We start from the raw sequence: 55,876 nt of genomic DNA on the forward strand, positions 1-55,876 counted from the left end.
CCATTTCCGGCCAAAATGACTGGAATTTTCGCTGAACCGTACTGTGGAACAGGTCCGCCGCCTCGCGCGCGCCGTCGCGTCGGTCGCGTATCAGAACAGCGCCAGCTGCGCGCCGGGCTTCCGGAAGGCGTCGCGATTCAGCGCGATGCGCCCGAAGGCGAAACCGAGACGCGTGCCGGCGAGCCGGACCCGCTGGCCGATCATCGCCGCGTAGGCGCCCTCCCCGCGGAAGCGGTGGCCGAAGCGCGGGTCGTTCTCGCGCCCGCCCCGGGCTTCCCGCAGGAGTGCGAAGGCCCGCGCCCTGCGTTCGGGATAGTGCTCGGTGAACCAGTCCGCCACGAGGTCCGCGACTTCGCCCGGGAGGCGCAGCAGCGCGTGGCCGATCCGGCTCGCCCCGTGCGCGCGCGCTTCGGCCAGGATCGATTCGATCTCGTGGTCCGTCAGGCCGGGGATGATCGGCGAGACGTTGACCATGACGGGCACGCCCGCCGCGCTCAGGCCCCGCATCGCCGCGAGCCGCTTGCCCGGCCGCGGCGCCCGCGGGTCGAGGCGGCGGGCGAGGTCCGGATCCAGCGTCGGCAGCGAGATCGCCGCCAGCACGAGGTTCTCCGCCGCCATCTCGGCCAGGAGGTCGAGGTCGCGCAGCACGAGGTCCGACTTGGTGGTGATGCTGACGGGGTGGCGGGCCTCCCGCAGCACCTCCAGAACTGCGCGGGTGAGCCGGTGCTCCCGCTCGACCGGCTGGTAGGGATCCGTGGCGGTGCCGAGGGCGATCGTGTCGGGCCTGTAGCCCGGCGCGGCGATCTCGCGGGCGAGGAGCCGGGCGGCGTCCGGCTTGGTGAAGATCCGCGACTCGAAGTCGAGCCCCGGCGACAGGCCGAGCCAGGCATGGGTCGGGCGCGCGTAGCAGTAGATGCAGCCGTGCTCGCAGCCCCGGTACGGGTTGATCGACCGGTCGAACGGGATGTCGGGCGAGCTGTTGCGCGCGATGATCCGGGCGGCCCGCTCCGGCGTGACCTGCGTGCGCAGGGGTGCCGGAGCGTCCGCCGTCCAGGTCTCGTCGTGGAACGCCTCGCGCCGGGCGGATTCGTACCGGCCCGTCGGGTTGGCCGTCGCGCCGCGCCCGCGCCGGGCGGCCGGTTCCGCGACGCTCGGCCCGAGTCGCGGCGCGGCCCCGGATGCGGTCCCGTCGCGCGTGTCCCCCATGACGACTCGCCTCCCTCACGCATCCATGTGAGAACATAGAGCGAACGCGACGGCGAAGGGCGCCTTTTTTTCAGGCAAATGCGGCTCTGCAGCCCGTCCGGGCGACGGCGCGTCGCCGCGCGGGCCGCGGGGCAGTTTACGGCGCCGCAGAATCGTCTATGCGCGCGCTCATGCTCTCCGCCGTGACCTATCTGGCCAAACCGGCCGATCCGGACGCGATCGATCGCCTGGCCGACACGCTCAGCGTGCTCGTCTCCGGCGTAGCCGGCGGCCTCGTCGGCGACGCGGTGATCGTCGCGGGCCGCGAGAGCGAGGCCGTGGCGGCCGTCGCGGAGGCCACGGGCGCGACCCTCGTGCTGCACCGGGGCGGCAATCCCTACGCGGCCGGCGCCGCCGCGGCCCGGCGGGACTGGATCCTGTGCCTGGAGGCCGGCGACGTCCCGGCCGAGGGCTGGATCCGCACCCTCGACCGCTTCGTCGGGACCGCGCGGCCGGAGACGGCGCTCGGCCGCCTGCACCGCCCGGCCGGGCGCTGGCTCGGCCGGCTCGTCAGACGGGCGGAGACCGTCGTCGGCGCCCGGCAGGCCCGGGCCGGCGACGTCGTCCGGCGCGAGGCCCTGCGTGCCGAGGGCGCGTTCACGGGTCGCCTCAAGGTCAGGCCGCTGATCGCCCGGATCGAGCGCGCCTGACCGGAAAGATCTTGCTCGGGAGAATCTTGCTCGGAAGAATCTTGCGTCCGCTCACGTTGTTGTCGGTCGATCCGCCTCTACAACTCTGAAAGCGCGGCAGGATCGTCGCCGTCTCCGGACATGATGACGCGCGCTGAGCCACCCCGATCTGGAAGGATGGTGCCATGGATTCGTCGGGCCTGATGGGGCGCAAGTCGGTCGAGGACATCGTCGAGAGCGGCGAGGGCGAGCAGCAGCTCTCGAAGTCGCTGGGCGCCCTCTCGATCACCGCGATGGGCATCGGGGCGATCATCGGCGCCGGCATCTTCGTCCTGACCGGCACGGCCGCGGCCCAGTATGCCGGGCCGGGGATCATGCTGTCCTTCGTGCTCGGCGGCATCGCCTGCGCCTTCGTCGGCCTCTGCTACTCGGAGATGGCCGCGCTGATCCCGGTCGCCGGATCGAGCTACACCTACACCTACGCGACGCTCGGCGAGTTCTTCGCGTGGCTGATCGGCTGGGACCTGATCCTCGAATACGCCATGGGCGCCGCCACCGTGGCGGTCGGCTGGTCGGGCTACGTGACCAGCATCCTGAAGAGCGTCGGCATCGTGATCCCGGCGCAGTTCGCCAACGCGCCGGGCACGCCGATCGAGGGCGGCGGGACCGCGCTGCTCAACCTGCCGGCGGTCCTGATCGTGGCGCTGATCACGATCCTGCTGATGCGGGGCACGAAGGAATCGGCGCTCTTCAACAACATCATGGTCGCGGTGAAGCTCACCGTCGTGGTCGCCTTCATCGCCCTGGGCTGGGGCCACGTGAACGCCGCGAACTGGAGCCCGCTCATCCCGGACAACGACGGGACCTTCGGACATTTCGGCTACAGCGGCGTCCTGCGCGGCGCGGGCGTGGTGTTCTTCGCCTTCATCGGCTTCGACGCGGTCTCGACCGCCGCCCAGGAGGCGCGCAGACCCCAGAAGGACATGCCCATCGGCATCCTGGGCTCGCTCGCGGTCTGCACGATCCTGTACGTGCTCGTCGCCGCCGTGCTGACCGGGCTCGTGCCCTACAAGGACCTGAACGTCCCGGACCCGATCGCCAAGGGCGTCGACGTGATCGGCATCGGCTGGTTCGCGCTCCTGATCAAGCTCGGGGCGCTGACCGGGCTGACGACGGTGATCCTCGTCCTGCTCTACGGCCAGAGCCGGATCTTCTTCACCATGGCGCAGGACGGCCTGCTGCCGAAGATGTTCTCCCACGTCCACCCGACCTACCAGACGCCGTATCGCAGCCAGGCGATGATCGGGGCCGCGGTCGCCGTGGTGGCGGCCCTGGTGCCGATCCACATCCTCGGCGAGATGGTGAGCATCGGCACGCTGGCCGCCTTCATCCTCGTCTGCGGCTCGGTGCTCTACCTGCGGCGGGCCGAGCGCACCATGAAGCGGCCGTTCCGGGCGCCCGCCGTGCCGGTCGTGCCGATCCTCGGCATCCTGTCCTGCCTGCTCCTGATGATCGGCCTGCCCCTCGACACGTGGCTCCGGCTGGTGATCTGGATGGCGATCGGCCTCGTCGTGTACTTCTTCTACGGCCGCAAGCACTCGGTCCTGCGCCGCAAGGAGGGGAACCTCGCGTAGCGCGCGGCCTCACACCGTGAGGCTCGCGCCGCGCCGCAGGTGCTCGTCGAGGCGCGGCATGATCTCCACGAAGTTGCAGGGCCGGTGCCGGTAGTCGAGCTGCTGGGCCAGGATTCCGTCCCAGGCGTCGCGGCAGGCGCCGGGCGAGCCCGGCAGCACGAACACGTAGGTCGCCCGCGCGACCCCCGCGGTGGCGCGGGACTGCAGGGTCGAGGTGCCGATCTTGTCGTACGAGATCCGGTGGAACACGGCCGAGAAGCCGTCCATGCGCTTCTCGAACAGCGGCTCCAGCGCCTCGGGGGTGACGTCGCGGCCGGTGAAGCCGGTCCCGCCGGTGGTGATCACCACGTCGACGCCGGGGTCGCGCAGCCACGCCTCCACCCGCGCGCGGATCGCCGGGACCTCGTCCGGGACGATCGACCGGGCCGCCAGGACATGCCCCGCCTCGGTGAGGCGCTGGGTCAGGGTGTCGCCGGAGCGGTCGTCCTCTGGGCGGCGGGTGTCGGAGACGGTCAGGACCGCGATGTTCAGGGGGATGAAGCGGCGGGCGTCGGTCTGATCGGCCATCGTGCGGGCTCTCCGGGGCGGGAGACCGATATGGGCCCGACGGGACCGCTTGTCGCCCCCGGGGCCGCCGCGCCTCTTGCGGGCCGCAGCGAAGTCGGCTGTGCTCGCTCGACCCCGTCGGAGACCGCTGACCCATGCACATGTACGGCAACTGGCGCTCGGCCGCGGCCTTCCGGGTGCGGATCGCCCTGAAGCTGAAGGGCATCGCCTACGAGGAGACCTTCATCGACCTCGACGCGGGCGACCAGCACGAGCCGGCGTTCCGGAAGATCAACCCGCAGGGCGCGGTGCCGGCGCTGTTCGACGGCGACGGGCCGCCGCTCACCCAGTCGCTGGCGATCCTCGACTACCTGGAGGAGACGCGCGGCGGCGTCCGCCTGCTGCCCGAGGAGCCCCGGGCGCGGGCCAGGGCCCGCTCGCTGGCGCAGGTGGTCGCGTGCGACACCCACCCGCTCTACGTGCCCCGGGTGCGCACCTTCCTGATGGAGCATTACGGCCTGCCCCGGGAGCGCATGCTGGATTTCCTGCGCAACGCCTTCGAGACCGGCCTCCGGACCCTGGAGACGCGCCTCGCCACCGAGCCGGGGAAGGGCCGGTTCTGCCAGGGCGATTCGGTGAGCCACGCCGACCTCTGCCTCGTCAGCCTCTGGGTCGGGACGGGCATCTTCGGCATCGACACGGCGGCCTACCCGACGGTCGCGCGAATCGCCGAGGCCTGCCTCGCCCTGCCGGCGGTCGCGGAGGCACACCCGCTGCGCCAGCCAGGCGCCCCGCCGGCGTGACCGGGCCCCGCGCGCCGCCCGTCCGGTGCGCGACGTCGCACTCGTGACCGGGGGTCGCGGCCGGCGATGTGGTATTCGGCAACCCAGGCCGTGTAAGGAGGCCGGCGACTGATCCCGGTCCGGGAGGAGAAAGAGTGTCGATGGCATCCGTCGAGAACGAGTCGGGCCTTCATCGCGTCGTGGTGGTCGGCGGCGGCGCCGCCGGACTGCAGCTGGTCACGAAGCTCGGCGACAAGCTCGGGCGCGGCAAGCGCGCGCACGTCACCCTCGTGGACCGCGCCCGGACGCATATCTGGAAGCCGCTGCTCCACGAGGTGGCGGCCGGCAGCCTCGACGTCGGCCACCACGCGGTGGATTACCTGCACCACGCCCACATGCACGGCTTCCGCTACCGGATCGGGCGGATGACCGGGCTCGACCGGGAGGCGCGCACGATCCAGCTCGCCGCGAGCTACGACGCGGAAGGGCGCGAGGTCACGCCCGAGCGCGCCGTCCCCTACGACACGCTGGTGATGGCGGTGGGCTCCACCACCAACGATTTCGGCACGCCGGGCGTCGCCGAGCACGCCATCGCCCTCGACACCCAGGACCAGGCGGTGCGCTTCCACCAGCGCCTCGTGAACGCCTCGCTGCGGGCGCACACGCAGGCCGGCCCGGTCCGGCCCGGCCAGCTCCACGTCACGGTGATCGGCGCGGGCGCGACCGGGACGGAACTCGCCGCCGAGCTCCACCGGACCCTGCGCCACGTCGTCTCGACCGGGCTCGACAAGATCGACCCGGGCAAGGACATCCGCATCACCCTGGTCGAGGCCGCCGACCGGATCCTGCCGGCAGTGCCGCAGCGCCTCTCGGCGGAGGTGATGCAGCTCCTCAGCAAGATCGGCGTCGACGTGCGCGTGAAGGCGCGGGTCACCGAGGTCCGCGCCGACGGCGTGCAGCTCGCCGACGGCACCTTCATCCCGTCCGAGCTGGTCGTCTGGGCGGCGGGCGTGAAGGCGCCGCCCTTCCTGCAGGGCATCGGCGGCCTGGAGACGACGCGGACCAACCAGCTGGTGGTGACGCCGACGCTGCAGACCACCCGCGACCCCGACATCTTCGCCATCGGCGACTGCGCCTACCTGGTCGAGGCCGGCTCCGACACGCCGGTGCCGCCGCGCGCGCAGGCGGCCCACCAGCAGGCGAGCCACCTGATCGCCCAGATCCCGGCCAAGATCGACGGCAAGCCGCTGAAGCCGTTCCGGTACAAGGATTTCGGCTCGCTGGTCTCGCTGGGCGAGTACTCGACCGTGGGCAGCCTGATGGGGTTCGTGCGCGGCAAGAACATGCTCATCGCCGGTCTGTTCGCCCGGATGATGTACCGCTCGCTCTACAAGATGCACGAGCGGGCGCTGCACGGCACGGCCAAGACCGCCCTCGACACCCTGGCCCGCGCGCTGACCCGGCGCACCGAGCCGCGGGTGAAGCTGCACTGACCGTCGCCGTACGACCCGAGGACGGGCGCCCGGATCGACCGGGCGCGACACAGGAAGGAACCGCCATGATCCTGGTAAGCGTGATGTACCCGGCCGGCCCGAGCTTCGACATGGGCTACTACCTCGGCCACCACATGCCGCTGGTGCGCGAGCGCTGGTCGTCCCTCGGCCTCCACGACGCGAAGGTCGTCAAGGGCGCCGGCACGCCGGACGGCGGCGCCGCCCCGTTCCAGGTGATGGCCCTCCTGACCTTCGAGTCGGTCGACGCCTTCAAGAAGGCCGTCGCCGCCCACGGCGAGGAGATCTTCGCCGACATCCCGAACTTCACCGCGGCGCAGGCCCAGGTGCAGATCAACGACTTCGCGGAAAACCCGTGATCGACATCGTCAAGGCGGTGCAGGAGGCCGATCCGAGCCTCGGCACCTACGTGGTCGTGCTGCGGACCGACGCCCGGGCCCTGGACGGTCCGGAGCGGTTCACGCCGGAGGCGCAGGCCTGGATCGCCGAGAAGGCGCCGAGCGGCCGGCTCGCCCGGGTGCGCGTCCTGCTCGCCCCCTATCCGGGGGCGGAGCCGGCCGCGCGCGAGGTCACCGTGGCGGCCTTCGCCGACGCGCGGGAGCTCGCCGCCTTCGCGACGACCTGGACCGGCGACCCGCTGCCGGAGGAGCCGGGGGACTCTCTTCCCGACTGACGGCTCCGGGGCCGCCGTCTCTGCGAGCGGAGTAGGCGATCCAGGGCAGCGCGGCGCTCACCGGCGGCGCGCCGACCCTGGGTCACTTCGCTCCGCCCGCGATGACGGGAAGGGTCCTCGATACCGCGCGCGGACTCACGCCGCGCGCAGCTGCCGGATGGCGCGGAGCGCGGTCGCCCGCTGGATCTCCAGGCGCCGGATCAGCGGCATCAGGTCGGCGCCCGCGTGGGCGGCGGCCTCGACCTCCCGGCACAGGCTCGACAGGCCGACGAAGCCCAGCAGCCCGGCCGCCGCCACCAGGGCGTGCGCGTCGTGGGCGATCTGCAGGCGGTCGGTCTCGCTCGGCCGGAACCGCTCGGACAGCTCGTTCGCCAGGAGATCGAGCAGCGCCCCGACGCGATCGGTGCCGAAGCTCGCCTCCATCTCGGTCAGGACCGCCGCGTCGAGCACGGCCGAATCGACCTGCGGCAGGCGGCGCGGCACCTCGGCCCGCGCCGGCCGCCGCGCGCCCGGCGCCGTCCAGCGGCTGATCGTGGCGAAGAGGTCGGCCCGCCGGAACGGCTTGCCCACATGGTCGTCCATCCCGGCCTCGCGCAGCTCCTCGATCTGCGACGGCAGGACGTTGGCGGTCATGGCGACGATCGGGATGTCGCAGGCGGGCGGCGCGAGGGCGCGGATGCGGCGCGTGGCCGTGAGCCCGTCGACGCGGGGCATCTGGACGTCCATCAGCACGAGATCGTAGGCCCGGCCGGCCGCGACGGACGACCCGACCGCCGTGATCGCCTCGGCGCCGTCCCCGGCCACGTCCACCGCGTAGCCCTGGGATTCGAGCACCGCGCAGGCGAGTTCCTGGTTGAGCGGCACGTCCTCGACGAGGAGCAGCCGCAGCGGCGCGCCCGGGACCTCGCCGGCCGCCGGAGCCGCGGCCGGGGGCGGCCGCGACGGCCCACCCGCGTCGGCCGCGGCGCCCGGGGCCGCGGTGTCCCGCTCGCCGCGGGGCAGCACCAGCCGGAACCAGAAGGTCGAGCCCGCCCCCTCGCGGCTCTCGACCCCGATCTCGCCGCCCATCAGCGACACGAGGTGCCGGGAGATCGCCAGCCCGAGGCCGGTGCCGCCGAAGCGCCGGCTGATCGAGCCGTCGACCTGGCTGAACCGCTTGAACAGCCGATCCTGCTGCGCCGGCGCGATGCCGATGCCGGTATCGACCACGGAGAACCGGACCGCGTCGCCGGGGTGGCCGTCGGGGGCGACGCCGTCGCCCTCTCGCTCGACGGTCACCGTCACCGAGCCCTCGGGCGTGAACTTCACGGCGTTGTTCAGCAGATTGAGCAGCACCTGCCGCAGGCGCCCGGCATCGCCGACCACGAAAGTCGGCAGGGCCGGGTCGATCCGGGCCTCGATGGCGAGTCCGCTGCGGAGCGCGCTGCCCCGCACGATCGAGACCGTGCTGTCGACGGTCGACGCCAGCGGAAAGGTGACCGGGTCGAGGGTCAGCTCGCCGGCCTCGATCTTCGAGAAGTCGAGGATGTCGTTGACGACCGTGAGCAGGGCCGCGCCGGAACTCTGGATCAGCTCGAGGCGCCGCCGGTCCTCGTTCTGGATCGCGTCGCCGTCGAGGAGCAGCTCGGCATAGCCCAGGATGCCGTTCAGCGGGGTGCGGATCTCGTGGCTCATGGCGGCCAGGAACTCGCTCTTGGCCGCGCTCGCGCGCTCCGCCTCGGTGCGGGCCGCCTCGGCGTCGCGCGTGGCGGTGCGCAGGGCCGCCTCGACCGCCTTGCGCTCGGTGATGTCGAGGTGGAGGCCGACAATCCGCTGGGGCTGCCCGTCGGCGCCGCCGAGCGTCCGGCCCCGCGCGTAGAGCCAGCGCGCGCCGACCCGGAACTCGGCCGCGTAGGGGGTGCCGGACTCGACCGCCCGCCGGATCTCGTTCCAGACATCGGAGACGTCGTCCGGATCGATCAGCGCCGTCCACGCTGAGGCCGAGATCGTGTGGGCGCCGCCGGTCTCCGGCAGGCCGTGCATCCGCGCGCTCTCCGGGCTGAGGACGGCGAGCCCCGTGCGCATGTCCCAGTCCCAGGTGCCGGCCTCCGCGGCGTCGAGGGCGATGTCGAGCAGGCCGCTCGCCTCCTCGACGGCGAGCCGCGCCGTGACGATGTCGTCGACGTCGAGGGCGGTCCCGAGCCACTCCGCCACCGCGCCGTCTGCCGGGTCGAGGCGGATCGGGATCAGCGAGAGCTTGTGCCACCGGTAGACGCCGTCCTGGCGCCGGATCCGCCACTGGCCGCTGTAGCCCGTGCCGGTCTCGACCGCCCGGATCCAGGCCGCCTCCATGGCGGCGGCATCCTCGGGGTGGTTCCGGACGAGGCGCTCCGCGCGCTCGGGCCCGATCGGCCCGTAATAGGACTGGAACTGCGCGTTGGCGTAGGTCGCCTGACCGTCCCCGACCCGCATGGTCCAGACCAGGAGCGGCAGCGCCTCGGCGAGGCCCCGGTAGCGCAGCTCGCTGCGGCGAACCTCGTCCTCGGCGCGCCGGCGCTCGGTCACGTCGATCAGGACGCCGAACAGGCCGGCGCCCGCCCCCTCCCCCCGGGCCATGCCGCGCACGACCACGTCGCGCAGCGCGCCGTCCGGCCGCAGCAGCCGGGCCTCGAAATCGAACCGGACCCCGCGGGCGATCGCGTCGGCGACGATCGCCTCGAGCCGGGCGCGGTCGTCGGGGTGGTAGATCTGCGCGAAGGCGTCGAGATGCGGCGGCGGCGTCGCCGGGTCGCGGCCCGCGATGGCGTAGAGGCTCGCCGACCAGACCGGCTGCCCGTCCGCGAGCTCCACGCGCCAGTTCCCGACGCTGGCGAGCTGCTCGGCCATCGTGAGCTGGTGGTTCGCCGCCTCCTGGGCGCGGGCCCGGGCATTGATCTCCCGGTGCTGCTCGCGGATCAGCGCCTCGCGGATCGCCGCCTGCGCGATCTCCCGGTCGCGCCGCGCGTTGGCCTCCGTGAGGCGCAGATGCGCCACGACGATTTCGGCGAGGTCGCGGAAGGCGGCCGCGTCCTCGGGCGAGAAGTCGGAGCGGGGCTCGGGATCGGCGAGGCAGAGTGTTCCGACCGGCAGGCCCGGCTGGAGGCTCAGGGCGATGCCCGCGTAGAACCGGATCCCATCCGGCGCGGCGGCCACGGGCAGGTCGCGGAAGCGCGCGTCGAGCCGCGCGTCGGGGACGACCACGAGGGCGTCGCTGCGGATCGTGTGCTGGCAGAAGCTCTCGTCCCGCCGCATCGTGGTCGGCACCCCGGCACAGGGCGTCTTAAGCCACTGGTGCGTGTCGCCCAGGAAGGCCACGAACGCGCTGCGCACGCCGAACAGGCGCCGGGCGGTCCGACAGACGGCCTCGAAATGCGGTTCCGGCGGTGTCCCGAGGATCGCCAGGGCCTCGAGGGCCGCGAGCCGGTCGCGCTCGTTGTCCGGCTGTGTGCTCACGTACCGTCTCCGGGTGCCGATCGGCCGCGACCGAGCGATGCCGCGCCTAGCGCCGCGTTTCAAGCGCGCCCGCCTGCGGCCGCGTGCCCATGCGCAACCGCGCGGCCTCCAGCGCCCAGACCATGCCCAGCATCATGTAGACGTGGCGCCACTTCTCGATGTCGATCTGGACGGCCTGCAGGAAGAACATCAGCAGCGCCGGCCAGACGATCTGGGCGTGGGCCCGGACCGGCGACGGCCGCGCCAGGAGCCGGAAGCCGACGAGGCCGGTCGCCACCACGAGGCCGATGAACACGGCCCCGCCGAGCCAGCCGCCGTTGGCGAAGGAGCCGATGTAGGAATTGTGCGGTTCGAGCCCGAAGATCAGCCGCCAGTGCATCGGCCCCATCCCGAACGGCCGCTCCAGCAGCATGGCGAAGCCGCGGATCTGGTTGCCGAAGCGGCCGGTCTCGCCCTGGTCGTAATCCTGGGTCAGGGCCGCCCGGGTCTCGAACATCTTGTGGACGTGGTCGACCGAGAGCAGCCCGATCACCGCGACGGTGCCGAGGACGACGGTCGCCAGGGTCAGGAGCACGATGCGGCGGCGCAGGCGCGGGGAGTCGCTGCCGGCGTAGACCGATCCCACCATCAGCAGCACCGCGACGGCACTTCCGCCCCAGGACCCGCGCGAGAACGACAGGAAGATCCCGGCCACGATGATCAATAGGCCGGCGAGGGACACGAGCGGCCGGCGCGTACCGCCGGTGAGCAGGCCGTGCATCAGGTAGAGCGCGCCGAGCGTCAGGAACGAGCCGAAGACGTTCGGGTCCTGGAACGTGCCCGAGGCCCGGTCGTACTTGTAGAACAGGTCCTCGATCCCGAGCCATTGCAGGTAGCCGACGATGCCCAGCGCCGCCGAGAACACGCAGCTCGCCGTGTAGGCCTTGAGCGCCAGCTCCATCCGGGCGTGCGTGTCGTCCGCGAAGAACATGGCGAAGAAGATGCAGGTGATCGAGAGATAGACCAGCTGCACCGTCCAGGTGACCGGGAACTCCTCGTTCAGGTAGGGCAGCAGCGCGGTGACGATGCCCGCGAGGTAGAGGAGCAGGAGCGCCACCAGGGGCACCGCCCCGCGGTGCAGCCGGACGCCGAGGCAGAGCCAGAGCAGGATCGTGGGGATCGCGACCGCGTCGTAGGGCGAGGTCTCCGAGAAGGCGAAGCAGGCGAAGAAGACGAACGCCGCGAACAGCGCCTTGCCCAGCCCCTCGACGGCCGCGATGAGCGGGATTCCGCCCGCCGACCCGGACGGGACCGGGCCTGCGGGCGCTGCGGTGTGGGCCATGGATACGCGGGCTCCGCGGGCCGGTTACGCGGGCCCGCGCCGTCCGTGATGCCACGGAAACGTTGAGAATCGCCTTCCCGGCGCGGGGCGCCGGGGAGGCGGCGCCCATTCAGGCGCGGCAGGCCTCGAAGCCCTCCTTGATCGCCGCCGGATCGAGGTTGCGGCCGATGAACACCACCCGCGAGACCCGCTCCTCGTCCTTGCCCCAGTCGCCCTGCACGTCGCCGTCGAGGATCATGTGCACGCCCTGGAAGACGAAGCGCTTCGGCTCGTCGGGGAAGGCCACGATTCCCTTGCACCGCAGGATGTCCGGACCCTGCGACTGGGTGAGGTTCGAGATCCACGGCATGAACTTGTCCGGGTCGACCGCGCCCTCGATCTTGGCCGAGATCGAGCGGATGTCGGAATCGTGATGGTGGTGGTGCCCCGCCTCGAGGAAGTCGGGCTCGACGTCGAGGATGCGGTCGAGGTCGAAGGCGTTGCGCTCGAGGACCGCGTCGAGGGGCACGGCGCAGTTCTGCGTGCGGTGGAGCTTGGCCAGCGGGTTGATCGTGCGGATCTCGGCCTCGACGCGGTCGAGGTCGGCCGGGGAGACGAGGTCGCTCTTGTTGAGCAGGATCACGTCCGCGAAGGCGATCTGGTTCTTCGCCTCCGGCGCGTCCTTCAGGCGGTCGGACAGCCACTTGGCGTCGGCCACCGTCACCACGGCGTCGAGGCGGGCGGCCTCGCCGACATCCTGGTCGACGAAGAAGGTCTGTGCCACGGGGGCCGGGTCGGCGAGGCCGGTCGTCTCGACGATGATCGCGTCGAACTTGCCCCGGCGCTTCACCAGCCCGTCCATGATCCGGATCAGGTCGCCGCGCACCGTGCAGCAGACGCAGCCGTTGTTCATCTCGAACACCTCCTCGTCCGCGCCGACGACGAGGTCGTTGTCGATGCCGATCTCGCCGAACTCGTTGACGATCACGGCGTAGCGCTTGCCGTGGTTCTCGGTGAGGATCCGGTTGAGGAGCGTGGTCTTGCCCGCGCCGAGGTAGCCGGTGAGCACGGTGACCGGGATCTTGCCGGCGGCGGAACCGGGAGCGGCCGGGGCGGAAGCGTTGCTCGTATCGGACATGACGGCTTCTTCGGTGACGGGTGCGGGATCGCGCGGGCCTGGACCCGCGAGCGTTGTCATATTGTAACAAATCCCGTCAAAGGAAGACGGGGCCACACGGTTTCGCGACCGGGGCGCCGGATCGATTGCCTGTCGGACAAGCTTTGCTCTAGGCACGCCGTACCGCCCGAATCTTCCCGCGGCGCGCCATAGAAAAGCACCAGCGACCGCATTGATGTAGGCGTCGTCCGGGCACGTATCGTACTCTCGTCACCCAGCCCGGACTCTCGGCCCGGACCTAGAAGATCATCCGCATGGACGCCCGAAATCCGCTGGACCAGGACGAGGCCGTCGCCGTCCCCGCGCGCGGGCGCCGGTGGCCCGGCCTGCTGATCGCCGCCGTCCTGCTCGCGGCCGCCCTGGGCGCCACCATCGCGTTTCCCGACCGGACCCGCGAGGCCGCCGCGCACCTCGTCGCGGCCGTGACCGGGCTGTTCGCCCCGGGCAACCCCGACCCGGGCATCGATGTGGATAAGGCCGGCCCGGTGGAGCGGGTGTTCCGGCCCTCCAAGGAGCAGCGGGCCGCCTTCGAGATCCTGCCGGTCGCCAACCTCGTGTTCCGGCCCGAGGGCTCGGCCGAGGGACGGATCGCCCTCAACGAGGACGACAACGTCCCGGTGGTCTCGCCCTATGCCGGCCGGGTGACGAAGGTCCTGGTCCGCGCCGGCGACGACGTGAAGGCCGGCGACGTGCTGCTGACGCTCGAGGCCACCGACATGGTCCAGGCGCAGAACGACTATCAGGCGGCCGTGAACAACCTCCAGAAGCAGCAGGCGCTCCTGAAGCTCGACCAGACCATCGCGCAGCGCCAGCAGGAGCTGTTCCAGGCCCGCGCGACGGCGCTGAAGGACTACCAGTCGGCCCAGAACGACGTCATCGCCGCCCAGAGCGACCTGAAGACCGCCGAGGGCGCCCTCGACGCGGTGCGGAGCCGCCTGCGCCTGCTCGGCAAGACGGACGCCGAGATCGCCGCCTTCGAGAAGAACGGCACGATGAGCGCCGAGACGCAGATCCGGGCGCCGATCGCCGGCACGATCGTCCAGCGCAAGGTCGGCATCGGGCAGTACCTCTCGGCCTCCAGCGACCCGGTCTTCGTGATCGGCGACCTGTCGACGGTCTGGCTCGTGGCCAACGTCCGCGAGAGCGAGATCCCCAAGATCCGCATCGGCCAGGAGGTCGAGGCGAAGGTGGCGGGCTTCGGCGCGCGGGTGTTCAAGGCCCGGGTGAACTACATGGCCTCCAGCCTCGACCCCGCGACGCGGCGCCTCGCGGTGCGCAGCGAGGTCGACAACCCGGACCGCGTACTGCGCCCGGAGATGTTCGCCACCTACACGATCATCACCGGCAAGGGTGAGCCGAGCCCGAGCGTGCCGGTGGCCGCCATCGTGTACGAGGGCGACCGCACCCACGTCTGGGTGGCGCGGCCCGACGGCGCCGTGGAGGCGCGCGACATCAAGCTCGGCCTGATCAACGGCGACAACGCCCAGGTCGTCCAGGGCCTGAGCGCGGGCGAGCAGGTCGTCACCCGCGGGGCCCTGTTCATCGACCGGGCGGCCACCGGCGACAAGGCGTCCTGAGCGGGGATCCGATGAACGCCCTGATCGCCTTCTCGCTGCGCCAGCGCGTGCTGGTGGTGCTGCTGTTCGTCGTGATGCTCGGCGTCGGCTACGGCGCCTACACGCAGCTCAACATCGAGGCCTACCCCGATCCGGTCCCGCCGCTCGTCGACGTGATCACCCAGAATCCGGGCCAGTCGGCCGACGAGATCGAGCGCTACATCACCATCCCCCTGGAGGTGGCGCTCGCCGGCATCCCGAACGCCCAGGTGGTCCGGACGATCTCGCTGTTCGGCCTCTCGGACGTGAAGGTCCAGTTTAACTACGAGTACACGTACGAGCAGGCGCTGCAGCGGGTGCTCAACCGCCTGTCGCAGGCGCCGACCCTGCCCAACGGCGCCACGCCGCAGATCTCGCCGACGAGCCCTGTGGGCGAGATCATGCGCTACAAGCTCGTCGGCCCGGCGGGCTACTCGCCGATGGACATGAAGACCCTGCAGGACTGGGTGCTGCAGCGCCGGTTCAAGGCGATCCCCGGCGTCGTCGACGTCACGGCCTTCGGCGGCAAGGCCAAGGAGTACGAGGTCGCGGTCGACCTGAACCGCCTCCAGGCCCAGGGCCTGACCCTGGTGCAGCTGACCAACGCGCTGAACAACGCCTCGATCAACGTCGGCGGCCAGACGCTGAACGTCGGGCAGCAATCGGCGGTGGTGCGCGGCATCGGCCTGATCCGCGACATGGACGACATTCGCGACACGATGATCAGCCTCGTCAACGGCACCCCGGTGCTCGTGCGGGACGTGGCGGAGGTGCGCGTATCGAACGCCCCGCGCCTCGGCATCGTCGGGCACGACAACCAGCCCGACATCGTCGAGGGCATCGTGCTCATGACCCGCGGCGGCAAGAGCCTGCCGACGCTGGAGCGGGTCGAGGCCGAGATCGACAAGATCAACAGCTCCACGATCCTGCCGCCCGACGTGAAGATCGAGCGGATCTACGACCGCTCGGGCCTGATCCACACCACCACCCACACGGTGATGCACAACCTCGTCTTCGGCGTGGTGCTGGTGTTCGTGGTGCAGTGGCTGTTCCTCGGCTCGCTCACGAGCGCGATCATCGTGGCGGCCACGATCCCGTTCGCGCTCGGCTTCGCGATCCTGATCCTGGTGGTGCGCGGCGACTCGGCCAACCTGCTGTCGCTCGGCGCGATCGATTTCGGCCTGATCGTCGACGCGACCGTGATCATGGTGGAGAACGTCTTCCGCCACATCGCCGAGCCCGATCACGTGAAGGGCGAGGATCCGCCCGACGGCCTCACCGGGCGGCTCGGCACGATCGCGATCGCCGGGCGCGAGGTGAACCGGGCGATCTTCTTCTCGGCGACGATCATCATCGTCGGCTTCCTGCCGCTGTTCACGATGACCGGCGTCGAGGGCCACATCTTCGGCCCGATGGCCAAGACCTACGCGTACGCGCTGCTCGGCGGCCTGCTCGCGACCTTCACCGTCTCGCCCGCGCTCTCGGCCCTGATGCTGCCGAAGAAGCTCGAGGAGCGCGACACCCTGATCGTGCGGGTGCTGCGCGTCGGCCACGAGGCGGCCCTGCGCTTCGGCCTGCGCAACCGGATCCTGGCGGTCGCCGTGATGCTGGCGGTGCTGCTGGTCTCGGGCCTCACGGCCCGCAATCTCGGCCTCGAGTTCCTGCCGCGTCTCGAGGAGGGCAACCTCTACGTGCGCGGCACGATGCCGTCCTCGATCTCGCTGGAGGCCGGCAACGGCTACGTCCAGCGCATGCGCAAGATCTTCCAGGAGGTTCCGGAGGTCACCACCGTCCTGTCGCACCAGGGCCGCCCGAACGACGGCACCGACGCCACCGGCTTCTTCAACGTCGAGATCCTGGCGCCGCTCAAGCCGATCGACCAGTGGCGCAAGGGCCTCGACAAGGAGACCCTGATCCAGGACCTCAGCAAGAAGCTGGAGGCAGAATTCCCCGGTATCGAGTTCAACTTCTCACAGTATATCGAGGACAACGTCCAGGAGGCCGCGTCGGGCGTGAAGGGCGAGAACTCGGTCAAGATCTACGGCAACGACCTCGCGCAGCTCACCAAGACCGCCAACGCCGTCAAGGCCGCGCTCGCCACCGTCCCGGGCGTCACCGACCTGTCGGTGTTCGAATCCCTCGGCCAGCCGACGGTGCGGATCGACGTCGACCGCCACAAGGCCGCCCGCTACGGCCTCTCGATCGGCGACGTGAACACCACGATCCAGGCGGCGATCGGCGGCCAGACCGCGGGCGACCTCTACGAGTACGGCTCCGACCGCCACTTCCCGATGCGGGTGCGGCTCGCCAAGGAGTACCGCTCCTCGCTCGCCGGCATCCGCAACATCGCGGTCGGCGCCCAGAACCCCAACGGCGGCGTGATCCAGGTGCCGCTCTCCGAGATCGCCGACGTCGACCTCGTCTCCGGCGCCTCGTTCATCTACCGCGAGGACCAGCAGCGCTACATCCCGGTGAAGTTCTCGGTGCGCGGCCGCGACCTCGGCAGCGCCGTGCTCGAGGCCCAGCGAAAGGTCGCCGACGCGGTCGACCTCCCGCCGGGCTACCGGCTGGAATGGGTCGGGCAGTTCACCAACCTGAAGGAGGCGGCCGCCCGGCTGAGCCTCGTGGTGCCGATCACGCTGCTGCTGATCGCCCTGCTCCTCTACATCAATTTCTCGTCGGTGGCCGACATGCTGCTGACCCTGTCGGTCATCCCGATGGCGATGATCGGCGGCATCTTCGCCCTGGCGCTGACCGGCACGCCGTTCTCGATCTCGGCGGCGATCGGCTTCATCGCGCTGTTCGGGATCTCGACCATGGAGGGCGTGATCCTGCTCGCCTACTACAACCAGCTGCTCGACGAGGGCTGGAGGCGGCAGGAGGCGGTCTGGCACGCCGCCGTGGTGCGCATGCGCCCGGTGATGATGACCTGCGTGGCGGCCTGCGTCGGCCTGCTGCCGGCCGCCGTCTCCACCGGCATCGGCTCGCAGGTGCAGAAGCCGCTGGCGCTCGTGGTTGTGGGCGGCATCATCCTGGCGCCGAACCTGATCCTCGTGATCGTCCCGGTGCTGATCTCACTGTTCTCCCGCCGCCGCCCGAACCCGGACGCCCGGGCGCGGCCCGCGCACCGGGCCGCCGCGTGAGCCGGCTCACGACCCCGCGGGCCGGCGCGCGGCCCGTTGCAGGGGGGCCACAACGGCCGCGCCGCGCGCGCCGCCCGGGGACGGTCGGATTGACTTGGCAGCGGGTCGCGCCGCTCTACCGAGGTGAGGTTTTCGGGGGCGGGATGGTGAGCTTTGCGCCGAGACGGTGCGGACGGGCGACCGCGTGGCTGGCGGCCTCCCTGGGCCTGTCGGCCTGCGCGGTCGGCCCGAACTTCGTGGCGCCCGAGGCTCCGCCGGTCGGCCGCTACACCAAAGAACCGCTGCAGAATCCCTCCGCGGCCGACAACATCCGGACCCGGCAGGGCGGCTCGGCCGACCAGAGCTTCGTGTCCGGCGCCGACATCCCGGGCGAGTGGTGGAGGCTGTTCCACTCGAAGGCCCTGAACCGCGTCGTCGAGCAGGCGCTCGCCAACAACCCGACGCTGGAGGCCGCGCAGGCCTCCCTGCGGGTGGCGCAGCAGAACGTGCTGGCCCAGAAGGGCACCCTCTACCCGAGCCTGACCGCGACGCCACAGGTCCAGGGGGCGCTGGCGCCCGGCCTCGACCTGCAATCGCCCCTCAACAATCAGAGCCGGTACCTCTACAGCCTGTCCACGCCGCAGGCGGTGGTCTCGTACAATCCCGACGTGTTCGGCGGGAATCGCCGGCAGATCGAGTCGCTGGAGGCCACCACCGAGAACCAGCGCTTCCAGCTGGAGGCGGCCTACCTGAGCCTGACCGCCAACGTCGTCGCCGCCGCGATCCAGGAAGCGTCCCTGCGGGCGCAGATCGACGCGACCCGCAAGGTGATCCAGGCGCAGACCGAGGTCCTGCAGCTCTACAACAAGCAGCTCTCGCTGGGTCAGATCGCCGGGGCCGACGTGGTGCAGCAGCAGGCCGCGCTGGCGCTGTCACAGCAGCTCCTGCCGCCGCTGGAGAAGGCGCTCGCCCAGCAGCGCAACCTGCTGACCGCCCTGGCGGGGCGCCTGCCCTCCGACGAGGTCTCCGAGACCTTCGACCTCGCCGCCCTGCGCCTGCCGACCCGGCTCCCGGTGAGCCTGCCCTCGCGGCTCGTGCAGCAGCGCCCCGACGTGAAGGCGGCGGAGGCCCTGGTGCAGCAGGCGAGCGCCAATGTCGGCGTCGCGGTGGCGAACCGCCTGCCGCAGTTCAGCCTGACCGCCACGGGCGGCTCCAGCGCCACGCGGATCGCCCAGATCGCCAATCCGGGGGCGGCGTTCTTCACGATCATCGGGCAGGCGACGGCGCCGATCTTCGATGCCGGCACCCTGTTCCGGCGCCAGCGGGCCGCCGAGGAATCGCTGACGGAGGCGCAGGCGCAGTACAAGGCGACGGTGATCACCGCCTTCCAGAACGTCGCGGATGCGCTGCGCGCGCTCCAGGCCGACGCCAAGGCCGTGGCCGCCGCCGACGCAGCGGTGAGTGCCACGAACCAGAGCCTCGCGCTGATCCGCAAGCAGTACACGGCCGGGGCGATCACCTCCTCGCAGGTGCTGATCGCCCAGCAGGGCTACCTCTCGGCGCTGGTGACCTCGGCGGCGGCGCGCGCCACCCAGTACGCCGACACCGCCGCGCTGTTCGTGGCCCTCGGCGGCGGCTGGTGGAACCGCGCCGACGTGGCACCGCCGCCACCCGAGAAGGACCCGCTGAAGTTCCTCTGACGGGGCCGCCTCAGGTGTACATCGCGATGGCGTCCTGCAGCATCTGGTCGGTGGTGCTCATGACCTTGGTGTTGGCCGTGTAGGCCTGCTGGGTCTCGATCATCTTCGAGAACTGATCCGAGATCCCGGCATTCGACTGCTCCACCGAGCCGGCCGTGATGGTCGCGCCGTTGAGGCCGTAGCTCGGCGTACCGGACTGGCCGGTGGCCACGTAGGTGCCGCCATCGAGCGAGGCGAGGTTGTCCTGCATGCCGAACTGCGCCAGCTGCAGCGTGCCGAGGGCCAGGGTGCTGCCGTCCGCGGCCGTGCCCGTGAGGGTGCCGGCGGGCGAGACCGCGAGGCTCGCCAGGGTGCTCGCCCCGGTCGGAACCTGGACGGGGGTCGTCGCCGAGGGGCCGGCGAACAGGTAGTAGCCCGCGCCATTGGAGAGGTAGCCGCTGGCGTCCGGCGCGAAGTCGCCGCGCCGCGTGTAGCCGGTATCGCCGGCGAAGGCCGGGCTGTCCGGCGTCCCGGTGTTCTTCTTGACGACGAAGTAGCCGTTGCCCGAGATCGCGAGGTTGGTCGCCACACCGGTCGACTGCATCGTGCCCTGGATGTTGAGGCTGTTGCGCGTGCTCGGCAGCACGCCGCCGGTCAGCTGCGTGCCGTCCCGGGTCTCGGCCAGCATGTCGGCGAACCGCGTCTCGGTGGACTTGAAGCCCACCGTCTGGGTGTTGGCGATGTTCCCCGAGATGTTGTTCAGGGCCAGCGACTGCGCCGAGGCGCCGGAAATCGAGTTCGAGAGCGCGGTGTAAAGGCCCATCGGGGTCTCCGTTCGCCGGAGCGGCACGGCCCCCGATCCGACGGAAGCCGATAAGGACCCACTATGGTTAACCGACGGTGTGTGACCGCGTGTTGCTGAGCCGGCCCGCGCCGCCCGCGCGACGCCGGCGGACGCGTCACGCCCCGAGGACGCTCAGCACGATCTCCCGCCGGTGCGGCCGGTCGCGGTGCTCGATCAGGTAGATCCCCTGCCACGTGCCGAGCGCCAGCGCCCCGCCGACCAGCGGGATCGTCAGGGCCGAATCGGTGACCAGGGTGCGGATATGGGCCGGCATGTCGTCCGGCCCCTCGGCGCCGTGGACGTAGCTGGCATTCCGGGGGGCGAACCCGTCCAGCGCGGTCATCAGGTCGGTCTGGACGTCGGGATCGGCATTCTCCTGGATGGTCAGCGAGGCCGAGGTGTGCCGGCAGAACACCGTGACGAGCCCGTCCCGGACGCCGCTGTCGCGCACGAACGCGGCCACCGCGGCGGTGAAGTCCGTGAAGCCCGGCCCCGGGGTCGCGACGGTCAGGCGCGCGCTGGCGTGGCGCTCCACCGGACCGGAGGCCAGCGCCTCGACCGGCCCGATCCTGCCCTCCCGCCCGTGTCCCTGTCTCATGTGATCGTCTCCGATAAGGTCGTGCCCGGCGCGATCTCGCGCTCGCCGCGGGCGAGGATCCGTTCCAGCACGTCGATCCGGTCGGCCTCCGCGGGCGGCTTGTCCCAGCGGATGCGGCTGACCCGGGGGAAGCGCATGGCCACGCCCGACTTGTGCCGGGTCGAGCGCTGCACGCCCTCGAAGGCGATCTCGAGCACGAGCCCGGCCTCGCGGCCGTGGGCGACCTCGCGCACCGGGCCGAAGCGCTTGGTGGTGTTGTTGCGGACGTAGCGGTCGAGCTTGGCGAGCTCGGCGTCGGTGAAGCCGTGATAGGCCTTGCCCACCGGCACCAGCTCGTCGCCGCCCTCGGGGGCCTCCCGCCAGACGCCGAACGTGTAGTCCGAGTAGAAGGACGAGCGCTTCCCGTGCCCGCGCTGTGCGTACATCATCACGGCGTCGACGATGTGCGGCTCGCGCTTCCACTTCCACCAGGGTCCCTTGGGGCGTCCCGGCAGGTAGGGGCTGTTGAGGCGCTTGAGCATCACGCCCTCGATGGCGTCGGCATCCGCGCCGGCGCCCACCGAGGCCGGGTCCGCCCGCGCGGCCGCCAGGGCCTCCCAGTCCGCGAAGGGCACGAGCGGCGAGATGTCGATCCGCGCGTGGTCGAGGCGCGTGACCAGCGCCTCCAGCTTCCGCCGCCGCTCCGCGAAGGGCTCTGCCCGCAGGTCGTCGCCCTCCAGGGCGAGGAGGTCGTAGGCCCGCACGTGGGCCGGGAACTCCTCCAGGAGCTTGCCCGTCACAGCCTTCCGGTTCAGGCGCTGCTGCAGCACGTTGAAGCTCTGCACCCGCCGCTCGCGGAGGATCAGCAGTTCGCCGTCGAGGGCGCCCGCGAAGGTGATGGCCTCGGCGAGGTCCGGGAACGCCCCGGTGATGTCCTCGCCGGTGCGCGAATAGACCTTCCCGACCTGCTGGCCGGCCCGGTCGAGACCGCCGACGAGCTGGACGCGGATGCCGTCCCACTTCCACTCGGCCGAGAACGCCCCGGCCTCCAGCTTCTCGAGGTCGGCCTCCTCCTCGATCGGGTGCGACAGCATCGGCGGCCGGAACGGCGCGGGGTTCAGGGTCTCGGGCCGCTCGGCCCGGCCCTCGACCCAGGCGAACAGGGTCTCGAAGGGTGGGGTCAGCCCGTGCCAGACCTCCTCGACGGCGTCGGCGTCGTGGTTGCCCAGCGCGCCCACCGCCGTCTTGGCGAGCCGCGCCGAGACGCCGACCCGCAGGTTGCCGGTGACCAGCTTCAGGAGCGCCCAGCGCCCGGTCTCGTCGAGGGCGTCGAGCCAGTCGGCGAGATGGCGGGACAGCTCGCGCTTGGGGATGGTCGCGAGGGTCTCCACGACCTCGGCCAGGGTCGGGACATGCGGCGGCGGGTTGTTGTGGCCGGGGCCCGGTTCCCGCGGCGCCTCCGCCGGTCCCGGCCAGATCAGCGCCGTCGTCTCCGCGAGGTCGCCCACGTAATTGTGCGACAGCCGGAACAGCACCGGGTCGATCCGCTCCTCGACCAGTCCCCGGATCAGGGCCGGCTTGGCCTCGCGGAAGCTCAGCGTGCCGGTCATGGCACCGAGTGCGTAGCCGCGCTCGGGATCGAGCGTGCGCGCGAAGTAGTCCTGGAGCATGCGCAGCTTGGCGTTGCGGCGCGGCTCGTAGGCGAGGCGGTCGAGCAGGTGGGCGAAGTCGTTCACGCCGCCGCCTCCGCCCCGGAGCCCGCCTCCGAGGTCCCCTCGACCTCGCCGTCATCGCCGTAGCCGAGCAGGTGGAGCGGCTTCGCCCGGATTCCCTGAGTCCCGCACCAGTGGACCAGCGCGTCCTCCTGGCCGTGGGTCACCCAGACCTCGCCGGCTCCGGTGTCGCGGATGGTGCGGCACAGGTCCGGCCAGTCGGAATGGTCGGAGATCACCAGCGGCAGCTCGACGCCCTTCTGGCGGGCGCGGGCGCGCACCCGCATCCAGCCCGAGGCGAAGCAGGTCACCGGGTCGGGGAACTTGCGGGACCACAGGTCCTGGATCGACGAGGGCGGGCAGAGCACGATCGCCCCGTGCAGGTCCTTCCGCTCGGCGGCCACGACCTTGGGCGTGTCGCCGAGCGGCACGCCCTCCTCCTTGTAGAGCGTCGTCAGCTTCTCCATGGCGCCGTGCAGGTGGATCGGGCTGTCCCAGCCCTCCTCGCGCAGGAGCGCCATCACCCGCTGCGCCTTGCCGAGCGCGTAGGCGCCCACGATGTGGGCGCGCTCCGGGAACAGCTTCACCGATTCGAGGAGCTTGCGGACCTCGCCCCGCGTATCGGGATGGGTGAAGACCGGCAGTCCGAAGGTCGCCTCGGTGATGAACACGTCGCAGGGCACGACCTCGAAGGGCAGGCAGGTCGGGTCCGGCGCGCGCTTGTAGTCGCCCGACACCACGACGCGGACGCCGTCCCGCTCGATGGCGATCTGTGCCGACCCGAGGACGTGGCCGGCCGGGGCGAAGCGCACGGTCACGTCGCCGACGCGGAGCGCCGCGCCGAGCTGCGCCTCCTGCCGCTGGCGGCAGAAATCCGCGCCGTAGCGCACCGCCATGATCCGCAGGGTCTCGGGCGTCGCCAGCACCTGGCCGTGGCCCGCGCGGGCGTGGTCGGCGTGCCCGTGCGTGATCAGCGCGCGCTCCACGGGCCAGGTCGGATCGACGTGGAAGCGCCCGAGGGGGCAGTAGAGACCCTCGCGGGTCAGGGTGAGGAGATCGCTGGCGCGTATCGGCATCGGGTCCGTGCTGCCGGTGGAGTCCGCCGGTGGCCCCGGTATATAGGCGCCCCCGACCCGGCAGACGCATGGCCTCGCAGCTCAGTTCCGGCGACCTCCTCGCCGATCGCCGCTACCGCTACGCCGAGGCCTGCCTCGCCGACGGCGACCACGCGGCCGCCGCCGACCTCGCCGAGCAGGTCCTGGCACGCGCCCCGCGCTACGCGCCGGCCTGGCTCCTGCTGGGCCGGGCGCGCGCGGGCCTGGCCGCCGCCGGCCCCGATCCGGCCCTGCGCGACGCGGCGGCGCGGGCCTTTTCCCGCGCCCTCGACATCGATCCCGAGGACCGGCTGGGCGTGCGCGCGCATCTCGTCCGCCTGGGCGGCGGCGACACCCTCCCGGTCCTGTCGCCAGCCTATGTCCGCGCCCTGTTCGACGACTACGCGCCGCGGTTCGAGCGCCACCTCGTGGACGGCCTCGGCTATGTCGGCCCGCAGCTCGTCCGCGACGCCCTGCCGTGCGTTCCGGAGCGCTTCGCGGTCGGTCTCGATCTCGGCTGCGGCACGGGGCTGATGGGCGAGGTCGTGCGCGACCGGGTCGATCATCTGACCGGGATCGACCTCTCCCCCGGGATGCTGGCGGTGGCGCGGGCCAAGACGGCGCGGGGTCGGCCGCTCTACGAGCGCCTCGTCGAGGGCGACATCGGCGCCGCCCTGACCGACCTGCCGGAGGCGTCGGCCGACCTCTGCCTCGCCGCGGACGTCCTGATCTACGTCGCGGACCTCGCGACGTTCCTGGCGCGGGTGGGGCGGGTCCTGCGGCCGGGCGGGCTCGGTGCCGTCACGGTGCAATCCCACGACGGACCCGGTTCCGTCCTGGGCGCGGACGGCCGCTACGCCCACGCGGAGGCCCACATCGCGGCGACGGCCGCCGCGTCCGGATTGGAGCTGCTGACGACGAGACCGGCGGAAGTCCGTCGCGAGGGCGGACGGCCAGTGCCGGGGCGCGTCGTTGTGTTGCGGCGCACATCGGCATGAAACCGCTCCGCTATTCGTCCATTGTCAGTCGACCGCGACTAGGCGCGGCGGCTCGATCGGGGGATCAGCATGGCGGAATACGGAAGTCGGACAGGTGGTGCAGCACCGCAGCGGAAACCTGAGCCACCGGCCGACAAGTCGTTTCCCGCCGATCCGCGAACCCGGATTCCCTTCGCGATCGCCCTGGCGGCGCTCGCGGGCTGCGCCGATTCCATCGGCTTCCTGGAATTCTCGCAGCTCTTCATGTCGTTCATGTCGGGCAACACCACCCGCTTCGGCGTGGCGGTGGCCAACGCCGACTGGGAGAACGTCAGCCGCGTCGCCAGCACGATCTGCATGTTCTGCTTCGGCGCCTTCCTGGGAACGCTGATCGCCGCCTGGGTCGGGCGCTGGCGCCTCGCCGTCCTGCTGACGCTCCAGGCCCTGCTGCTCGCCGGAGGCCTGCTGATGCCCTGGGGTACCTTCGCGTACCCGCTCCACGCCTACCCGATCGTCCTGGCGCTGGGCCTCCAGAACGCGACGCTGCAGGACGAGGGCGGCCGCTCCCTGGCGCTCACCTACGTCACGGGCGCCGTGGTGCGTTTCGGCACGGGCTGCGCCAACCTGCTGCTCGGCACGGTGGCGCCGTCCTTCTGGATCCAGGCACCGCTCTGGGCCGGGCTGAGCACCGGCGCGGTCGTGGGCGGCCTGCTCGACATGCGCTACGGCGAATCGGCCTTCCTGTTCCCGGCGGCCCTGGCCGCCATCCTGGCGATGATCGCGATCGTCCTGACCATCGCCAAGCCGGGCAGCACCCTGGTGGCGGGCTCCTCCCCGGCGCCCGACGCCAGCCCGAAGGCCGAGGTCATCGACGCGATCCACTGAGACCCGGCCGCGGCGGGATCGGGGTCAGCCGTCCGAATCCCGGACGCTGCCCCGGCCCTGCTTGATCGCGGCGCGGCTCTTCTTCGCGCCGATGCGCCGCTCCTGCGAGCCCCGGGTCGGCTTCGTGGGCCGGCGGATCGGCGGCGGCGGCTTGGCCGCTTCCGCCACCAGATCGACGAGCCGCTGCAGCACGTCGGCCCGGTTGCGCTCCTGCGTCCGGTGCCGCTGCCCGGCGAGGACGAGAACGCCGTCCTTGGTCATCCGCCGCCCGGCGAGCCGCACCAGATTGGCCCGCACCCGCTCGTCGAGGGCGGGCGAGGCCAGCGCCGCCCAGCGCAGCTGGACCGCGGTCTCGACCTTGTTGACGTTCTGTCCGCCGGCGCCCGAGGCGCGCATGAAGGACAGCTCGATCTCGTCCTCGTCGATGGCGATGCGCGGCGTCACCCGCAGGGCCATGGCGCCCTCCCCGGCTGCGCGACGACGGCGCGCCGCGCCCCCGCGTCGGGTGCGCAGCCCGCGAGCGGACGGATGCGGATCGGCGGCCCCGTCACCATATCTGTCTCGTGCCTCCCGTCCCGTACACCGCGCCCCGTCGGAGCGATCCCGCCCTCGTCCTACGCGAAGCCCCGATTCAGGCCGCCTCGGCCGGCGTGCGGGCGCGGAGCGCGAGGGCGTGCAGCCCCCGCTTGAACGCGTCGTCGAGCAGCGCGTTCACCAAGCGGTGCCGCTCGACGCGGCTCTTGCCCTCGAACGCCGACGCGACGATGTCGAGCCGGTAATGGGTCTCGCCCCCCGGCCGCGCTCCGGCGTGGCCGGCATGCAGATGCGACTCGTCGATCACGTCGAGCCGCGCCGGCGCGAGTTGCTCCCGCAGCCGCGCCTCCATCCAGTCCCGCAGGGTGCCGCCCGCGCCCGCACCGTCCGTCATCGTGCCCTCGCGTCGTGTCCGTGGGCGCCGTCAAGCCCGATCCCGCGCATGCGTCATCAGGCCCGGTGCCCTTGTGTCTCAGGTCCGCCCCCTCATAATCGGCCCGTCATGGATCTCAACTCGCGCCTGTTCGACAGCATCCGGATCAAGCCGACCTGCGACGAGCCGAAGCCCGCCGCGGAAGCCGGCTGCGAGAGCCCCGGCTGCACCCATCCGGGCCTGTACCGGGCGCCGAAGGGGCGGAAGGCGGAGGGCCAGTACTGGCGCTTCTGCATCGACCATGTCCGCGCCTACAACGCCACCTACAATTACTTCGATGGCATGAACGACGCCGCCGTTCAGGCCTACCAGAAGGACGCGATCATCGGTCATCGCCCAACCTGGGCGATGGGCGTGAACCGGACCGGCGAGGCCAAGCCGGCGGACGAGCCGGTTCGGGACTGGGCCTACGTCGATCCCCTCGGCATCCTGCGCGGCGAGGGCGTCGGCGACGCGCGCCGGCGTGCCCGCCAGCCCGAGGAGCCGCGCAAGCCCAAGCACTCGGCGACGGTGCGCCGCGCCCTCGACGTGATGGGCCTCGAGGAGGGCGCGGACGCGGCCGCCATCAAGGCGCAGTACAAGGTGCTGGTGAAGCGCTTCCACCCGGACGCCAACGGCGGCGACCGCTCCTTCGAGGACCGCCTGCGCGACATCATCCGCGCCCACGACGTGCTCCGCGCGGCCGGTCTCTGCTGAGCGGCACGAACGATGCACGCCGGTTCGCACCCAGGATAGGGCAAACCGCGCGGGGCGGCCCTATATGGGATCCATGCCGGTCGGTGGCGCGCGAGCGCGCCGCCGTCTAAGGATGGCTCCGCCCCGCCGCGGAGGCCCGGCTCGACGTCCTTCCGCGCGGATGCTTCACTGTTTGGAAGTGGAGCGCCCGCGCCTCACGAGGTTCCGAATGCTCTCTGACGCTACGCCCGCCGCGCTGCCCGACCGCACCGTCTCCGTCCGCGATGTCTTCGGCATCGACCTCGACCTCAAGGTGCCGGCCTTCGCCGAGCCCGAGGAGCACGTGCCGGATGTCGACCCGGACTACATCTTCGACCGGGAGACGACGCTCGCGATCCTGGCCGGCTTCGCCCGCAACCGCCGCGTGATGGTCACCGGCTATCACGGCACCGGCAAGTCGACCCATATCGAGCAGGTCGCCGCCCGGCTGAACTGGCCGTGCATCCGGATCAACCTCGACAGCCACGTCTCGCGCATCGACCTCGTTGGCAAGGACGCCATCGTCCTGCAGGACGGCAAGCAGGTCACCGCCTTCCAGGACGGGATCCTGCCCTGGGCGCTGCAGAACAACGTCGCGCTCGTGTTCGACGAGTACGACGCCGGCCGCCCGGACGTGATGTTCGTGATCCAGCGCGTGCTGGAGCTCTCGGGCCGGCTGACGCTCCTCGACCAGAAGCGCGTGATCCGCCCGCACCCGGCCTTCCGGCTGTTCGCCACCGCCAACACGGTGGGCCTCGGCGACACGTCGGGCCTCTATCACGGCACCCAGCAGATCAACCAGGGTCAGATGGACCGCTGGTCGATCGTCACCACGCTCAACTACCTGCCGCACGACCGCGAGGTCGACATCGTGCTGTCGAAGGCGACCCATTACCGGGGCGACCAGGGCCGCGACATCGTCAACCGGATGGTGCGCGTGGCGGATCTTACTCGCAACGCCTTCATGAACGGCGACCTCTCCACCGTCATGAGCCCGCGCACGGTGATCACCTGGGCCGAGAACGCCGACATCTTCAAGGATATCGGCTTCGCCTTCCGGGTGACGTTCCTCAACAAGTGCGACGAGCTAGAGCGGACGCTGGTGGCCGAGTTCTACCAGCGCGCCTTCGGCAAGGAGCTGCCCGAGAGCGCGGTGAACGTCGCGCTGAGCTGACCCGCATGGAGGAGCCCGTGGCGCGTCCAGCCGAGACCGCTGTGATGGACGTGGACACCCCGTCCGCGGCCATCCGCACGCGCTACGAGGATGACCTCCATAGCTGGGCGCGGGAGCAGGTCGCCCTGCTCCGCGCCCGCCGGTTCGACGAGATCGACGTCGAGCGCGTCGCGGAGGAGCTGGAGGACGTGTCGAGGCGCGAATTCTCCAAGCTCTACAGCTGTCTGCGCGTCCTGCTGATGCACATGCTGAAGTGGGATCAGCAGCCCGAGCACCGCACGCCGAGCTGGATCTACTCGATCCGCGAGCAACGCCGCCGGTTCGACCGTCTGCTGACCGACAGCCCGAGCCTCAAGGCGCGCCTCGAGGAGGCTCTGACACAGGCTTACCCGGACGCGCGCGACTGGGCCGCCGACGAGACCCATCTGATGCCGGACGAGTTTCCGTCTGCCTGTCCCTACAGCTGGGATGAGATCCGGGCTCGCCCCTTCGATCTCGATTCCGCGAAGAAGTAGCCCGCATGTCCATCTCCAACCGCAAGCCCGGCGAGCGCCGCGAACCTGTGGCCGAGCCCCTGAAGCGCTCGGTGGCCGGGTGCCTGCGCGCCATCGCACGGCGCTCCGAGGTCGAGGTCACCTACGCGACCGACCGGCCGGCGCTCACCGGCGACAAGGCCCGCCTCCCCGAACCCCCGCGCAAGCTCTCGGCGCAGGACGTCGCGGTGCTGCGCGGCAACGCCGACGCCATGGCGTTGCGGCTGGGCTGCCACGACGTGGCCGTCCACCGCCGTCTCGCTCCCGAGAACGCACCCGCGCGCGCCGTGTACGACGCCGTCGAGCAGGCCCGGGTCGAGGCGATCGGGTCGCGCCGGATGGCGGGCGTGGCCAGCAACATCTCGGCGATGCTGGAGGACCGCTACCATCGCGGCGGCAAGTACGAGTCCATCACCGACCGGGCCGACGCTCCGATGGAGGATGCTGTCGCCCTGATGGTGCGCGAGCGCCTGACCGGCCAGAAGCCGCCCGAGGCCGCCACCAAGATCGTCGAGCTGTGGCGCGAGCATATCGAGGCCAAGGCCGGCCCGAACCTCGACGGGCTGCTCGGCTCGATCGAGGATCAGCGCAAGTTCGCCCGCTCGGTGCGCGACCTCCTCACCTCCCTCGACATGTCGGACGAGACGCCGTTCGACGCGGAGGACGACGAGAACGACGACGAGAACGACGCCCAGGACGACGAGCAGAACCCCAGCGAGGGCGATTCGGAGGAGAAGAGCCAGGGCGAGCGCGCCGAGATCGAGACCTCCGAGGAGGCCTCCGACGAGATCGAGGAGGGCGCCCAGGAATCCGCCGACGCACCGTCCGGTGAGTTGCCCGAGGAGGCCGAGGACGCGGAGTCGGAGGAGGCCTCGGAGGCCTCGCGCCCGCCGCAGCGGCAGGGCAACGAGGCGCGCGGGCCCGAGTACAAAGTGTTCAATCCGCGGTTCGACGAGGTCATCCACGCCGAGGAGCTGTGCGACGCCGACGAGCTGTCGCGCCTGCGCTCCTATCTCGACAAGCAGCTCTCGCACCTGCAGGGCGTGGTCGGCCGCCTCGCCAACCGGCTCCAGCGCCGCCTTCTCGCCCAGCAGAACCGCGCCTGGGAGTTCGACCTGGAGGAGGGCCAGCTCGACCCGGCGCGGCTCGTGCGCGTGGTCATCGACCCGTACCAGCCGCTCTCCTTCAAGCAGGAGAAGGATACCAACTTCCGCGACACGGTGGTCACGCTGCTCCTCGACAATTCGGGCTCGATGCGCGGCCGGCCGATCACCGTGGCGGCGACCTGCGCCGACATCCTGGCGCGGACGCTGGAGCGCTGCGGTGTGAAGGTGGAGATCCTGGGCTTCACCACCCGTGCCTGGAAGGGCGGCCAGAGCCGCGAGGCGTGGCTCGCCGCCGGCAAGCCGCCGAATCCCGGCCGCCTGAACGACCTGCGCCACATCGTCTACAAGTCGGCCGACGCGCCCTGGCGGCGCGCGCGGAAGAACCTCGGGCTGATGATGCGCGAGGGGCTGCTCAAGGAGAACATCGACGGCGAGGCCCTGGACTGGGCGCACAAGCGTCTGCTCGGGCGGCCGGAGCAGCGCAAGATCCTGATGGTGATCTCCGACGGCGCGCCGGTGGACGATTCGACCCTGTCGGTGAATGCCGGCAACTACCTGGAGCGGCACCTGCGCTGGATGATCGAGGAGATCGAGACGCGCTCGCCGGTGGAACTGCTGGCCATCGGCATCGGCCACGACGTGACCCGGTACTACCGCCGCGCCGTGACGATCATCGACGCCGAGGAGCTCGGCGGGGCGATGACCGAGAAGCTGGCCGAGCTGTTCGAGGAGGACGGCGCGGCGCCGACGGGGCGGATGCTGCGCGCAGCGGGCGGGCGGCGGTAATCACGCCCCGCGCTGCCGCGCAACAGACGATCCGCGTCGAGGAAGCCGGCAGATTCGGGCCGAACCTCGACACGGTTCATGTTCGCAACTTGGACGGCGAAGCCCCCTCGTCATCAAGAGCGCAGCGAAGTGACCTAGGGCAGCGCGGAGCTTGTCCACGTGGCGCCGCCTGGATTGCTTCGCTCCGCTCGCAAAGACGGCGCAGGGGCATCGGCCGGACACTGACGGCAGCCTGCGGCCGAGCTCTGGATTGCTTGGAGTGGCATGCCACCGCAAACAAGCGGAAACCGCCGCGGCCTCGACGGCCACGGCGGTTCAAACCGTCCGATAGGGGCGTGAAGCCCGACGACTCAGGCCGCGGCGGCCGGGGTCTCGGCGAGCTTCTTGTGGATCTCGCGCTTCAGGAGGCGGGCGGTCTGCGACAGGTCGCCCTCGCCGGCCTTGATCAGGAAGGCGTCGAGGCCGCCGCGGTGCTCCACCGAGCGCAGGGCGTGCGCCGTGACCCGCAGGCGAACGCGCTTGCCCAACGCGTCGGACTGGAGGGTGACATTGCACAGGTTCGGCAGGAACCGGCACTTGGTCTTGCGGTTCGAGTGGCTCACGAGGTGGCCGACCTGAACGGCCTTGCCGGTGAGTTCGCAGCGGCGCGCCATGATAAAAAACGATCCCGTCTCGTTCCGCCCGGTGAAGACCCGATCGCGGCCGGCGCGATCATCGTCGCAGCGGGCGACGCCCATTGCGTGTTCCAGGTCCGGCGGAGTCCTGTTGAAGGCGCGAGCCTATAGGCGACGAAGGCGCGGTGCGTCAAGGTGCCGGCGGGGGCAGGCGGGGTCCGGCGTCGCGCCGGACGACCAACGGTCTGTTAACCACGATGCCGGGATATAGCCTTCTTCCACCTGCAGGAAGGCGCCTCTCCCCGCTCCGTGCGTCGCAGAGGACGTCGGCGAGCGGGTGTGTTCGAGAGGGTGCGTTCGAGCGAGTGTCTTGGCCCGCCCGCCCTGGGATGCGATCCGGATCATGAGCGCCACGCCAATCCGTCGAATGATCAAGCCGGCGAAGAAGCACGCTGCCGGGCGCCTCGCGGGCAGCCTCCTCGCGGTCGCGGCCCTCGCGGCCCCGACCGATGCCGGCGCGCGGACGTCGCGGGCCAAGCGGGCCGCGCCCGCCGCCGCGACCGTGGCGGTCGATTACGGCATCAACCTCGCCGGTCTCCCGATCGGCACGGCTCGCCTGGCCGGCTCCTTCGACCGCGACCGCTACATGATGGACGTGTCGGCCGTGCTCACCGGCCTCGTCGGCGCGATCACCGGCGGCAAGGGCTCCGCCCGGGCCTCGGGAAGCTTCTCGGCCGCGCCGCAGCCCGGCGCCTTCGCCATCGCCACCCAGACGGCGAGCTCCGGCATCGCGGTGCGCATGGCCCTGGCGCGCGGCAACGTCGTCCAGGCCGAGATCACGCCGCCGCTCGTCGACATGCAGGACCGCGTGCCGGTCACCCCGGCCAACAAGCGCGGCATCATCGACCCGGTGAGCGCGCTGCTGATGCCGACCCAGGGGCGCGGCGAGCCGCTCGACCCGGAGAACTGCAACCGGACCCTGCCGGTCTTCGACGGCGCCACCCGCTTCAACGTGGTGCTGAGCTACGCCGAGACCCGCCCGGTGCAGAAGCCCGGCTATGCGGGGCAAGTCCTCGTATGCAACGCCCGCTACCAGGCGGTCGCCGGCCACCGGCCGGACCGGCCGGGCGTCAAGTTCATGGAGGAGAACCGCGAGATGTCGGTCTGGCTCGCCCCCGTCGAGGGAACGCGCGTCCTGATCCCGCTGCGCATCTCGGTGCTCACCACGATCGGCACCAACATCATCGAGGCCACCCGCTGGAGCCAGAGCGGCACGCCGACGACCACCGGCACGGCCGGCGCCGCCGGCAACAGTGTCGCGCAGGCGAGCCTGCCGGGGCAGTAGCGGCGCGTCAGGGAGCGTTTGACCGGCGGCCGGTTTCCCGGCACCTCGGCGCGGCGCGGCAGCCGCGCGGGGAGGTCAGCAGTGCCCAAGGGCTACATCATCGTCCGGATGACGGTCACCGACCCGGACACCTACAAGGACTACGCCGCCATGGCCTCCGAGGCGATGTGCAAGTACGGCTGCACGCCGCTGGTGCGCGGCGGCCGCTGTGAAGCGCTGGAGGGCGAGGGCCGTCCGCGCAACGTCGTGCTGGAATTCGAGTCCTACGAGGCGGCGCGCACCTACTACTTCTCGCCCGAGTACCAGGCTGCCGTAGCCAAGCGCCGGCCCGCGGGCATCGGCGAGGTGGTGCTCGTCGAGGGTGTCGACTGATCGACGACCCGCGCCATCCGCGCCCGTGCCGCGAAATAACCCAGGAAGGGCGCGGGGACGGACATCGCCGCGCGCCCGCGTCGCCGTGCATTGCCGCGCCGGCGGGCGCGATCGCGGCGAGGCCCGCGGTTGCGCGGGTGGAGGGAATCTTCACGTTCCCGGCGATAATGCCCGGATGTGCTCGCCTGCCCTCCGAATCGCCCTCGCCCTCGCCCTGGCCGCGCTCGCGGGGCCGGCCGCGGCGCAGTCCCTCAGTGCCGGGTCCGCCGATCCGGGGTGCGGCGGTGACGCCTTCTCGTCGGCCGAGGTCGTCGAGAACAGGCCGCCCCGCCGCGGTCCCCTCGTCGCGACCCCCGACACGCTCTGCGCCGACCTCGCGCCACAGCCGGGCACGCCGACGACGCAGATCGACGTCTACCCGATGATCACGCCGCAGATTGGACCTGGCGGCGGCGGCATCCCATATGGGGGAGGACGGTACCGGCCCTAGCGTCCCTGACGCGGTCGGCCGGTCGAACCCGCCTCCCCGCCCGCGCCGCGACGGCGCCGCGACGGCCTTCCCGCTCGAAGGAACCGCCGACCATCGACGCGCTGCTCCGCCCCACGCCCAGCCGCTCGCTGTCCCGCGAGGCCCGCGCCCGCGGCGTCACCGCGGTCCTCGGGCCGACCAACACCGGCAAGACGCATCTCGCCATCGAGCGGATGCTCGCCCACCCGACCGGCATGATCGGGCTGCCCCTGCGGCTGCTCGCCCGCGAGGTCTACCTGCGCGTCGTCGCGAAGGTCGGCCCCGAGAAGGTCGCCCTCGTCACCGGCGAGGAGAAGATCAAGCCGGACCGGCCGCGCTACTGGATCTGCACCATCGAGGCGATGCCGCGTGACCTCGACGTGGCGTACGTCGCCATCGACGAGATCCAACTCGCCGCCGACATGGATCGCGGCCACGTCTTCACCGACCGCCTGCTCTACGTCCGCGGCCGCGAGGAGACCCTGCTGATCGGTTCCTCGACCATGCTGCCGCTGGTCCAGAGCCTGATCCCCAACGTCCACACCACGACGCGGCCGCGTCTGTCGCAGCTCAGCTTCGCGGGGGAGAAGCGGCTGTCGCGCCTGCCCCGGCGCACCGCGATCGTCGCCTTCTCGGCCGAGGAGGTCTACGCCATCGCCGAGCTGATCCGCCGCCAGCGCGGCGGCGCCGCGGTGGTGCTGGGAGCCCTCTCGCCCCGGACCCGCAACGCCCAGGTCGAGATGTACCAGGCGGGGGATGTCGACTACCTCGTCGCCACCGACGCGGTCGGCATGGGCCTCAACCTCGACGTCGATCACGTCGCGTTCGCGGCCAACTGGAAGTACGACGGCACCCGCTTCCGCAAGCTCACCCCCGCCGAGATGGGCCAGATCGCGGGGCGCGCCGGCCGCCACCTCTCGGACGGCACCTTCGGCTCAACCGGGCGCTGCCCGCCCTTCGAGGCCGAACTGGTGGAGCGGCTGGAGAGCCACGACTTCGATCCCCTGCGCATCCTGCAATGGCGCAACCCGGATCTGAGCTTCGGCAGCCTCGAAGGCCTGCAGGCGAGCCTCGACGAGCACCCGCGCGAATCGGGCCTGACCCGCGCCCCGATGGGCGAGGACCAGCAGGCCCTCGAGATCCTCATGAAGGAGGACGACATCCGCGACATGGCGCGCAGCGCCGCCGCGGTGCGCCGCCTCTGGGACACCTGCGGCGTCCCGGATTACCGCAAGGTCCACCCGCAGGTGCACGCCGACTTGGTCGCGCAGCTCTACCGGTTCCTCATGAAGGGCATGGCGGGCCGCATCCCCGACACGTGGTTCGCCGAGCAGGTCGCGATGATCGACCGGACCGACGGCGACATCGACACGCTGTCCCGCCGGATTGCCCAGGGACGCACCTGGACCTTCGTGGCGAACCGTCCCGACTGGCTGCGCGACCCAGAACATTGGCAGGGCGAGACGCGTCGGGTAGAGGACAGGCTGTCCGACGCCCTGCACGAACGCCTCGCGAGCCGCTTCGTCGACCGGCGCACAAGCGTCCTGATGCGGCGCCTGAGAGAGAACACGATGCTCGAAGCCCAGATCACCGCCGACGGTGACGTCACCGTCGAGGGTCAGCATGTCGGCCACCTTCACGGATTCCTGTTCGTTCCCGATGCCAGCGCCGAGGGGCACGAGGCGAAGACCCTGAGGAGCGCCGCCGAGAAGGCGCTCGGGGGCGAGATCGAGTCGCGGGCAGAACGATTCGCCGCGACCGCCGATTCGACCCTCGTGCTCTCGCACGACGGCACGATCCGCTGGACCGGCGCGCCGGTCGCCAAGCTCAGCCCCGGCGAGAAGCTGTTCGCCCCGCAGATCCGTCTGCTGGCGGACGACAGCCTGACCGGCGCGCATCGCGAGAAGGTCGAGGGCCGCCTCGACGCGTGGCTGAAGGCCTACATCGTGCGACTGCTCGGGCCGCTGATGGAGATCGAGACCGCGGCCGACCTCACCGGCCTCGCGAAGGGGATCGGCTATCAGGTCGTCGAGGCGCTCGGCGTGCTGGAGCGCTCGAAGGTGGCGCACGAGATGCGCAGCCTCGACCAGGACGGCCGCGGCGCCCTGCGCCGCCACGGCGTCCGGTTCGGCGCCTACCACATCTTCCTGCCGGCGCTGCTGAAGCCGGCGCCCCGCACGCTCGCGGCCCAGCTCTGGGCCCTGCGCAACGGCGGCCTCGACCAGCGCGGCCTCGACGAGATCGCGCATCTCGCCGGCTCCGGCCGCACCTCGATCAAGGTCGACCGCGAGATCGCCAAGGGCCTCTACCGCGCGGCCGGCTTCCGGGCCAGCGGCGAGCGGGCGGTGCGGGTCGACATCCTGGAGCGGCTCGCCGACCTGATCCGCCCGGCGATCGCCTACCGGCCCGGCACCACCCCGGGCGCCCCACCGGACGGCACCGCCGACGGCGACGGCTTCGTGGCCACCGTTGGCATGACCTCGCTGGTCGGATGCTCGGGCGAGGATTTCGCCTCGATCCTGAAGTCGCTCGGCTACACGGCCGAGGCGCGCCCCGGCCCGGCCATTACGGTGCCGCTCGTCCCCGCTGCCGCCACCGCGCCGACCGCCGCCGAGGCGTCCTCCGAGGCTTCCTCCGAGGAGGCCGTCGCCGCGCAGGCTGATGCCGCCGAGCCGGTCGGCGACGAGGCCCCGGCCGCCGAGGGTGTCGAGACCGCCGCCGATCACGCTGACGCGGCCGAGGAAGCCCCGGCCGCCGACCCCGAGGCGGGGGCCGAGGGCGAGACTGCGGACGAGCCGGCCGGCACGCCGGTCGACGCGGCCACCGAGGCGCTCGCGACCGAGACATCTGCGACCGAGTCTCCCCACGCCGAGGCGGAGCAGCCGGCCGAGGCGGACGCCGCGCCGGCGGCCGAACCCATCGCCGAGGAGACCGCGCCCGACGCGGCCGCCGAGGCGGAGCCCGACGCGGCCGAGACGGCCGAGGACGTCGGTGCCGAGGGCGAGGGCGCAGCCGAGATCCCGCAGATCGAGGTTTGGCGCCTGCAGCGCCACCAGCGCCCGGCCCACCAGCGCCCGCAGAACCGTCCCCGCGGGGCCGGTCGGGGGCGCGACGGCGGCCAGCAGGGCCAGCATTCGGGACAGGGGCGTCCCGACGGTGGCCGGCCGGAGCAGCGCCGGGCCGAGGGCGACGGTGGCCCGCGCCCCGGCCGGGACCGCGGCCCGCGCCGCGACCGCTTCGAGGGCGGCCGTCCGGAACGCCGCGACGACCAGCGCGGCGCCGAGCAGCGCCATTCCGGCCCGCGGCCCGACCAGCGGCCGCCGCGGCGCGAGCGGGCGCCCGATCCGGACTCGCCCTTCGCCAAGCTCGCGGCCCTGAAGGCACAGCTCGAGGCCGGCGACGGCGGGAAGCGCTGATCCGCGGCGGATGCGCGAGGACCGGCAGCGCCTCGACAAGTGGCTGTGGTTCGCGCGCTTCGCGCGGACCCGGTCGCTCGCGGCGCGGCTGGCCTCCGACGGCTTCGTGCGGGTGAACGGCAGCCGGGCCGAGAACCCCGCGAAGGCCATCGGCATCGGTGACGTGGTCACGGTGGCGGCGCCCCACGCGACCCTGGCCGTGCGGGTCCTCGGTCTCGGCCTGCGCCGCGGCCCGGCGCCGGAGGCGCGGCTCCTCTACGACGACCTGTCGGGCGGCACCCTGTCGGTCGAGGACGGGCCGGACGGGCCGTCCGAGTGATGAGGTCGCGCCACAGCGGCCGCGCGAGCGACCCGACGCGAACCCTTGCGGCGCCCGCACGCTTGTCAGTCCGGGAGGCAGCGTCTAGAGCCGTGGGCCTCCGAGATCCGTCCCCGTGTCGGGTCTCACCGGCGTTCCCCTCGCAGCACCCTCCGGGCGCGCGGGCCGTCTCCAGGCTCCGCCCGGGCCAAGTCGAGTTTTAGGACGAAGACATCCGATGACCTACGTCGTCACCGACAATTGCATCAAGTGCAAGTACACGGACTGCGTCGAGGTCTGTCCGGTGGACTGCTTCTACGAAGGCGAGAACATGCTCGTCATCCATCCGGACGAGTGCATCGATTGCGGCGTCTGCGAGCCGGAATGCCCCGCCGAGGCCATCAAGCCCGACACCGAGTCGAATCTCGACACGTGGCTGAAGCTGAACGCCGACTACGCCAAGTCCTGGCCCAACATCACGCAGAAGAAGGAAGCCCCGGCCGACGCCAAGGATTGGGACGGCAAGAGCGGGAAGCTCGAGGCGCATTTCTCGCCCAACCCCGGCTCGGGCGACTGACCCCGGGCCGGTCCCGCAGGTCCTGACGCCGGCCCGCGGCCATCTCCCCAGAGTGCGGGAAGATCTGTCGGGCCCGTGCTGCCGCTGAAGCCCGCGGCGGGGCTGCGTCATACGAGGGCCTGATACGCGGCCAGGTCATTCCTGTCCCGCCGCACCAGTGTAAAACTCTTTGGCGCCGCGCTTGGTCCGCGCGTGCGTCTTCAGGGATGCTTTGATCTGCGCGCCGGATTGTGGTAGACAATCCGCCTGCCGTCGCTCGCGCCTGACGTGCTCCCTCCGGCTGAAACGCCTTCGCTTTTCGTGGGTTAGGAGTAGTACGCGCTCGACCGCTGGAGGCGACTTCGGCGGGCGGGCCAGGCGTTCGCACGGCCGCGCCGGGGAACGCCCGGATTCGTGCGCTCGGCGCCGGGTCCGGGAGCGGCGAGGCAGACCGGGTGTCCCGCCCGGAAGAACACGGTTTCGCGCGGCGCCGAACGCTGCGCGCCAGTGGAGGCCCTTCTCGCATGACCACAGCCAAGAAGACGACGACCGCAGGCCGGCAGGGCTTCAAGACCGGCGAGGCTGTCGTGTATCCGGCCCACGGCGTCGGTCGCATCACCGCGATCGAGGAGCAGGAGATCGCCGGCTACAAGCTTGAGCTGTTCGTCGTATCGTTCGAGAAGGACAAGATGGTCCTGCGCGTCCCCACCGCGAAGGCCAACAGCGTGGGCATGCGCAAGCTCGCCGAGCCGGAACTGGTCAAGAAGGCGCTCGACCTGCTGACCGGCCGCGCACGGATCAAGCGCACCATGTGGTCGCGCCGCGCGCAGGAATACGAGGCCAAGATCAACTCGGGCGACCTGCTCGCCGTCACCGAGGTCGTGCGCGACCTCTTCCGGTCCGAGGCTCAGCCGGAGCAGTCCTACTCCGAGCGCCAGCTCTACGAAGCTGCCCTGGACCGGATCGTGCGCGAGATCTCGTCGGTGAACCGCATCACCGAGACCGAGGCCCTGAAGCTGATCGAGCAGAGCCTCGCCAAGTCGCCCCGCCGGGCGAAGAACGAGGCGGAGCCCGAGGCCGAGGCCGAGGCCGACGGTGACAGCGAGGGCGACGACATTCAGGAGGAGGCCGCCTGAGGCGCGCTTCCCCCCGCGGACGACATCGAACCCGGCCCCTGTGGCCGGGTTTTTTGTGCCCGGACCGGTCCGAACCGGCGCGCCGGCCCGGTCGTTTCGGGACATCCGGGCTGGACGGCGCGCGGCCGGATCCCATCTGATCGGAACAGAACACGATTTCGTGGCCGCCCGGTTGTCGCATTGTGGGGCATCGGGACGGAACTTTCGCGTTTTGCCTTCCGTTGTCGGTTGCCTGGCGTCGCCTCCCGGTGGCGCCTGCGCGTCGGGCTATCGGCTCGACGCCGCAACAGCACTCGACAACAAGAGGCAGGCGGATGGCTGAGATCGCGGGAATTCGACGGCAGTTCATACGGACTGCCATGGAGGCACCCTTCCTGGCCCGGGAAGAAGAGCGCGGCCTCGCCGTCCGCTGGAAGGACGAGCGCGACGAGCGGGCCCTCCACCGTCTGATCTCCGCCCATATGCGCCTCGTCATCGCCCTGGCGGGGCGTTTTCGTCACTACGGCCTGCCCATGGCCGACCTCGTCCAGGAAGGGCATGTCGGCCTGATGGAGGCCGCCGCCCGGTTCGAGCCCGAGCGGGACGTCCGCTTCTCGACCTACGCGACGTGGTGGATCCGCGCGTCGATCCAGGACTACATCCTGCGCAACTGGTCGATCGTGCGCGGCGGCACGTCCTCGGCGCAGAAGGCCCTGTTCTTCAACCTGCGGCGGCTGCGCGCCCGGCTGATGCAATCCACCGAGGAGCATGTCGGCGACGAGATTCACCGCCGCATCGCCAGCGCCATCGGCGTGTCGCGGGACGACGTCGCTCTGATGGACGCGCGCCTGTCCGGTCCCGACATGTCGCTCAACGCCCCGGTGGGCGAGGACAGCGACGCCTCCTCGGAGCGGATGGACTTCCTCGTCGACGGCGCCGACCTGCCGGACGAGACCGTGAGCGCCACGGTCGACGGCGAGCGTCGGTTGAGCTGGCTCCAGCAGGCCCTGACTGTGCTGTCGGAGCGCGAGCTGCGTATCCTGCGCGAGCGCCGCCTCGCCGAGGATCAGGCGACCCTGGAAGCCCTGGGCCAGAGGCTCGGCATCTCCAAGGAGCGCGTCCGCCAGATCGAGAACCGGGCCCTGGAGAAGCTGCGCCGCGCCCTGGCCGACCGCTTCCCCGCCGCCACCGGCAGCCCGCATATCGGCTGAGCCCACACGGTAGCGACACCGACGCGAAGCCCGGCCCCGAGGCCGGGTTTTCGCGTTTCAGAGGGCCCCGCGTCCGGCGGCACCGCAACGCGCGGGGGCGGCCCCGATCGGGTCCTATAGCGGGTCGACGCGGGCTTCGGTCGCGCGGCCGGCTCAGGCTCCCTGAGCGGCGGTGCTCCGCCGCTCCCGTCGGCGACTGCGCCGGCCGGGCTCGGGCGTCGCGTCGAGCCAGATCACCAGCGCGAGGGCGATGAGCGCCGGCAGGCCGAGAGCCAGGAAGGCGCCGGTCCAGCCGAACATCCCGTAGGACAGGCCGCCGTACCAGCCCGACAGGGCGCCGCCGACGCCCTGCACGGCGTTGACGCTGCCGATGGCCGTCTGGGTCCGGCCGGATCCCCAGGTCAGGTCGGCGACGATGACCGGCACCGCCACCCCGACGATGCCGGAGGCGACGCCGTCCAGCACCTCGGCGGCGATCAGCCAGACCGGATCGTCGATGAGGCCGGACAGCAGCGCCCGCACCGGCAGGACCGCGAAGGCGACCATCAGCAGCTGGCGGCGGCCGCGCTTGTCGGCGAGCGATCCGGCGAACAGCGCCACCGGGACCATCACCAGCTGGGCCACCATGACGTAGCGGGCCGTCCAGGTCGTGGCGTCGGCCGCGGTCGCGACCAGCTTCTGGCCGAGCAGCGAGAGCATGCCGCCGTTCCCGAGATTGAACAGGGTCAGCGCCACGGTCAGCACCAGCAGGCGACGGTTCCCCAGGACCTGGCGGAGGCCGCTGCGCTCCGGCTCGTCCGAGTCGTCCTCCTTCCAGCCGACGGCGCGACGGCGGCTCCACGCCTTGGCCGGCATCGTCGCCGTCGCGGCGATCGCCGCCAGCGCCATGCCGCCGAGAACCCAGAAGGCGATCGCCGGGCCGAAATAGCCGGTGCCGAGGCTGATGGCGCCCGCCGCGATCAGGATACCGATGTGATTGAAGGCCTGGTTGCGCCCCTGCTGCGCGGGGAACCGGTCCTTCCCGACGATACCCAGGGTCAGCGCCGCGACGGCCGGCAGCAGCAGGGTGCCGCCGGCCGCTGCGAAGAGCTGCGCGCACAGCACCGCCGGGAAGCTGCGGGCCGGCAGGAGCAGCAGCGTCCCCACCAGGATCGCCCCGCAGGCCAGCGCGATCAGCAGGCGCGGGCGCGGGAACCGATCGACCAGGGCACCGAACGGTCCGCTCAGGAACAGCGTGCCGATGCCGACCAGCGTGATGACGAACCCGACCCGCGCGGGGCTCCACGAGGCCGACTCTGCCAGCCAAGTCCCGAGAAAGGGTCCGAGGCCGCCCTGGATGTCCCCGATGAACAGGTTGATCAGGGCGAGGTTTGCGGTGGGGGCCATGCGATCCTGGAGCCGTTTCGGGCCCCGGACCTGTACTCCGCCCCCGGAACGGTCAAGCCCGGATCGCCGCGATCATCGCCGCACCGCGCCCGCGGCGGCCTCGCGGCTCCGGCCTCACGGCTCCGGCGGGCCGTACTGCATCAGTCCCTCCCCGAACGACCAGTTCTCCGGGTTGACCTCGACGAGGTTGATGAAGACGTCCCCCGGCGCAACGCCGGGATCGCGGGCGAGGTTGCGGGTCACGGCGGCGTAGAGAGCGCGCTTCTGCGCGGTGCCGCGCGTCGCGTTGGCGGTGATCTGGACGATCACGAGGCGGTCGCTGCGCCGGATCCCGAGATACTCGGGACCGTAGACGAAGTCCGATGCGTCATGCTGGTGCACCAGGGCGAACAGGTCGCCCTCCGGCACCGCGAAGGTCTCGCGCATGGCGTCGTAGACACCCGCGACGAGAGCGGCCCGGTAGGTCTCGGTCGTCCCGGCACGCAGGGAGATGCGGGTCAGAGGCATGGTCTCACTCCTCGATCGGTCGGAGATCAGCGGCCGCGCGCCGCGGCGAGGCCCGGCGCGGCGAGATGGGCGATCGCGGTTCCGGACAGTCCGATGGCCACCTCGGCACGGAGAATGAAGCGGGTGAGGCGCCATCCGTCGGGATCGAGCCCGGCCACGGTGGCGAGGACGTCGCGCCCAGCCGCGATGTCGCGCCCGCGCCCCCGCTCGTTGTCGCGCAGGGCGGCGAGATCCTCCGCCGGCCCGACGAGACGCGTCTCCTCCGAGAGGGCGCCCGCCGCGTCCCCCGGCCCGAACGCGGCTGCGACCGCCAGCCACGTCTCGATGCGCGGCCGGCCGAAGCTCGCGATCACGGCGCCGAACCCGGCCCCGGCCAGGAACGCGGCGGCGGCGCCGGCATCCTGCCAGAGATAGAGCGAGCTGTAGGTGTTGGCGGCGGCCCCGCGCGCCCGGTCCTCGACCGTGAAGGCCTTGAAGACGAGGCCGGGCACCGCGTCCCAGGCCGGCGCGCGGGCGGCGACGCGCGCGCGGATCCTGTCCATGGCGTAGTCGGCGGGCAGACGATGGCGGTAGCGGGTGATCAGCATGGGGCACTCCCGAAGAGGCCCGCAGGCTTGCACGCCGCCTCGATAACGGCGACATATCGGCGCCGATATCTACGATAAGAGTGTGTTATGGTCGCCGACCGTCCCCTCGACCTCGAAGGCGTCCTGGCCTTCGTGCGCGTGGTCGATCTCGGCAGCTTCACCCGGGCCGCAGAGGCGCTCGCCACCTCACAGGCGGCGATCAGCCTGCGGCTGAAGCGGCTCGAGGACCGGCTCGGCACGCGCCTCCTGGACCGGACCCCGCGGCACGTGGACCTGACGCGCCAGGGCGCCCTGTTCCTGCCGGCCGCTCGGCGCCTCCTGGACGCCCATGACAGCGCCGTGGCCGACGCGGCGACGGCGCAGCCCGCCCGGCTCATCCTCGGGATCAGCGACCACGTCGCCGGCCCCGACCTGCCGGTGCTACTGCGGCGCCTGGGCCTGGATCGGGCCGGGCTGATCACGGAGGTGCGGATCGTCCCGTCGCGCGACCTCGCGGCCGCGTTCGGATCCTCCGGCGAGGGCGGCTACGACGCGGTGATCTTTCGGACGGAGGACGAGGCCGGCCACGGCGGCGCGGTCCTGGCGGAGGAGCGGCTGGGCTGGTTCGCCGCACCGGATTTCCCGGCGCCCCGGCCGGGCGAGACGCTGCGTCTGGCGGGACTCGCGGGCCCCTGCACGGTCCGGGGCGCGGCGATGCGGGTTCTCGACGCGGCCGGGCTCCCCTGGACCGAGGTCTTCGTCGGCGGCGGCGTGCTGGCGGTGGGGGCGGCGGTGATGGCGGGGCTGGCGGTGGCGGCCCTGGCGCCGAGCACGGCACCGGCCGGCGCCGTGGAGGTCGGCGGCCGGTTCGGGCTACCCGAACTGCCGCGCACCTTCGTGGTCCTGCGCGCCCGCCGCCTGGCCGGGCGCCCCGCCGAGGCGCTGCGCGCCCTGGCGGCGGCCTATCGCGGTCCCGGCGGCCGCTGACCGGCCGCCGGCTCGTCCGGTCCTCAGGAGGCGAGCGGGCCCTGGGCGCCCTGCTGCTCCATCACCTTCTGCCGGTAGAGGCCGACGAAATCGATCGGGTCGATGTACAGCGGCGGGAAGCCGCCGTTGCGCACCGCCTCGGCCACGATCTGGCGGGCAAAGGGGAAGAGCAGGCGCGGGCACTCGATCATCACCGCCGGATGGATCTGGTCGGCCGGGATGTTGAGGAGCCGGAACACGCCGGCATAGGTCACCTCGAAGGCGAACAGCACCTCGTTCTGGATCTTGGCGTCGCCCTCGAGCTTCAGCTCGACCTCGAAATCGGTCTCGGAGAGCTGCTGCGCGTTGACGTTCACCTGGATGTTGATCTGCGGCCCCTGGCCCTCCTTGGGCTGGAGCGAGCGCGGTGCGTTCGGATTCTCGAAGGAGAGGTCCTTCGTGTACTGCGCCAGGGCGTTGATGGTCGGCGCATCGCCCTGCGGCATGCCGCCGCCGTTGCCGTTCGCTGCCGGGGAATCGGCCATGCGGATCATCCTTCTCGATCGACCGGCAGGGCCGGCGCGGGTTGTTGTCGCGGCGGGAGCGGCTGGATCACGCCGCGGAACTGCCCAAACGGCAGGGCCGCTAACACGCGGACCGGGCCTGGACAAGCGAGCGGGCGCGGCGCTGGCGCCGGCGGCCCCCACGACCCATATCGACCGGATCGCAATTGACGCGTGGGTTCGATCGTCCGGCCGACACAACCGGCTCGCTCCCGACGCGTTGGTCGGATATGAGTCGGCCAGACCTCTGCGCGCTTAGCCGGCGCCGCACCGCGCGCGACCTGAGCAAGGGGCACAGGGTCTCGCCGCGGCCACCATCGGATCGGTGATGCAGGACAGTTTCGACGTTACGACGATCATCTTCCTCGCGCTGGCCGTCTTCGTGATCTGGCGTCTGCGCTCGGTGCTCGGTCAGAAGACGGGGGCCGAGCGCTCGCCGTTCAAGCCGGTCGACCGCAGCCGGACTGAGCCACAGGCGCGCTCCGACGGCGACAACGTCGTTCGCCTGCCCGGCGCCGACCGGGTCCAGGCCGCGCCGCAGCCCGCCGCCGCCCCGCGGGACTGGCGCGGGATCGCCGAGCCGGGATCCGAGGTCGCGCGCGGCCTGGAGGCCTGCATCCAGGCGGAGCCCAGCTTCGACCCCCGCGCCTTCATCGAGGGCGCCAAGTCGGCCTACGAAGCCATCATGATCGCCTTCGCCAAGGGCGACCGGAAGACCCTGCGCGGCCTCCTCTCGAAAGAGGTCGGCGAGGCGTTCGAGCGGGCGATCGCGGAGCGCGAGCGCAACCGGCAGACGCTCGAGACCACCTTCGTGTCGATCGACAAGGCCGAGATTGTCGCCGTCGAGGTGCGCAACCGCGTGGCGCACGTCACCGTCCGCTTCCTGTCGAACTTGATCACCGCCACCCGCGACGCCGACGGCAAGGTGGTGGACGGCAGCGCCGAGACGGTGGTCGAGGTGCCGGATGTCTGGACCTTCGCCCGCACGCTCGGCTCGCGGGACCCGAACTGGCAGCTCGTGGCCACCGAGGCCGGCGCCTGAGTCCGTGACCGGCGTTCCGTGACGATCTTGCCGTGCCGATGTCCCGCGCCCGGTCCGGAGCAGTCCCGGCCGCCCTCCTCGCGTCCCTCCTGAGTCAGGCCGTGTCCGCCGCGCCGACGGCGGTCGGCGGCGCGGTGCTGACCCCCGTGGCCGCGGCGGACCTGCCGGGCTTCCCCGGCGCGGGGGCTGAGGCGGCGCTCGACGCCTTCCGCCGCGTCTGCGCGGCCCCGCCGCCCGCCCTGCCCCAGCCCGACGGCGCCGCGGGAGATCCGGCCGCCCTCGCCGAGGCCTGCGCGGCCGCCGCCGGCCCCGTGCCCGACGCCGCCGCCTTCTTCCGCGAGCGGTTCGAGGCGTTCCGCGTCGCGCGGACCGGCGCGGACCGGCCCGGCTTCCTGACCGGCTATTTCGAGCCAGAACTCACCGGCTCCCTGGAGCCCGGCCCGGATTTCCCGACGCCGGTCCTGGCCCGCCCTGACGACCTGATCTCCCTCGGCCCCGGCGAGAGCCGTCCGGGGCTCGACCCGGGCCTGCGCGCCGCCCGCGCCACCGCGGACGGCTTCGCCCCCTACCCCGACCGCGCCGCGATCGACGACGGCGCCCTGGGTGCGCGGGCGAAGCCGATCCTGTGGCTGCGCGACGCGGTCGACCTGCTGGTCCTGCAGGTCCAGGGTTCCGGGCGCGTCCGGCTGCCGGACGGGCGCGCGGTGCGGGTGCTCTACGACGGCCGCAACGGCCGCCCCTACACGGCGGTGGCCAAGCTGATCGTCCAGGAGGGCCACCTGCCCCTGGAGGGCCTGACGCTCGCCCGCTGGACCGGCTGGCTGCGCGCCCATCCCGAGACCGCCAAGCGCCTGATCCGCGCCAACGCCTCCTACATCTTCTTCCGCCTCGCTCCGGTCGCGGATCCGGCCCTCGGGCCGCCGGGCGCCGCGAACGCCCCGCTCAGCCCGGGCCGCAGCCTGGCGGTGGATTCGACCCTCTGGCGCTACGGCCTGCCGTTCTGGCTCGCCGGCCCCCTCCCCGGCGCGACTCCAGGTGAGGCCGGGCGCCTCGTCATCGCCGCCGATACCGGCTCGGCGATCGTCGGCCCCGCCCGCGGCGACCTCTTCGTCGGTACCGGTGCGGAGGCCGGCGTGGCCGCCGGCAACCTCCGTGACGCGATCGGCTTCGTGGTCCTGTTGCCGCGCCGCGCGGCGGTGCCCGGAGCCGCGCCGTGAGGGCCCCGCGCCGCGGGCGCCGCCTCACCGCGGGAGAGACCCGCCTCTGGGACGCGATCGCCAAGCTGGTCACGCCGCTGCCGGGCCGCGCCGCCCCGGTGCCCGAGACGCCTCCGCCGCCGGGCCCGACCGCCACCATGCCGGCCCTCTCGGCGCCGATCCTGAAGCCCAGCGCGCCGCCGGCCGCCAAGAGGCCGCGGGCGAAGCACCCGCCGAAGCCGGCCCCGGAGCCGGCGCGCCCGGTCACCGCCGCTCCCTACCAGGCGCCGCCCCAGCGGCACGCGCCGAGTGCCGGGCTGGAGCGGAACGCCAAGCTCGGCCTGCGCCGGGGGCGGCTCGCGATCGAGGCGCGGATCGACCTGCACGGGATGGTGCAGGCCGACGCCCACGCCGCGCTGACGGGCTTCCTGCTCCGCGCCCGGGCCGCCGGGCATTCCTACGTGCTGGTCGTTACCGGCAAGGGCGGCCCGGGCCACGCGGACGCCTTCTCCGAGCGGGGGGTCCTCCGCCGCAGCGTGCCGCACTGGCTGCGGGGGCCGGATCTGCGCGGCATCGTCCTCGGCTTCGAGGAGGCCGCCCGCCACCATGGTGGCGGCGGCGCCCTCTACGTCCGCCTGCGCCGGCGGTAGGGCGGCTCCGAGCGCGGGACGCGCGGCAACCCGTCCGGATCCCCGCGGTTGCGGCGAGGTCCGATACCGATGATATCCGGGGCGGCGCACGGGGCGCCGCGGACGCAGAAATCGCGAGAGAGATGCCGGAGCTTCCCGAGGTCGAGACCGTGCGGCGGGGATTGGCGCCCGCCCTGGTCGGCGCGCGGTTCAGCCGCGTCACCCTGCGCCGGCCCAACCTGCGCTTCCCGTTCCCCGAGCGCTTCGCCGCCCGCCTCGAGGGGCGGACCGTCACGGGCCTCGCGCGCCGGGCGAAGTACCTCACCGCCGCCCTCGACTCGGGCGAGACGCTGGTCATGCATCTCGGCATGAGCGGGCGGTTCGACGTGGCCCTGCCCGACGGCAGCAACCTGTCGCCGGGAGACTTCTACCTCGAAGGCGCCCAGGGCACGCCCCGGCACGACCACGTGGTCATGGCGATGAGCACCGGCGCCACGGTGACCTACAACGACGCCCGCCGCTTCGGCTTCATGGATCTGGTCCCGAGCGCGGAGCTCGCGGCCTGCCGCCACTTCGCCCGGATGGGCGTGGAGCCCCTCGACGGGCTGACCGGGGCCGTGATCGCGCGGCTCTTCCGCCACAAGATCGCGCCGCTGAAGGCCGCCCTGCTCGACCAGCGCCTGATCGCGGGCCTCGGCAACATCTACGTGTGCGAGGCGCTGCACCGGGCGCGCCTGCATCCGGAGGCGCCGGCCGGGAGCCTCGCCCGGCCGGACGGGCGCCCGACGCCCAAGGCCAACGCCCTGGCCAAGGCGATCGTGCAGGTCCTCGAGGAGGCCGTGAAGGCCGGCGGCTCGACCCTGCGCGACTACGCCCACACGGACGGCAGCGCGGGCGCGTTCCAGCACGCCTTCCGGGTCTACGACCGGGTCGGCCTGCCCTGCAGCCGGCCCGGATGCGCCGGCGCGATCACCCGCATCGTGCAGGCGAACCGCTCGACCTTCTACTGCGCCACCTGCCAGCCCCCGGGCTGAGCGCGCCGATCGGCGCCTATCGCGCCGCGGAACGGCAATTTCGCCACAAACCCGACTAGGGTTACGCCCCTCGACGTGCGCACCCGGTTGCGGGCAGCCGATCCCGGCCCGCGACGCGTGACGGGTCGCGCGGGCCCAGACAGGATCCCGATGTTCTTCCGCCGCTCAAAGACGCCCGCGCCCGAGACCGCCGCGCAGGATCCGACGGACGAGCCCGCCCTGCCGCAGCGGCTGTCGCCGCGCTCGCCCGGCGAGGCGATCAAGCCGACCGTCGCGCCCCCGCCGCCGGAGAAGCCCGAGCGCGAGCGGAGCGGCCTCGTGGGCCTGATCAGCGGCGCCCTGACCTTCGCGGTCGTCATCGCCATCGCGGCGATGATCGGGATCACGCTGTTCCAGCGGCAGGTGCGCGAGCCGGGCCCGCTCGCGGCCGACAAGGTCGTGGTCATCCCGACCCACAGCGGGACGGCCGAGATCGCCGAGACCCTGAAGCGCGAGGGCGTGATCGACCATACCGGCCTGTTCGAGTTCGCCGCCCGCTTCGGCGGCCGGCCGGCGCTGCGGGCCGGCGAGTACGTCTTCAAGGCGCACGCGAGCATCTCCGACGCGCTCGACACGATCGCCACGGGCCGGCAGGTCCAGCACGCCATCACCTTCCCGGAGGGCCTGACCTCCGAGCAGATCGTCACCCGCCTCAACGACAACGACGTGCTCGCCGGCGAGATCAACGAGATCCCCCCGGAAGGCTCGCTCCTGCCGGATACCTACAAGTTCGAGCGCGGCGCCACCCGGCAGCAGATCGTCAACCTGATGAAGGCCAAGCAGCGCGAGGTCCTGAACCAGATCTGGCTGCGGCGCAGCGCCGACGTGCCGGTGCGGACCCCGGCCGAGATGGTGACCCTCGCCTCCATCGTCGAGAAGGAGACCGGCCGCGCCGACGAGCGGCCCCGGGTGGCCGGGGTCTTCATCAACCGCCTCAACAAGCGGATGAAGCTGCAATCCGACCCCACGATCGTCTACGGGCTCGTGGGCGGGCGCGGCACCCTCGGCCGCGGGATCCTGCGCTCCGAGATCGACCGGCCGACCCCCTACAACACCTACGTGATCGAGGGCCTGCCGCCGGGGCCGATCGCCAATCCCGGCCGCGCCGCCCTGGAGGCGGTGGCCAACCCGTCCCGGACCAAGGACCTGTACTTCGTCGCGGACGGCACCGGCGGCCACGCCTTCGCCGATTCCCTCGAGGCGCACCAGCGCAACGTCGCCCGCTGGCGGGCGGTCGAGAAGAGCCGGCAGGCGCCGCCGGACGCCGTCGACAAGGTCGAGCCGAGCCCGGACTCGACCACGCCGGGCCGCGCCTCGGCCTACGCGCCGGGCGGCGCCCCCGCGGGCAACGGGATCAACACCAACGCGGCCTTCGCCCTGGATACCGGCACGCCGGGCACGCGCGCCTTCGACGCCTCCGAGGGCACCCGCCTCGATCCCCTCAAGAACCGCAGCTACGATCTGGGCTCGCCCAAGACGGTCCCGACCCTGAGCGAGCCGGCACCGGCGCCGCGCGGCCGCCGCTAGGCAGCCGCGCCGGTCCGCGCCGCCGGCTTCGGCGCCGTCGGGGCCGCCCTCAATGCGCCCGCGGGTTTCGCGGGCGCCGCGGCGCCTCCGGCGGCTCGCCCGACAGCGAGGCCGCGATCTGCCGTCCCAGCTCGTAGAGCAGCGCTTCGAGCAGCGGCTGCACCCGCGTCGCCTCCCCGGGCCCGAGATCGCCGACCAGCTCCCACAGGCGCATCGCGTAATCGGCCATCCGCTCGACGGCGGTCCCCGGCTCGGTCGGAGCCCCGAGAAAACCGACCGGCGGCTCGTACGGGCCGTCGACCCGGCTGTCGGTGATGTCGATCACGATGCCCCGACCGTAGATGTGCCCGTCCGCGCGGCGCTCGAACCGGCCCCGCGCCAGGACCCAGCGCACGACGCCCGGCGCGGGCACGATGCGGTGCTCCCAGGCGAAGAGCCCGCCCTCCTCGCGGACGCGACGGCGCTCGCTCTGGTCCCGGGCGAGGTCCTCCGGGTGGAAGAGCGCGGAGAGCTGCTCCCAGGTGATGCCGTCCGCCGCCTCGGCCTCGGTCAGGCCGAAGATCCGCGCCATCGTCGCGTCCCCGCGCACGCATCCCGTGTGCGGCGCATCCTCCCAGATGCCGACGCCCAGCGCGGACATCCCGAACGGCGTGAGCGCGGTCCTCCCCAATACTGATCGCGGCATGCGCCATCCGAGTTCATGTGCAGACGAGCGGGATTTCGAGCACACCTTCACTGCGGAATGCAACGTCGGCCGCGCGACACGAAAGTGAAAACGTGACCACCGCGACCGCGCGGGCGACGGCGGACGGGGCCCGCTTCGCGGGCGGGCGGCCCTACCGGTCCCAACAGCGTGCCGGGTGCCGCTCGACTGCACGGCGCCGCCCGAGATGGCCGGGCGCGCGGCGCGTCCGACGCGCGCCCGACGCGCCTCGCGACGCGGCGACGGCGGCGACCGGCCTCTTCCCACCGGAGTGATCCGTGCTACAGGCCCCGATCTTCACGGGGACGGGGGTCGGCGTGGCCCAGATCGCGAGCATGACCGGTTTCGCCCGGACGGCGGGCAGTGCCGGACCGGTGCATTGGGCCTGGGAGGTCCGCAGCGTCAACGGGCGCGGCCTCGACGTGCGCACCCGCGTGCCGGCCGGCTATGACGGGCTCGGCGAGACCGCGCGCACCGCGCTCCAGAAGACACTCACCCGCGGGCAGTGCCAGCTGACGCTGACCCTCACCAAACCGGAGACGACCGCGCGGGTGCGGATCAACGAGACGCTCCTGGCGAGCCTCGCCCAGGCGGTGGCCCGGGTGCCGGTCCCCGAGGGCGTGGCCCCCGCCACGATGGACGGGCTGCTCGGCGTGCGCGGCGTGATCGAGGTGGAGGACGAGGCGGCCGACACCGACACCCTCGCCCGGGACCTGGCCGCGGGCGTGGTCCAGCTGGTCGCGGATCTCGTCGAGGCGCGCCGCGCCGAGGGGCGCCAGCTCGAGCAGGTCGTCACCGCCCAGGTCGACCGGATCGCCGCGCTGACCCAGGCGGCCGAGGAGAACCCGGCCCGCCAGCCCGAGGCCGTGCGGGCACGGCTGGAGGTGGCCGTCGCGGCCCTCGGCGGCAGCGGCCTCGACCCGGACCGCCTGCACCAGGAGGCGATGCTGCTCGCCGGCAAGGCAGATGTCCGCGAGGAGCTGGACCGGCTCCGCGCCCACGTGGCGAGCGCCCGGGACCTGCTGGCAGCCGGTGGCGCGATCGGCCGGCGGCTGGACTTCCTGGCCCAGGAATTCGGCCGCGAGGCCAACACCCTGTGCGCCAAGGCCAACGATATCAGCCTGTCGCGGATCGGACTCGACCTGAAGGCCGTGGTCGAGCAGTTCCGCGAGCAGGTGCAGAACATCGAATGATGCCGGGCACGATGCTGGGCACGATGCCGGATCGGGACGTGAGGATACGGATGCGAAACGTCGGGGAGCCACGCGCATGACCGAGCCGGCCGGGAGCGTCTCCGACTCGATCGCGCGGCGCGGGTTGATCCTGATCCTCTCCTCGCCCTCGGGCGCGGGGAAGACCACCCTGACGCGAGCGATCGCGCAGGATCCGAGCTGGGCGCTCGACCTGTCGATCTCGGTGACCACGCGGGGACGGCGTCCCTCGGAGATCGACGGGCGGCACTACCACTTCATCGATCGCGAGGCGTTCGACGACCTGCGCGAGCGCGACGACCTGCTCGAATGGGCCGAGGTGCACGGCAACTTCTACGGCACGCCCCGTCGGCCGGTGGAGAAGGTGCTGGGCTCCGGCCGGGACATGATCTTCGACATCGACTACCAGGGCACGCGGCAGGTGCGCTCCAAGCTCGCCCAGGACGTGGTGACGGTCTTCATCTTGCCGCCCAGCATGGCCGAGCTGCGCCAGCGCCTGGAGCGCCGGGCGGAGGATTCCGCCGAGACGATCGAGAAGCGCCTCGCCAACGCCCGGACCGAGATCCAGCGCTGGGTCGAGTACGACTACGTCATCGTCAACGACGACCTGCAGAACGCCTTCCGGGCCCTCCAGGGGATCCTGGCGGCCGAGCGGCTCCGGCGGGCGCGCCGCACCGGCCTCGCCCCCTTCGTCGAGGGCCTGCTGGCGGAGACGCCGTGACCCGGCCCTGGAGCGCTCTCTGCCGAAGTGGATACCGGTCCGGCGCAAGAGAGCGTGTCCAGACAAAGGTTTTGAGCCGTGCCCGATTGCAGCGCGATCGGGCACGGCTCTAGCGGCGGATCAGCACGACGCCGCCGATCAGGAGCGCGATCCCCAGGAGGCGCGGCAGGTCGACGGGCCGCTGCGCGAGGCCGAGCAGGCCGGCGTGGTCGAACAGCACCGAGGCGACCATCTGGCCCGTGACGAGGAGCGCGAAGAAGGTCGCGGCGCCGAGCTTCGGGACCAGCAGGATCGCGAGGCCGATGAACACCGCGCCGAACAGGCCGCCGCTCCAGGTCCACCACGGGATGCGCTCCGCCACGCCGGCCGTCGGTACCGGGTCGCGCAGGGCGGCGGCGAGGAGCGCCATGCAGGCGAGCCCGACCGCGTAGCTGGAGACGCCGGCCCAGGACGCCGAGTCGAGGCCCGCGCGAAGATTCGCGTTCAGGATCTGCTGCAGGACGAGTCCGGCGCCCGCCAGCACGGCGAGCAGGGCGGAGAGCGCGAAGGCGAGCATTGCGGGACGGGCCTCGGAGTCGGGACGGCAGGCGGCATTGACAACCGTCCCGGCCGATGCCGTCAAATGCCGCGCTGACCCGCGTCCATGCAGTTTCGGCATGATGAACCCCGCACATCTCGACCTCTTCCGCGCCGTGATGCGCCACGGCGGCATGACGCGGGCCGCCGAGGTCCTGGGCATCGGGCAGCCCCATATCAGCCGCGCCATCGCGCAGCTGGAGGCGGCCCTCGGCTTCGCGCTGTTCGTGCGCGGGCACGGCAACGCGTTCCCGACCCCGGAGGGCGAGGCCTTCGCCCAGGAGGTCGCGCAGACCTACGCGGGCCTCGATCACCTGCAGCAGGCCGCGCGCCGGATCCGCGAGCGCGGCACCGGCGGATTGCGCGTCGCCTGCCAGCCCTCCCTGGCCGCCGGATTGCTGCCGCGCGCCATTCGCCGCCTCGACGCGGAATGCCCGGATCTGCGTATCTCGGTCCACGTCCCCAGCCCCGACACGATCTGGTCGTGGACCGCCTCGGGCCAGTGTGACCTCGGCCTCGCCCGGCCGCGCTCCGGCCATGCCGGGGTGAGCGCCGAGCCGTTCCTGCGGGTCGCGGCCGTGTGCGCGCTGCCCCGCGGGCACGCCCTGGCCCGCCGGTGCGTCGTCACGGCGGCGGATCTCGCCGGGGTGCCGCTGATCGCGGCCGGGTCGAGCCCCGTGCAGGCGGCCACCGAGGCGGCCTTCGCGAGCGCCGGCGCGACGCCGCGCTTCGCCCTGATGGCCGAGTACACGGCGGCCCGCTGCGGCCTCGTCGCCGAGGGACTCGGCGCCGCCATCGTCGATCCGGTCCCGGCACGGGCGCTCGGCGGGCTGCCCATCGTGCTGCGGCCGTTCCGGCCCGAGATTCCCATCGAGACGCTGCTGCTCCGGCCGGCGGGCCGGCCACCGGGGCGGCTCGTCGAGCGGCTGATGCTCCATCTGGCGGCGGAGCGCGACGCCCTCGGCGCCGCCTGAGCGGCTCAGGCGGCGGCCGGCAGCTCCGGGACCGGGCAGAGCCACGCGCGCATCGCCGCGAAGGTCGACACGGCCGCGCCGGTGAGCGCGGCCTCCGCGGCCGGGTCGTCGCCGAACGCGTCCAGGCGCGTGCGGAAGGCGGCCCACATCGCCCCCGCGGCGGGCCCGTGCGCCCGGTAATAGGCGAGCCCCGCGTCGGAGAAGCCGTGCAGGCCGGCGATGTGGCGGCCGATCAGCTGCCCGCCGAGGGTCGATCCCTCCAGCACGTAGAGCGCGCCCGTGGCGGCGGCCGGCCCGCGAAAAACCGGGACGGCCGGTCTCGGGAGCGCCGCGACCGCGCCGGGCTGGAGGCCGAGATGGACGAGGTCGGCCGCGAGGAGCGCGAGTCGGCGGCGCGGCGCCAGGAACGGCTCGTCGGCGAGCCCGGACCCGATGGCCGATTCCCAGACCGCGTGGAAGCCGTAGAGGCGTCCCAGCAGCTCCCGGTAGCCGCCGAGCGTCGCCACCCGCGCCTGCCAGTCGAGGGACGCCTCCAGCGCCCGGTGGGCCGGATCGGTCGCGGCGCGCAGCCGCGCGTGCAGGCCTTCGCGGGATCTCACGCGGTGATCGTGAAGCAGGCGCCGGGATTGTTGGCGACGGTGAGCTTGGCGTTGATCTGGTCGAGCATCGCCCGGATCAGCTTCATGCCCAGGCCGGAGCCCTTGCTCCGCGCCTTGGCGTCCGCCCAGTCGTCGGGCAGGCCGGCCCCGTCGTCGCAGACGCGCAGCTGGATCTCGCCGGGGCCGGAGGCCGAGACTCTGACCTCGACGCGGCCGATGCCCGCCGGGTTGGCCGCGTATTTGAAGGCGTTGGTGACGAGTTCCGTGGCGATCAGCGAGAGCGCCACGGCCTTGCGGTAGGGCACCATCAGGCCGGGCTCCGCCGACAGGTCGACCGCGTGCCCGTCGCCGGCCAGCCCCGCGAGGTCGTTGCACAGGCTCTCGATGGTCTGGCCGAGATCGACCTCGTCGAACCGATCCGCCTGGTACAGGCTGTCGTGCACCCGCGCGACGCTCATCACCCGCGCGGAGGTGTCGGCGAAGGCCTGCCGGGCCTCGCCGTCGGCGATCTGGCGCCGCTGCATCTGCAGGAAGGCCGAGACGATCTGCAGGGAGTTCTTGACCCGGTGGTCGATCTCCCGCGTGAGCAGGTCCTTCTGCTCGAGCAGACGCTCCTTCTCGGCGAGCAGGCCGGTGAGCTCGTCGATCTTGCGCCGCTGGCGCAGCACCACGCCCTCGACCGCCTCGGCCAGGGAGCCGGCGAGCTGGACCTGCCATTCCGCGAACGGCGCGGCGAAGCCGGTGCGCTCCTCGACCCAGCGCTCGAACGAGCGGCGGGGCAGCACCGCCACGGGACCGCTTCCGGCGAGCACGGGCTTGCGCGGGTCGCCACCCCACGTGACCGTGCTGGGCACCTCGGGCCGGAACCAAACCAGCAAGTTCTCGCGCGAATCGTCCACGAAGGCCGCGAGCATGCCGCTGGCGATCTCGCGATGCGGCCCGGCCTCCGGAAAGTCGGCGCCGAAGCTGTCGCTGCTGTAGACGACCTCGCCCTCCGGCACGCGCGCCCGCAGCCAGCTGGCGATCGCCGCCACCATCTCGGCCGGCGGGGTCCGGCCGATCAGCGTGACCCGCTCGCCCGAGACGATGCCGGCGCCGGTGGCGCTGAACAGGTCGAGCAGCGTCGTCGTCCCGGCTGTCAGGGCGGCCACGAAGTCGTCGGATCGCGTCAGGCCGCGCACGAGGCGCCCCTCGACGTCGAGATGCGCCTGCCGCTCGGCCCAGAGGCGGCGCGACTCGATTTCCTGCACCCGCATGGCGAAGGCGTCGGTGAGCACCGTGGCGGCCGCGCGCGTCTCCGGCGTGACGTAGTGCGGGCGGCGGTGGTGGCCGATCATCAGGCCCCACAGCCGCCCCTCGACCATGATCGAGATCGACATGGACCCGTTCACGCCGAGGTTGCGCTGGTACTCCAGGTGGATCGGCGAGAGCGTGCGGTGCTGGGCGAAGGTCAGGTCGATCGGGCCGTT

At 72.1% G+C, this 55,876-nt stretch carries 52 protein-coding genes (1 of these 52 only partly in view); 32 read left to right on the forward strand and 20 right to left on the reverse strand.

All coding sequences use genetic code 11. The features are described 5' to 3' along the window. Positions 1-90: 90 nt before the first annotated feature. A complete protein-coding gene (locus ACLBX8_RS17175) occupies positions 91-1,206 on the reverse strand; it encodes a PA0069 family radical SAM protein (protein WP_447715550.1) in 1,116 nt (371 codons plus the stop codon). A gap of 158 nt (positions 1,207-1,364) precedes the next feature. Between ACLBX8_RS17175 and ACLBX8_RS17180 the strand changes: the two genes are divergently transcribed. Next, positions 1,365-1,895, forward strand: a complete 531-nt coding sequence (locus ACLBX8_RS17180) for a hypothetical protein (protein ID WP_447715551.1) — start codon at positions 1,365-1,367, stop codon at positions 1,893-1,895. Positions 1,896-2,059: 164 nt separating this feature from the next. After that, entirely contained in the window at positions 2,060-3,508 is a 1,449-nt protein-coding gene (locus ACLBX8_RS17185; RefSeq protein ID WP_091679634.1) for an amino acid permease, read from the forward strand. A gap of 9 nt (positions 3,509-3,517) precedes the next feature. Here the strand turns inward: ACLBX8_RS17185 and moaB are convergent, their stop codons facing one another. Next, positions 3,518-4,075: a molybdenum cofactor biosynthesis protein B gene (gene moaB, locus ACLBX8_RS17190; RefSeq protein ID WP_447699468.1), complete on the reverse strand. Its 558-nt coding sequence runs from the start codon at positions 4,073-4,075 to the stop codon at positions 3,518-3,520. Positions 4,076-4,209: 134 nt separating this feature from the next. Here moaB and maiA point away from each other — a divergent pair, with 134 nt between their 5' ends. The 4 genes from maiA (at position 4,210) to ACLBX8_RS17210 (ending at position 7,020) form a co-directional block, all read left to right on the forward strand. After that, positions 4,210-4,857, forward strand: a complete 648-nt coding sequence (gene maiA, locus ACLBX8_RS17195) for a maleylacetoacetate isomerase (RefSeq protein ID WP_447715552.1) — start codon at positions 4,210-4,212, stop codon at positions 4,855-4,857. Positions 4,858-4,997: 140 nt separating this feature from the next. Then, the gene (locus ACLBX8_RS17200; RefSeq protein ID WP_091679643.1) at positions 4,998-6,329 is read left to right on the forward strand and encodes an NAD(P)/FAD-dependent oxidoreductase; all 1,332 of its coding nucleotides are present in this window, start codon (positions 4,998-5,000) and stop codon (positions 6,327-6,329) included. Between the two features lie 65 nt (positions 6,330-6,394). Beyond that, positions 6,395-6,706: an EthD family reductase gene (locus ACLBX8_RS17205; RefSeq protein ID WP_020092668.1), complete on the forward strand. Its 312-nt coding sequence runs from the start codon at positions 6,395-6,397 to the stop codon at positions 6,704-6,706. Next, complete coding sequence (locus ACLBX8_RS17210; protein ID WP_020092669.1) at positions 6,703-7,020, forward strand: hypothetical protein; 318 nt, start codon at positions 6,703-6,705, stop codon at positions 7,018-7,020. The genes ACLBX8_RS17205 and ACLBX8_RS17210 overlap by 4 nt, the downstream gene beginning before the upstream one ends. 135 nt (positions 7,021-7,155) lie before the next feature. Here the strand turns inward: ACLBX8_RS17210 and ACLBX8_RS17215 are convergent, their stop codons facing one another. The 3 genes from ACLBX8_RS17215 to ACLBX8_RS17225 form a co-directional block, all read right to left on the reverse strand. Next, positions 7,156-10,491 (reverse strand): ATP-binding protein, encoded by a 3,336-nt coding sequence (locus ACLBX8_RS17215; RefSeq protein WP_447699469.1) that lies wholly within the window; start codon positions 10,489-10,491, stop codon positions 7,156-7,158. Between the two features lie 46 nt (positions 10,492-10,537). Further along, positions 10,538-11,812, reverse strand: a complete 1,275-nt coding sequence (locus tag ACLBX8_RS17220; protein WP_447699470.1) for an O-antigen ligase family protein — start codon at positions 11,810-11,812, stop codon at positions 10,538-10,540. A gap of 109 nt (positions 11,813-11,921) precedes the next feature. After that, on the reverse strand, positions 11,922-12,929 hold the full coding sequence (locus ACLBX8_RS17225; RefSeq protein ID WP_427508632.1) for a CobW family GTP-binding protein: 1,008 nt from the start codon (positions 12,927-12,929) through the stop codon (positions 11,922-11,924). Positions 12,930-13,222: 293 nt separating this feature from the next. Here ACLBX8_RS17225 and ACLBX8_RS17230 point away from each other — a divergent pair, with 293 nt between their 5' ends. From ACLBX8_RS17230 to ACLBX8_RS17240, 3 genes are all read left to right on the forward strand, one after another. Continuing rightward, positions 13,223-14,545, forward strand: coding sequence for an efflux RND transporter periplasmic adaptor subunit (locus tag ACLBX8_RS17230; RefSeq protein WP_447699471.1), 1,323 nt, complete (start codon positions 13,223-13,225; stop codon positions 14,543-14,545). 11 nt (positions 14,546-14,556) lie between these two features. Further along, complete coding sequence (locus ACLBX8_RS17235; RefSeq protein WP_447699472.1) at positions 14,557-17,706, forward strand: efflux RND transporter permease subunit; 3,150 nt, start codon at positions 14,557-14,559, stop codon at positions 17,704-17,706. A 143-nt stretch (positions 17,707-17,849) separates the two neighbouring features. Continuing rightward, positions 17,850-19,385 (forward strand): efflux transporter outer membrane subunit, encoded by a 1,536-nt coding sequence (locus ACLBX8_RS17240; RefSeq protein ID WP_331297820.1) that lies wholly within the window; start codon positions 17,850-17,852, stop codon positions 19,383-19,385. Between the two features lie 10 nt (positions 19,386-19,395). Here ACLBX8_RS17240 and ACLBX8_RS17245 read toward each other — a convergent pair whose 3' ends face one another. From ACLBX8_RS17245 to ACLBX8_RS17260, 4 genes are all read right to left on the reverse strand, one after another. Then, the gene (locus ACLBX8_RS17245; protein ID WP_056525841.1) at positions 19,396-20,187 is read right to left on the reverse strand and encodes a flagellar hook basal-body protein; all 792 of its coding nucleotides are present in this window, start codon (positions 20,185-20,187) and stop codon (positions 19,396-19,398) included. Between the two features lie 136 nt (positions 20,188-20,323). Then, positions 20,324-20,806, reverse strand: a complete 483-nt coding sequence (locus ACLBX8_RS17250) for a secondary thiamine-phosphate synthase enzyme YjbQ (protein ID WP_091679661.1) — start codon at positions 20,804-20,806, stop codon at positions 20,324-20,326. After that, positions 20,803-22,521 carry a cisplatin damage response ATP-dependent DNA ligase gene (locus ACLBX8_RS17255; protein WP_447699475.1) on the reverse strand — a complete coding sequence of 573 codons (1,719 nt, stop codon included), beginning with the start codon at positions 22,519-22,521 and terminating at the stop codon, positions 20,803-20,805. Before ACLBX8_RS17255 ends, ACLBX8_RS17250 begins: the two co-directional genes overlap by 4 nt. Beyond that, positions 22,518-23,573, reverse strand: coding sequence for a ligase-associated DNA damage response exonuclease (locus tag ACLBX8_RS17260; RefSeq protein ID WP_447699476.1), 1,056 nt, complete (start codon positions 23,571-23,573; stop codon positions 22,518-22,520). Before ACLBX8_RS17260 ends, ACLBX8_RS17255 begins: the two co-directional genes overlap by 4 nt. Positions 23,574-23,641: 68 nt before the next feature. On the opposite strand from ACLBX8_RS17260, the gene ACLBX8_RS17265 reads away from it, so the two are divergent. Next, on the forward strand, positions 23,642-24,589 hold the full coding sequence (locus ACLBX8_RS17265) for a class I SAM-dependent DNA methyltransferase (RefSeq protein WP_447715553.1): 948 nt from the start codon (positions 23,642-23,644) through the stop codon (positions 24,587-24,589). Between the two features lie 69 nt (positions 24,590-24,658). Continuing rightward, positions 24,659-25,453, forward strand: coding sequence for a YoaK family protein (locus ACLBX8_RS17270; protein WP_447715554.1), 795 nt, complete (start codon positions 24,659-24,661; stop codon positions 25,451-25,453). Positions 25,454-25,477: 24 nt separating this feature from the next. On the opposite strand, the gene arfB is transcribed toward ACLBX8_RS17270, so the two are convergent. Continuing rightward, positions 25,478-25,909 (reverse strand): alternative ribosome rescue aminoacyl-tRNA hydrolase ArfB, encoded by a 432-nt coding sequence (gene arfB / locus ACLBX8_RS17275; RefSeq protein WP_091926121.1) that lies wholly within the window; start codon positions 25,907-25,909, stop codon positions 25,478-25,480. A 175-nt stretch (positions 25,910-26,084) separates the two neighbouring features. Beyond that, positions 26,085-26,381 carry a BolA family protein gene (locus ACLBX8_RS17280; protein ID WP_020092683.1) on the reverse strand — a complete coding sequence of 99 codons (297 nt, stop codon included), beginning with the start codon at positions 26,379-26,381 and terminating at the stop codon, positions 26,085-26,087. A 108-nt stretch (positions 26,382-26,489) separates the two neighbouring features. Here ACLBX8_RS17280 and ACLBX8_RS17285 point away from each other — a divergent pair, with 108 nt between their 5' ends. The 4 genes from ACLBX8_RS17285 to cobT all read left to right on the forward strand — a co-directional run bounded on the left by ACLBX8_RS17285 (position 26,490) and on the right by cobT (position 30,733). After that, entirely contained in the window at positions 26,490-27,116 is a 627-nt protein-coding gene (locus ACLBX8_RS17285) for a J domain-containing protein (protein ID WP_447699478.1), read from the forward strand. Between the two features lie 208 nt (positions 27,117-27,324). Further along, on the forward strand, positions 27,325-28,308 hold the full coding sequence (cobS, locus tag ACLBX8_RS17290) for a cobaltochelatase subunit CobS (RefSeq protein ID WP_012320633.1): 984 nt from the start codon (positions 27,325-27,327) through the stop codon (positions 28,306-28,308). 5 nt (positions 28,309-28,313) lie between these two features. Continuing rightward, positions 28,314-28,823: a DUF29 domain-containing protein gene (locus tag ACLBX8_RS17295; RefSeq protein ID WP_447715555.1), complete on the forward strand. Its 510-nt coding sequence runs from the start codon at positions 28,314-28,316 to the stop codon at positions 28,821-28,823. Positions 28,824-28,828: 5 nt separating this feature from the next. Then, positions 28,829-30,733 carry a cobaltochelatase subunit CobT gene (cobT, locus tag ACLBX8_RS17300; protein WP_020092686.1) on the forward strand — a complete coding sequence of 635 codons (1,905 nt, stop codon included), beginning with the start codon at positions 28,829-28,831 and terminating at the stop codon, positions 30,731-30,733. Positions 30,734-31,083: 350 nt separating this feature from the next. Here the strand turns inward: cobT and rpmB are convergent, their stop codons facing one another. After that, complete coding sequence (gene rpmB, locus ACLBX8_RS17305; RefSeq protein ID WP_012320636.1) at positions 31,084-31,386, reverse strand: 50S ribosomal protein L28; 303 nt, start codon at positions 31,384-31,386, stop codon at positions 31,084-31,086. 388 nt (positions 31,387-31,774) lie between these two features. Between rpmB and ACLBX8_RS17310 the strand changes: the two genes are divergently transcribed. From ACLBX8_RS17310 to ACLBX8_RS17345, 8 genes are all read left to right on the forward strand, one after another. Further along, positions 31,775-32,692: a DUF3108 domain-containing protein gene (locus ACLBX8_RS17310; RefSeq protein ID WP_447699499.1), complete on the forward strand. Its 918-nt coding sequence runs from the start codon at positions 31,775-31,777 to the stop codon at positions 32,690-32,692. A gap of 81 nt (positions 32,693-32,773) precedes the next feature. Continuing rightward, on the forward strand, positions 32,774-33,064 hold the full coding sequence (locus ACLBX8_RS17315; RefSeq protein ID WP_447699480.1) for a DUF1330 domain-containing protein: 291 nt from the start codon (positions 32,774-32,776) through the stop codon (positions 33,062-33,064). A 175-nt stretch (positions 33,065-33,239) separates the two neighbouring features. After that, positions 33,240-33,554 (forward strand): hypothetical protein, encoded by a 315-nt coding sequence (locus ACLBX8_RS17320; RefSeq protein WP_447699481.1) that lies wholly within the window; start codon positions 33,240-33,242, stop codon positions 33,552-33,554. A gap of 101 nt (positions 33,555-33,655) precedes the next feature. Then, entirely contained in the window at positions 33,656-36,988 is a 3,333-nt protein-coding gene (locus ACLBX8_RS17325; protein WP_447715570.1) for a helicase-related protein, read from the forward strand. A gap of 10 nt (positions 36,989-36,998) precedes the next feature. Then, positions 36,999-37,307, forward strand: coding sequence for an RNA-binding S4 domain-containing protein (locus ACLBX8_RS17330; protein ID WP_447715556.1), 309 nt, complete (start codon positions 36,999-37,001; stop codon positions 37,305-37,307). A gap of 217 nt (positions 37,308-37,524) precedes the next feature. Further along, a complete protein-coding gene (gene fdxA / locus ACLBX8_RS17335) occupies positions 37,525-37,863 on the forward strand; it encodes a ferredoxin FdxA (RefSeq protein ID WP_020092693.1) in 339 nt (112 codons plus the stop codon). Positions 37,864-38,366: 503 nt separating this feature from the next. Continuing rightward, positions 38,367-38,978, forward strand: coding sequence for a CarD family transcriptional regulator (locus ACLBX8_RS17340; RefSeq protein WP_447715557.1), 612 nt, complete (start codon positions 38,367-38,369; stop codon positions 38,976-38,978). Positions 38,979-39,292: 314 nt separating this feature from the next. Beyond that, a complete protein-coding gene (locus tag ACLBX8_RS17345; RefSeq protein ID WP_012320644.1) occupies positions 39,293-40,168 on the forward strand; it encodes an RNA polymerase factor sigma-32 in 876 nt (291 codons plus the stop codon). Between the two features lie 153 nt (positions 40,169-40,321). On the opposite strand, the gene ACLBX8_RS17350 is transcribed toward ACLBX8_RS17345, so the two are convergent. The 3 genes from ACLBX8_RS17350 to ACLBX8_RS17360 all read right to left on the reverse strand — a co-directional run bounded on the left by ACLBX8_RS17350 (position 40,322) and on the right by ACLBX8_RS17360 (position 42,648). Continuing rightward, entirely contained in the window at positions 40,322-41,554 is a 1,233-nt protein-coding gene (locus ACLBX8_RS17350) for an MFS transporter (RefSeq protein WP_447715558.1), read from the reverse strand. A 114-nt stretch (positions 41,555-41,668) separates the two neighbouring features. Then, entirely contained in the window at positions 41,669-42,061 is a 393-nt protein-coding gene (locus ACLBX8_RS17355) for a tautomerase family protein (RefSeq protein ID WP_447715559.1), read from the reverse strand. A 26-nt stretch (positions 42,062-42,087) separates the two neighbouring features. Further along, positions 42,088-42,648 carry a DUF4865 family protein gene (locus tag ACLBX8_RS17360; protein WP_447715560.1) on the reverse strand — a complete coding sequence of 187 codons (561 nt, stop codon included), beginning with the start codon at positions 42,646-42,648 and terminating at the stop codon, positions 42,088-42,090. A gap of 87 nt (positions 42,649-42,735) precedes the next feature. Between ACLBX8_RS17360 and ACLBX8_RS17365 the strand changes: the two genes are divergently transcribed. Continuing rightward, positions 42,736-43,614 carry a LysR family transcriptional regulator gene (locus tag ACLBX8_RS17365; protein WP_447715561.1) on the forward strand — a complete coding sequence of 293 codons (879 nt, stop codon included), beginning with the start codon at positions 42,736-42,738 and terminating at the stop codon, positions 43,612-43,614. Positions 43,615-43,637: 23 nt separating this feature from the next. On the opposite strand, the gene secB is transcribed toward ACLBX8_RS17365, so the two are convergent. After that, the gene (gene secB / locus ACLBX8_RS17370) at positions 43,638-44,138 is read right to left on the reverse strand and encodes a protein-export chaperone SecB (protein ID WP_026604852.1); all 501 of its coding nucleotides are present in this window, start codon (positions 44,136-44,138) and stop codon (positions 43,638-43,640) included. Positions 44,139-44,484: 346 nt separating this feature from the next. Between secB and ACLBX8_RS17375 the strand changes: the two genes are divergently transcribed. From ACLBX8_RS17375 to mltG, 5 genes are all read left to right on the forward strand, one after another. Continuing rightward, on the forward strand, positions 44,485-45,198 hold the full coding sequence (locus ACLBX8_RS17375) for a Tim44/TimA family putative adaptor protein (protein ID WP_020092701.1): 714 nt from the start codon (positions 44,485-44,487) through the stop codon (positions 45,196-45,198). Between the two features lie 38 nt (positions 45,199-45,236). Beyond that, the gene (gene mltA / locus ACLBX8_RS17380; RefSeq protein WP_447715571.1) at positions 45,237-46,415 is read left to right on the forward strand and encodes a murein transglycosylase A; all 1,179 of its coding nucleotides are present in this window, start codon (positions 45,237-45,239) and stop codon (positions 46,413-46,415) included. Next, positions 46,412-47,044 carry a Smr/MutS family protein gene (locus ACLBX8_RS17385; protein WP_447715562.1) on the forward strand — a complete coding sequence of 211 codons (633 nt, stop codon included), beginning with the start codon at positions 46,412-46,414 and terminating at the stop codon, positions 47,042-47,044. The genes mltA and ACLBX8_RS17385 overlap by 4 nt, the downstream gene beginning before the upstream one ends. Positions 47,045-47,166: 122 nt before the next feature. Then, positions 47,167-48,057, forward strand: coding sequence for a bifunctional DNA-formamidopyrimidine glycosylase/DNA-(apurinic or apyrimidinic site) lyase (gene mutM / locus ACLBX8_RS17390; RefSeq protein WP_447699487.1), 891 nt, complete (start codon positions 47,167-47,169; stop codon positions 48,055-48,057). 150 nt (positions 48,058-48,207) lie between these two features. Further along, the gene (gene mltG, locus ACLBX8_RS17395; RefSeq protein WP_091976715.1) at positions 48,208-49,623 is read left to right on the forward strand and encodes an endolytic transglycosylase MltG; all 1,416 of its coding nucleotides are present in this window, start codon (positions 48,208-48,210) and stop codon (positions 49,621-49,623) included. A 49-nt stretch (positions 49,624-49,672) separates the two neighbouring features. On the opposite strand, the gene ACLBX8_RS17400 is transcribed toward mltG, so the two are convergent. Then, positions 49,673-50,194, reverse strand: a complete 522-nt coding sequence (locus ACLBX8_RS17400) for a PAS domain-containing protein (RefSeq protein WP_447695516.1) — start codon at positions 50,192-50,194, stop codon at positions 49,673-49,675. Between the two features lie 467 nt (positions 50,195-50,661). On the opposite strand from ACLBX8_RS17400, the gene ACLBX8_RS17405 reads away from it, so the two are divergent. Beyond that, the gene (locus ACLBX8_RS17405) at positions 50,662-51,519 is read left to right on the forward strand and encodes a YicC/YloC family endoribonuclease (protein ID WP_447715572.1); all 858 of its coding nucleotides are present in this window, start codon (positions 50,662-50,664) and stop codon (positions 51,517-51,519) included. Positions 51,520-51,595: 76 nt separating this feature from the next. After that, positions 51,596-52,258: a guanylate kinase gene (gene gmk / locus ACLBX8_RS17410; protein WP_056525786.1), complete on the forward strand. Its 663-nt coding sequence runs from the start codon at positions 51,596-51,598 to the stop codon at positions 52,256-52,258. Positions 52,259-52,367: 109 nt separating this feature from the next. On the opposite strand, the gene ACLBX8_RS17415 is transcribed toward gmk, so the two are convergent. Further along, on the reverse strand, positions 52,368-52,814 hold the full coding sequence (locus ACLBX8_RS17415) for a DMT family transporter (RefSeq protein WP_020092709.1): 447 nt from the start codon (positions 52,812-52,814) through the stop codon (positions 52,368-52,370). A gap of 100 nt (positions 52,815-52,914) precedes the next feature. On the opposite strand from ACLBX8_RS17415, the gene ACLBX8_RS17420 reads away from it, so the two are divergent. Next, positions 52,915-53,808, forward strand: coding sequence for a LysR family transcriptional regulator (locus ACLBX8_RS17420; RefSeq protein ID WP_447715563.1), 894 nt, complete (start codon positions 52,915-52,917; stop codon positions 53,806-53,808). 5 nt (positions 53,809-53,813) lie between these two features. Here ACLBX8_RS17420 and ACLBX8_RS17425 read toward each other — a convergent pair whose 3' ends face one another. Then, positions 53,814-54,407, reverse strand: coding sequence for a biliverdin-producing heme oxygenase (locus ACLBX8_RS17425; protein ID WP_447715564.1), 594 nt, complete (start codon positions 54,405-54,407; stop codon positions 53,814-53,816). Then, positions 54,404-55,876: the 3' portion of a histidine kinase dimerization/phosphoacceptor domain -containing protein gene (locus tag ACLBX8_RS17430; protein WP_447715565.1), read on the reverse strand. 1,140 nt of this gene lie beyond the right edge of the window; only the last 1,473 of its 2,613 coding nucleotides appear in the window; its start codon lies off the right edge, out of view; it ends in the stop codon at positions 54,404-54,406. The genes ACLBX8_RS17425 and ACLBX8_RS17430 overlap by 4 nt, the downstream gene beginning before the upstream one ends.

The organism is Methylobacterium sp. D48H (assembly GCF_053345715.1).

Coding starts and splice junctions, on each gene's coding strand:
- mutM (WP_447699487.1), top strand. CDS start 47,167: ATGCCGGAGCTTCCCGAGGTCGAGACCGTGCGGCGGGGATTGGCGCCC.
- arfB (WP_091926121.1), bottom strand. CDS start 25,909: ATGGCCCTGCGGGTGACGCCGCGCATCGCCATCGACGAGGACGAGATC.
- ACLBX8_RS17230 (WP_447699471.1), top strand. CDS start 13,223: ATGGACGCCCGAAATCCGCTGGACCAGGACGAGGCCGTCGCCGTCCCC.
- ACLBX8_RS17280 (WP_020092683.1), bottom strand. CDS start 26,381: ATGACGGACGGTGCGGGCGCGGGCGGCACCCTGCGGGACTGGATGGAG.
- cobT (WP_020092686.1), top strand. CDS start 28,829: ATGTCCATCTCCAACCGCAAGCCCGGCGAGCGCCGCGAACCTGTGGCC.
- ACLBX8_RS17355 (WP_447715559.1), bottom strand. CDS start 42,061: ATGCCTCTGACCCGCATCTCCCTGCGTGCCGGGACGACCGAGACCTAC.
- ACLBX8_RS17175 (WP_447715550.1), bottom strand. CDS start 1,206: ATGGGGGACACGCGCGACGGGACCGCATCCGGGGCCGCGCCGCGACTC.
- ACLBX8_RS17240 (WP_331297820.1), top strand. CDS start 17,850: ATGGTGAGCTTTGCGCCGAGACGGTGCGGACGGGCGACCGCGTGGCTG.
- ACLBX8_RS17260 (WP_447699476.1), bottom strand. CDS start 23,573: ATGCCGATACGCGCCAGCGATCTCCTCACCCTGACCCGCGAGGGTCTC.
- ACLBX8_RS17415 (WP_020092709.1), bottom strand. CDS start 52,814: ATGCTCGCCTTCGCGCTCTCCGCCCTGCTCGCCGTGCTGGCGGGCGCC.
- ACLBX8_RS17375 (WP_020092701.1), top strand. CDS start 44,485: ATGCAGGACAGTTTCGACGTTACGACGATCATCTTCCTCGCGCTGGCC.
- ACLBX8_RS17405 (WP_447715572.1), top strand. CDS start 50,662: ATGACCGGTTTCGCCCGGACGGCGGGCAGTGCCGGACCGGTGCATTGG.
- ACLBX8_RS17270 (WP_447715554.1), top strand. CDS start 24,659: ATGGCGGAATACGGAAGTCGGACAGGTGGTGCAGCACCGCAGCGGAAA.
- ACLBX8_RS17200 (WP_091679643.1), top strand. CDS start 4,998: ATGGCATCCGTCGAGAACGAGTCGGGCCTTCATCGCGTCGTGGTGGTC.
- ACLBX8_RS17205 (WP_020092668.1), top strand. CDS start 6,395: ATGATCCTGGTAAGCGTGATGTACCCGGCCGGCCCGAGCTTCGACATG.
- ACLBX8_RS17295 (WP_447715555.1), top strand. CDS start 28,314: ATGGAGGAGCCCGTGGCGCGTCCAGCCGAGACCGCTGTGATGGACGTG.
- ACLBX8_RS17245 (WP_056525841.1), bottom strand. CDS start 20,187: ATGGGCCTTTACACCGCGCTCTCGAACTCGATTTCCGGCGCCTCGGCG.
- ACLBX8_RS17330 (WP_447715556.1), top strand. CDS start 36,999: ATGCGCGAGGACCGGCAGCGCCTCGACAAGTGGCTGTGGTTCGCGCGC.
- ACLBX8_RS17365 (WP_447715561.1), top strand. CDS start 42,736: ATGGTCGCCGACCGTCCCCTCGACCTCGAAGGCGTCCTGGCCTTCGTG.
- ACLBX8_RS17220 (WP_447699470.1), bottom strand. CDS start 11,812: ATGGCCCACACCGCAGCGCCCGCAGGCCCGGTCCCGTCCGGGTCGGCG.
- secB (WP_026604852.1), bottom strand. CDS start 44,138: ATGGCCGATTCCCCGGCAGCGAACGGCAACGGCGGCGGCATGCCGCAG.
- ACLBX8_RS17340 (WP_447715557.1), top strand. CDS start 38,367: ATGACCACAGCCAAGAAGACGACGACCGCAGGCCGGCAGGGCTTCAAG.
- mltG (WP_091976715.1), top strand. CDS start 48,208: ATGTTCTTCCGCCGCTCAAAGACGCCCGCGCCCGAGACCGCCGCGCAG.
- ACLBX8_RS17350 (WP_447715558.1), bottom strand. CDS start 41,554: ATGGCCCCCACCGCAAACCTCGCCCTGATCAACCTGTTCATCGGGGAC.
- ACLBX8_RS17185 (WP_091679634.1), top strand. CDS start 2,060: ATGGATTCGTCGGGCCTGATGGGGCGCAAGTCGGTCGAGGACATCGTC.
- fdxA (WP_020092693.1), top strand. CDS start 37,525: ATGACCTACGTCGTCACCGACAATTGCATCAAGTGCAAGTACACGGAC.
- ACLBX8_RS17345 (WP_012320644.1), top strand. CDS start 39,293: ATGGCTGAGATCGCGGGAATTCGACGGCAGTTCATACGGACTGCCATG.
- ACLBX8_RS17320 (WP_447699481.1), top strand. CDS start 33,240: ATGTGCTCGCCTGCCCTCCGAATCGCCCTCGCCCTCGCCCTGGCCGCG.
- ACLBX8_RS17420 (WP_447715563.1), top strand. CDS start 52,915: ATGATGAACCCCGCACATCTCGACCTCTTCCGCGCCGTGATGCGCCAC.
- gmk (WP_056525786.1), top strand. CDS start 51,596: ATGACCGAGCCGGCCGGGAGCGTCTCCGACTCGATCGCGCGGCGCGGG.
- ACLBX8_RS17400 (WP_447695516.1), bottom strand. CDS start 50,194: ATGGCGCGGATCTTCGGCCTGACCGAGGCCGAGGCGGCGGACGGCATC.
- ACLBX8_RS17285 (WP_447699478.1), top strand. CDS start 26,490: ATGGATCTCAACTCGCGCCTGTTCGACAGCATCCGGATCAAGCCGACC.
- ACLBX8_RS17235 (WP_447699472.1), top strand. CDS start 14,557: ATGAACGCCCTGATCGCCTTCTCGCTGCGCCAGCGCGTGCTGGTGGTG.
- moaB (WP_447699468.1), bottom strand. CDS start 4,075: ATGGCCGATCAGACCGACGCCCGCCGCTTCATCCCCCTGAACATCGCG.
- rpmB (WP_012320636.1), bottom strand. CDS start 31,386: ATGGCGCGCCGCTGCGAACTCACCGGCAAGGCCGTTCAGGTCGGCCAC.
- cobS (WP_012320633.1), top strand. CDS start 27,325: ATGCTCTCTGACGCTACGCCCGCCGCGCTGCCCGACCGCACCGTCTCC.
- ACLBX8_RS17180 (WP_447715551.1), top strand. CDS start 1,365: ATGCGCGCGCTCATGCTCTCCGCCGTGACCTATCTGGCCAAACCGGCC.
- ACLBX8_RS17310 (WP_447699499.1), top strand. CDS start 31,775: ATGATCAAGCCGGCGAAGAAGCACGCTGCCGGGCGCCTCGCGGGCAGC.
- ACLBX8_RS17250 (WP_091679661.1), bottom strand. CDS start 20,806: ATGAGACAGGGACACGGGCGGGAGGGCAGGATCGGGCCGGTCGAGGCG.
- ACLBX8_RS17360 (WP_447715560.1), bottom strand. CDS start 42,648: ATGCTGATCACCCGCTACCGCCATCGTCTGCCCGCCGACTACGCCATG.
- mltA (WP_447715571.1), top strand. CDS start 45,237: ATGTCCCGCGCCCGGTCCGGAGCAGTCCCGGCCGCCCTCCTCGCGTCC.
- maiA (WP_447715552.1), top strand. CDS start 4,210: ATGCACATGTACGGCAACTGGCGCTCGGCCGCGGCCTTCCGGGTGCGG.
- ACLBX8_RS17265 (WP_447715553.1), top strand. CDS start 23,642: ATGGCCTCGCAGCTCAGTTCCGGCGACCTCCTCGCCGATCGCCGCTAC.
- ACLBX8_RS17225 (WP_427508632.1), bottom strand. CDS start 12,929: ATGTCCGATACGAGCAACGCTTCCGCCCCGGCCGCTCCCGGTTCCGCC.